The organism is Lentibacillus songyuanensis (genome assembly GCF_039548255.1).
Classification (GTDB): domain Bacteria; phylum Bacillota; class Bacilli; order Bacillales; family Amphibacillaceae; genus Lentibacillus_C; species Lentibacillus_C songyuanensis.
In genome coordinates this window covers 115,344-173,014 of sequence record NZ_JBCLVH010000009.1, presented here as the reverse complement: position 1 = coordinate 173,014, position 57,671 = coordinate 115,344, and the positions used below count along the sequence as shown (strand labels likewise).

Sequence of the window (57,671 nt, the reverse complement as noted above, 5' to 3'; positions counted from 1 at the left end):
CTGATGGCAAGCTGTTCCTGTGTCAGTGATTGTTCAACCCGTGCTATTTTAATCCGATTGCTCATATGGTTCACCATCCATGAAAACTATATATGTCATTATGTTACTTATATATTACATTTTTTGTTTGGACAGTCAATGATGATCATACGAATAGAAATAAAAGGTTGCTAATCTGATTAACATTTACAAAAGGGGATAGCCTATCATTCAGCTGTCCCCAAAACTTAACAAGCAGTATAAGACACCCACCGAATGTAGTTTCGCTTTATAAACATGGAAATGTCTTTGTATAAATAGTAAACTCGTCCATTGCATTCCAATCGAGATCATACCCGATTCCTGGTTTATCTGGAACATGGATCTGGCCGTTTTCCACGGTAACTGCAGGTGTAATGATATCCTGTTCCCAATACAAAGCAGAACCAGCCGTGTCACCAGGAAGGGTAAATCCCGGCAATGTCGTTAAGGCGATATTATGTGCCCGGCCAACACCAGCTTCCAGCATCCCGCCGCACCAAACGTCAACTCCATGTGTCCGGCAGTATTGCTGGATGCGTTTCGCTTCGGTAAGTCCGCCAACCCGGCCAATTTTTATATTAATCACCTGACAGCTGCCCAATTCTACCGCTTTTCTGGCGTCATCAAACGAATGAATGCTTTCATCCAGGCAAATGGGCGTTTGCAGTGCCTTCTGAAGTTTGGCGTGATCGAAGATATCATCATGGGCCAGTGGTTGCTCGATCATCATCAGGTTCAAATCGTCCAGTTGCTGTAGATGCTCCATGTCGTCCAAGGTATACGCTGAATTGGCATCAGCCATGAGCGGTAAATCTGGAAAATGCGCCCGTACCTTTCGAAGCACCTGAACATCGTTACCAGGCTTTATTTTTAACTTCACTCGTTTGTACCCTTCACCTACGTAATAATCAATGGTATGTATTAAATCATCGGCTGTTGGTTGAATACCGATGCTGATCCCCACATCAATTTCTCTTTTTGCTCCACCCAATGCTTTGGCAAGTGAGAGATTATTTTGCTTAGCATATACATCCCAAACGGCACCTTCCAAAGCCGCTTTTGCCATGTTGTTGCCGCGAATGGGGGAAAATAGTTTCGTAACATCATCGGGATGATCGATGGGGTGATTTTGTAATAATGGGATCAAAAAATCTTCTATCATATGCTGATTGGTTTGTACGGTTTCTTCTGTGTACCAAGGACTGAAAAAGGCGACCGACTCACCGAATCCATGATTATCATCCTCATCTATTGCTTCCACGATAAAAAATTCCTTATCCTGCAATGTTCCAAAGCTGGTTGTAAAAGGATGGAGCAATCGCATTTTTAATTTATGTAGTGTAAGACTTTTAATTGGAATGGTCATTTTATAGCCTCCGATTGTTATAGGAATTTCCACACCTTAAATTTTACCATTTGCGAGGATTTTTTTCAGAGTCATTGGTGTCGATTCGCTAATCTTTTCTGCAACGGAATTTTTGCTGTGCTTGGCAAGGGGAAAAGAGGCGTGACGAATCTGTGGCTGCTGAAAAAGTGAAATAGATTCGTTTTGAATACTTCTGCGTCTCGCACGTTTCGAGCTGGTTCTCGCACGTTTTTGGCCGGTTCTTGCACGTTTCGAGCTGGTTCTCGCACGTTTCGGGCCGGTTCTTGCACGTTTTTGGCCAGCACCCGCACGTTTCGGGCCGGTTCTCGCACGTTTCGAGTCAGCCCCTGCATGTTCCGAACGATTAGGAAAGGTACTTTTTCAATGGCCTCGACAAATCCCAGTGTGCATGATGATTACAGAACATCGAACTGGAAAGTGTTAAAACCTTGTTGCTCCACATATAAATTAGTACAAGTATAACAAGGGGGGGGGCACGCATTTTGTGGTCGGATTTTAAGTCGTTTGCCATGAAAGGAAATGTGCTGGAATTGGCTATTGCGGTTGTGATCGGCGGTGCGTTTGGCAAGATTGTCACTTCACTGGTCGAGAACATGATCATGCCGCTTGTTGGTGTACTGTATAGTGGTATCGATTTTACGCACCTAAAGTATACGGTAGGAGATTCAGAAATTTTGTATGGGCAATTTATCCAGTCCGTATTTGATTTTGCAGTTATTTCCTGGTCGATCTTCCTCGTTGTACAGGTTCTGGCTAAATTAAAACATCAGAAGGAAGAAGTAAAAGAAAAAACGCCGAAACGGGATAAAAAAGAAGAACTGTTGTCAGAAATTCGTGATCTGTTAAAACAAGATGGTAAAAAGAAAAAGGTTAATATACATATCGGTACCCGGGATGAAGAAAGGCGGAAGTAATGAAAGGCAAGTCTTGCGCTATAGCGTGAATTATGATTGTCCCACTCTTAACGGGTAAGCGTTCCAATTCAAAAAATTTGAGGTGAAACCAAACAAGATGAGTGGGGATCAATTGCATGCCAAAGGTTCGATTTTGTTCGTATTCTGCACGACGCATGACACAAAGGCGCCGCTGCAGCTCAGAACTCAAGAACGTAGCCTTTGTTTTTTTTCGGCGAAGGGAGGCGGGCTAAAATCGTCACGTCCTGTGCGTCGTAAACCTCCACTGAATGAAGTTTCACTTTATTGAAATTTTCTGGAATATGGCTTATGATTAGTCCTAATCAGTGTTAACGGATGTGAAAGAAGGGAAAGCATGATTCGAGTAATTCGCTGGTCCTGTTTTGTCATTGGCGTGATTGTGTTCAGTTTAGGAATCTCCATCACAATCAACGTGCAACATTTAGGGATTCACCCTTGGGACGTATTGAACGTGGCTATGTACAATAAAGTTGGCTTTACTATTGGGACGTGGAACATTATTTGCGGCATGATCCTTGTCGGGGTGTCATGGATATTGGATAAAAGCTATATCAAGATCGGCACCTTTCTCAATGCGCTTTTAGTTGGATCGTGTGTTGATTTCTGGCTATGGCTCGATATCTTGCCACATGCACAGCATACTTGGATCGACATATTGATTATTACCGCTGGAATTGTGATTATGGGAGTTGGTGGGGGGATCTATAATGCAGCCGGTGTCGGATCTGGACCACGTGATGGCTTTATGCTGGCAATTGCCGACAAGTTTGGCGCGCCGATTGGCCGGGTGCGCATCATAACGGAAACCGGTATCCTTGTCATTGGCTTGCTTTTAGGTGGTCCCGTATTTATTGTTACCTTCATCTTCACCTTCGTTCAAAGCCCCATCTTTCAGTTTTCCTATTTACGCTGTAAAGCATTGGTGAAACGATTGGAGAGGCGATATTTGCAGGAGCAAGCTACAACGTCAACCATTGCTAAGTAATAAAAAGAAAATATTACCGCAGATAGTTTTGTCCTTATTTGTAAAAAACATATAAAAATAAGCAAGCACTCCCGTCATGGAAGTGCTTGTTAATTATGCTGCTTCTTTTTTCATATATAGTTTCTTGGAAATCAGTGTCTGGATAACAAGGAATGCTCCGGATATAGTCCAATATAACGGGAGCGCAGCCGGGAAATTAAACGAGACGATAAAAATCATAATCGGTGAGATAAAACTGAATAATGCCATCTGCTTTTTCTGTTTTTCATCCATACCAATTTGCGAAACCCGCGCTTGTACTAAATAGACGGCTGCTGCGATAAATGGCAGAATAAAATCGGTTTGCCCCAGGTTGAACCATAGGAACGAATGCGCAGCAATTTCTGGTGTCCGTCGAATAGCATAATATAGTGCGATAAAAACAGGAAATTGAATAATCATTGGTAAGCAGCCTAATGATGATAATGGATTCATTTGGTGTTTTTGATACAGCGCCATGGTTTCCTGCTGCATCTTCATTTGTGATTCTTTATCTTTTTTATCTTTATACTTTTCTTTAATAGCATCCATTTCTGGTTTCATCGCATTCATTTTTTCCCGCATGTTCATGCTGCTTTTCATTTGCTTAAGCATTAAAGGCATTAAGCACAGCCGGACTACCAGCGTTATAATAATGATCGATAACCCATACTCGCCATGCAGGAACGATGCAAGTCCCTTTAACAGAACAGAGAACGGGTAAACAAAATAATGATCAAAAAAGCCGGTCGACTCCGCACTGATTGGTGCACCATTTGCTCCTTGACACCCCGTTAAGACCGCTATTAAAAGGATACCGATAGTGCTATATTTAAGGATTGTGAATACAGATTTTCTTTCCATTGTTGCCCTCCTCGATTAGTTGTGTTGAACGTGTGTGTCGAGAAGGAATGGCTGTCAGTATCATCATCAGGTATCTCCATGCGCTTTGTTTTGATGGTGATCCAGTTGTGAATTTGCTTGTTTATTCCTCGTTCTTCCTGGGCAGGCAGTAAACGAAAACGTTCTGCATGCCATTGTCTAGTAAATACTTCATTCTGATGATTGATATTCCCCATTGTAAGCGAAATACCTTGATACGCACATATAATGGTCAGGATGATGCCAAGGTATACATAAAATGGTGAAACATCATCAATTAATTGATTGAGTAATTCCAGCATCTGTATTCACCCCCTGTCTAGTTAAAGTTTTTCATTGCCTCTTTATCATAAGGCAAATTCGTCGCAAATGAAACACTTACGCTGCAAATTTAGGAGAAAAGGTGTTTTAAAAAATGATGGCAAGGTGTATTGTTGGGACGTTTGTTTACCAGATAGCAAAGAATGGACGCTTGTTCTGGGACAAGAACCAATGCAGATAGTACGTTTTGTGCATAAACTATTAATATAAATCGGAGCAAGGCTTGCGAGCGATTTAACAACAACCCATAAAGCTGAGAGGAAAGCCAGCTGATCACTGACTTTCCTTTTTTTTGCATGGAAATTACTTGTTTAAAACAGGTGGTGCTATAGTATAATTGATTTGAAAAGTGTATGGGAAAGGAGAACTGGCGATGAAAGTAGTGTTATCCTTCAGTGGTGGAAAAGATAGTTGTTATGCATTATATCGATTACAACAACAAGGGTATGAGGTTGCATGCCTGCTTACGACCGTTTGGCAAGTAGAAAAAGAGACGGTGGCGCATGGACAAAAGCTGGAGAAAATAGAAAGACAGGCGGAACAGATTGGGATCCCTGTTCATTTTATGGAAACAGATTTCAAACAGTACACAGATGATTTTATTCAAAAATTAAACGAGCTTCAAGCAATCTATCAAATCGATGGTGTTGCTTTTGGGGATATTTACTTAGAAGGACATCGTCAATGGGGAGAACAAATGGCAATACAAGCGGGGTTGAAACCGATCTATCCGTTATGGACCGACCAACATCAAGTGTTAGATCTGTTAAAAGAATTCGTTGCGTTGAATTTTCAAGCACGCGTTATCAAGGTTGATCCAGAAAAACTGCCGGAAAACTGGGTTGGACGTTTGCTTGATGAATCATTTATCAACGATATCAGTAAGAAGGATGTGTGTCCAATGGGAGAATCTGGTGAATATCATACGACGGTTATTGATGGACCGATTTTTCGGGAACTGGTGTGATTCGTTAATTTTAAGATAGAACAGGCACATGCGAAATGACCGGTCATGCGCCTGTATACGCTTATTTCTTAGCAAAGGTTTCTGGCATCACGACAGCAGTGACTTCACCTTTGACACAAAGTTCCTCATCGGCAAATACCTCCGTATGTACTTTCCATTTCTTGGGGTGAACCTCTTCCACGGTTCCAACCGCTTTCAAGGCAACGCCATGCGGGGTAGGTTTTAAAAAGTCCATATGTAATGACCCGGTTACAAAACGGGGTGGCTCAACATGATCCCCGGGTTCATGACCATTTTTGCGATGTAATGCGAGTGAAGCCGATCCTGTTCCATGACAGTCAATCAGTGAAGCAATCAGACCACCGTAAACGAAACCTGGTAATGCGGTATGCTCAGGTTGCGGTGTATAAATGGTTACCGTTTTTTCTCCGTCCCAGCCAGTCCTGAAATGGTGACCTGCTTCATTCATCTTGCCACATCCATAACACCATGCGAAATCTTCTGGATATTCATCTTGTACTGCCTGTGTGACTGTTTTCATAAATGGTTTCCCCCTTTTTCAAAAAAGTATAACATAAATGGTAAACGGAAAATAGGTTAGTGTCTTATACACTGTAGAGGCTAACATCATAGGTTATTAGTGAACCTATCACAGGAAAGGGGCATTTATGTGAGACATCAATTTGAAGGAAACTGCGGTCGCCCAAAACAAATCGTCCACCCAACAAGGTATAATTGTGTTGAATGTTGTACAGAGAGTGTTGTAGAGCATATTCATCCTACCCATACCACGGTAATGAACCGTCATCTTGAAAGGAACCGACATGTATTTCCACATTCCACGTCTGTACAAAATTCAATGAATTGTGTAGATGAATTTGGCGGAGCGTTCCAAACCCCGCCAAAGCAGCAAGGTCCAACGTTTGGCCACGGGAACCAGGTTGCTGGTGCAATGGATTTTAATTGCGAAGGACAGGGACACTGTGGTACGAATATGAACGAAAAGTGGGGTCACCATCATCACAACCACCATCCTTCCCATCAACACCACCATCCTCATCATCACCATCACCATAAAGAGATGAATAATTGGAAACATCACAACCACTGGTGTTAATCTTAAGAAGAGGAGCTGGCAGATGTCAGCTCTTTCTTCTATGCGGATAGCAGATGATTCTGATAGTTGAAAAAGTCGTTTTTAACGGTCTGAGCAGAGATACATGAATGAATCGGGTGCTGATCAAGCTGGGAGGAAAACTAATTGGGTAAGCAGAAAATAGAGCAAAAGTTACCTAACCAATTTCAATAATCCCAAAGATTTAAGCTAATCCTAACTAAGAATTAGAATTTGTCATACCGACCTTTTCATAGAAAGGAAATTATTTTATGCACGTCTTGACCGTTACTGGATATAAACCAATGGAGCTGAATATTTTTAAAGTGGATGATCAGCGGATTGAATACATAAAAGCTGCCATTCGTAAACGATTAGTTACGCTTATGGAGGAGGGGTTAGAATGGATCATTGTGTCCGGCCAGATGGGGGTGGAGTTATGGACAGCGGAGGTAGTTCAGGAATTACAAAAGACATATTCGATCAAGCTCGCTATTGTTCCCCCGTTTGAAAATCAGGAACAGCGCTGGCCTGAATCCATTCAGCAAATGTACCAGGAAGTCACATTAAATGCTGATTTTTATAAACCGCTTTATATTGGAGACTATAAAGGACCCTATCAGTTTAAAGCAAAAAACAAATGGCTGATTGATAAAAGTGATGGATGCCTGATACTCATGGATGAGGAATTCCCAGGATCAGGTCGCTATTTTTATCAAGAAGCAAAAGAGATGAATAACTATCCCATCTTTCTCATCACCCCAACTGATCTTGACGACGTCGTTGAAGAACTGCGCATGGCAGATCCCGATTATTGGACATAAGCTTGTGAAAGTTTGAATCGGTTGAAAAGGATCTGGCTGGCCGAAATGGAAGCGGCACCAAACGGGAGAGGGAGCCGGCAAGTCGGGAGAGAAGCGGCGCCAAACGGGAGAGGGAACTGGCAAGTCGGGAGAGAACATTGGAAAGTTACTCGAATACCTGGAAATCCAATCTCACATTTCCTCACGCCAGGATACTTCTTCCTTAACCGACATTTCCTAAGCGTTTCATCACTCAAAAGTTAAGACAATAAACCTTATTCCTATGTCCCATTGACTGTGTTCTAGTTGAGTGGGTACAATGGGACAAAAGGTAGTAGGGGGGATGAGATTGGGAGATTCTGTTCGTGCAATAAAATTGACGGAGTTGACGAAGGCTTATGGTAAACAAGAAGCCGTCCATTCATTGAATCTGGACGTGAAGAAAGGGGAATTGTTTGGATTTTTAGGTCCTAACGGGGCTGGCAAAACAACGACAATTAAAATGATGACGGGCCTTTTGGAACCGACCAGTGGTACAGTAGTGATTGGTGGAATCAATATTTGGAAAAGTCCAATTAAGGCAAAAAAACGCATTGCTTATGTACCGGATCAGCCGAATCTGTATCCGAAATTAACCGGATGGGATTATTTGCAATTTATAGCTTCCGTATTCCGAATTCCTAATGACAGGTTTCAGTCACGTGCGAAGGAATTGCTCCATATTTTTAGCTTAACGGATCGGGCGGATGAGTTAATTGAAGGATACTCCCATGGCATGAAGCAAAAAATTGCGATCTGCGGGGCGCTTGTCCATGAGCCTGATGTGGTGTTTTTGGATGAACCAACAGTTGGATTAGACCCCAAAAGTGCTCGGGATTTAAAAGATTTGCTGCGGCAGTTGTGTGATACGGGAACAACCGTGTTCATGTCTACGCATATTTTGGAAATTGCTGAACAAATGTGTGATCGTGTGGGGATTATATTGGATGGTACAATCATCGCAATGGGAACGATGGAGGAATTGCGGAAACATGAAGGAAATACCAACCAAAGCCTGGAGGATATTTTCCTCGAATTAACTGGTGGGGAGGATCAACAAGCATTGATCAATGAAATTTCCAAAGCGGAGCAAGGTGATACCCGTGATTAGTGTTTTATTGCGTAACCAGTGGACAATACTCAAAAATACGTTTCGTTCACAAGGATGGAAAGGCTATGGCGGCTATCTTGTGGCTATCATTATTCTTGGTGTACTTTTATATTTTATTTCAAAAGGGATATGGGCGTTGGCCGACTCCATTTCGGGGCCAATTCTGGCCGGAATATTCGGATATGGACAGTTAGTTATGATCACCTTTATTCTCTTGATTGGATTGCCGCAAGTGTTTAAAAACTTATATGCGGCAACTGACTTGGAATTATTATTTACTTTGCCGATACCGACGAGACATATTTTCTGGATGAAATATGTCGAAAGTTTTGCCGGTATTCCATTATTTTGTTTTGTTTTTTTACTCTTTCCTTTGGTTGTCTATGGTATCGCAGTGCATGCAAGCCTGCTTTTTTACCCAGTTCTGATTGTAGCGGATTTAGCTATTATTATGATTGGCCTCTCGCTCGTTTATTTACTCAACCTCGGTTTAATGCAATTGATTCCGGCAAACAGGGCGAATGAATTGATGACGGTGATGAGCGGGCTTTCCGGTTTGTTTGGTTATCTTCTGGTAATGCTTCCGAATATAGCCAGCGATAAAGGCTTGGCAGAGATGCTCCTGGCGGGGATGCCGTTGTTTCCTAAGTGGGTTCCGGTGTCATGGGGCAGTGATGCATTAATCGCCGCTGCGAATGGATCGGTGGGTTTTCTCTTACCGCTTGTCCTTCTGGTAATTTTGGCGGCATTACTTATGCTGGTGGCATCATCTTTAGTGGAAAAAGGGTTTCGTACAGGCTGGATCCGTTTGAGTGAAGGGAATACAAAGAAAAAACGAAAACGCACCAAAAAAGCAGCGGTATCGCATAAACCGTATCATCCGGCAACAGCAGTTGGGATAAAAGAATGGTTCGTGATTAAACGTGATATCAGGGAATGGCTAGTATTTATGCCGCTTGCCTTTTTCATCATCTTTCCGTTGATTGGTTTTTTCAGCAGCGGAGCAAGCCTAAGTGATCTGAAGGGACATAACCAAATTTCCTGGCCAATTGCCCAAGCTGCCTTCCTATTTGTTTATGCCATGTTCAATGGTACGGTTGCAGCAACCTCGATTGCTCGCGAAGGCGCATCGGTATGGATTCTTCGGACGTTACCTTTATCTGGACGTTCGATTGCGCTCGGAAAATTATGGATAAGTTGGCTGCTGCCTTTTATCATGCTCACTGTTCTCGAAATAATTTTGGGGTTATTGCTGGGCTGGACCTTGCTTCAATTTGTGCTTGGCATAACGGTAAAAGCGGTACTTACAACAGGTATTAGTGCGATTGGGTTGTGGCTTGGAACTATAGGGGCAAAATATAATCCAAAAAATCCTCAGGCCAGGCTCAAATTCTGGACATCGATCATTATGCTTGTTTTGTCGTATGCCTATTTGCTCATTGCATTTATTCCTTATATTTTGCTCATCATGCCGATCGATGCGGTTGAACTGGTTGCAGATGCCCGTTCTCATATTGGCGGATTTCTAGGTGTTGTTGCAAGCTGTATTTTCACTTTATTAAAATGGCGGGCAAGTTCGCCTGTCTTGATGGGGATTGTCGGTGGACTTGTATCATTGTTGATTCCTTTAGGTATCGCGACATTATTTATGCTAATCAGTGCCAGAAAAATTGAAAAAGGGATTACCATCGAAAAGGTGCACGAAAATCAGTCGAAATTAGCGTTTGGGAAAAGTTCAGGTAAGAGTTTATATTAGAATACGATGTCTCTAGGCCGCACCATAGTTTTGTGATGCGGCCTTAGCTTTGAAAATAATGGCCCAATGGATCCTGTCGAGATTGTGGACGATTGTCCCTGAACCGATCGGGAAAGCGTCTAGGGCGATCGAGGAAGTTAGCCATCCGATCGGACAAGTGTCTCGGAGCCAAATCTGGCAGACAGGAAAGGGTACAAACAAGTCTGGAAAATTTATTTTTTTGGTGGTTTCGCCCCTGTTCCTTCCTGCATTTTAACCCACGAGAGTAGGACAACCAAACAACATTTCCACAACTCTACCACATGTGATCCATAAGCTGCTTTTTAAATAAGTTGGTATCAACTGAACATTGGTCACTTTCAATGCCGTATTGCCAACCATAAAGTAATGCATCATCCGGTCCTTGGGGCTTGAATTTCGGAGTGTTATCTTTTGCGGTGATATCTTTTTGCGGATAGGCGGTCCAGACGAGCGTATTTTCCTTGGCTTTTTGTTTGATGGCATTATATGCTTCGGTTAATTTGCTGTCATCAAAGACACCATAGATACCCGGCTTGTAATCGGAATCGGCTAATGTCTCATACCACCCCTGGATAAAAGCAGAATCTACCTTGAAATTCGGCTCAATATCAGCGAAAATCGCCACCCCATCTGGAACATCCAGATTTTTTGCTGATTTTATCGCACCTTTTGCTTTGTCAACCCCATGGTCATACCCAGTTGCATCGTTAATCTGGTTGTAGATTAACAAAATTTGTATATCGTGTTTGTGCAAAAATTTGACTTCATCAGCATTTAATCCGGTAGAGGCGCCTTCACGATCATCCAGGTAACGTCCCCAAATTTCTGGCGTACCAAAATTATCTTGGACACATTGAAGGGTTTTATCATTCACACTATTTGCGGAATCCAAGCCCCAGTAAGTTTTTTTACCTTTATCTTTAGAATCGGAAGCATCCTTATTCTTATCGTTAGAGTCAGAATCGTCGTTGTCATCCCCTGTGGAACCGGAATCACTGTCATCATCTTGTTTGCTGTGTTTCGTGTCATGGTCTGCGTTGTTATCTGCAGGTGGTTGGTCATTTGAAGCTGAATTTGAATTAAAAACGACAACATGCCAAAAGACCGGAACAAGGATAATCACGGCTATACCAACGAGCAGGTATAGGAACGGTTTATTTAACAATTATAATCCACCCCCTTTCAAATCGGAATAGGAAGAAATCGGGAACCCAAAAAGCTGCAAAAAAAAAGCCGTACACATCGATCGCAAAATGGATACGACCATTCAATGATTGCGAAATCGACTGTGGTATCTCCCTCTAATCGATAGTAAGACTCGCCACAGAACGTAGGTGAAATGAAAAGAAGAATTATGGGAGTCAACGATATGACGAAAGCAGCTTCTGGTAGGGGCCTGCACCAGAATGTCAGATTTCGTTGAAAACCCGTACTGAATTAAATTTCACTTTTTTCTATGCTGCATTATATTACGATAGGAGAAGGGCTGTGCCGGCTGGTTTCATGAGGGGTAGATGCGCATAGCTTCGAGAGAAAGTAGCAATGATGAAAGCAAGGAAAGTTCAAGTGATCATGAAACAGAAGGGAAAACAGCATAATGAAACATAATTCCGCTAACATCAATCCACTGATAAAAATATCAGAGTGGTTGATAATAAATAATGCCCTTCTAAAAAAGATACAAAGACTTATTTAGTTGATGTAACTTAGCATGTATAATGGTAATGTGAATGTTCGATCGACAAATTTGGACAAATTGTTTCTTTTTTCGTGCAGATGGCCAATAAACACTATATAATTAGCAATGGTACTAAGTTTCCTTTTACTTAATGGAGGTTTTACACACATGTTCAAGAAAAAACCGGATAAGTTTTCGCTTTATCTCGTTGATTTTGCCAAACATTTATATGAGGCGGCGGACTATTTTGTTTATTTTAAAGTCAAAGATACAGAAACGCTGAAAGAATTTGCCGGTACAATTAAACAGCATGAATCGGTGTTAGATGATAAAGTACACATGATTATCAAGAATTTGAACCAGGCATTTATCACACCTATTGAGCGGGAGGATATTCTGCAGTTGAGCATGAACCTGGATGACATCATGGACGGAATGGAGGATTTCTCGGCTATGATGGAAATTTATCATATTCTTTCAGCCGATTCCTATGTTGATCAGTTCACGAATTACATATTGGAGTGTACGAAGGAAATTTTAACGTCGATGGAGTTAATTGCGAATTATCAATTAAAAGATGTCGAGCAGCATGCGATCAATATTAAGGACATAGAAAGCAAATGTGACGACCTCTATCGGGATTCTCTGAGGAACTTGTTTCAAACGGAAAAAGACCCAATCAAGGTAATCCAATACAAAGAACTTTATGAAATACTAGAGGAGCTTGCTGACTATTGCCAGAATGTAGCGAGCACTCTGCAAAGTATTATCATGAAAAACGCGTAATGAGGGATTAACATGAATTTTCTTGCCGTAGTTATTGTATTAATCGTTATATTTGCACTCCTATTTGATTTTATTAATGGCTTTCACGACACAGCCAATGCAATTGCGACCTCGGTATCGACTAAAGCATTGACTCCCAGACGAGCCATTACACTTGCAGCCATTATGAATTTTGTCGGTGCGCTGACTTTTACCGGCGTGGCACAAACGATTACGAGTGGTATTACCAATCCATTTGATCTGGATAACGGCATGACGGTCATATTGTCTGCTTTAATTGCAGCGATTATCTGGAATTTACTTACGTGGTATCTCGGCATTCCAAGTAGTTCATCGCATGCAATTATTGGAGCAATTACCGGAGCAGTTATTGTCTCAGCAGGGTTCCATTCCATTCACTATCATGGCTTCATCTCGATTTTGGAAGGGCTGCTTTTTTCGCCGCTGATCGCGTTTGTGGTTGGTTTTATCATTTACGGAATTATCAAGCTGATTTTTAAAAACAGTAACCTGGCGAAAACTAATAAGCGGTTTCGTCTTGTCCAAGTATTGACGGCAGCTGTACAGTCGTTTGCCCATGGTACGAACGATGCTCAAAAGTCAATGGGGATTATCACCATGGCCTTGATTGTTGGGGGAATGCATACGTCAATGGACATTCCCTTTTGGGTACAGGCCTCCTGTGCGACAGCCATGGCACTTGGTACATCTGTTGGAGGCTGGCGAATAATTAAAACAGTAGGCGGCAAAATTATGAAAATCCGTCCCGTCAATGGAGTTGCTGCCGATCTTACTGGAGCAGCCGTTATTTTTGGTGCTACGCTGATTCATTTACCAGTTAGTACCACCCATGTCATCTCGTCCGGTATTCTGGGTGTAGGAGCGTCACACCGAGTAAAAGGAGTTAATTGGGGTGTTGCCAAACGGATGGTTGTAACCTGGGTGATTACACTACCGATAACCGCAGCACTTGGCGGGATCGTCTTTTCTATTTTGGAATTGTTTATGTAAGAAAAGTGAAGCGGGGCCGTTCAGCGACGGAAGCCATAAGCAAGGGACCGTAGAGCGTCCGAACTTTGTTGCTCGAAGTGTCACTTGCTTAAGGCGGTAGTCGCTGGCCCCACGCGCAACTGGATCAGAAAAGTGAAGCGGAGCCGTTCAGCGACGGAAGCCATAAGCAAGGGACCGTAGAGCGTCCGAACTTTGTCGCTCGAAGTGTCCCATTACTTAAGGCGGTAGTCGCTGGTCCCGCGCGCAACTGGATCATGAAAAGTGAAGCGGAGCCGTTCAGCGACGGAAGCCATAAGCAAGGGACCGTAGAGCGTCCGAACTTTGTCGCTCGAAGTGTCCCATTGCTTAAGGCGGTAGTCGCTGGTCCCGCGCGCAACTGGATCATGAAAAGTGAAGCGGAGCCGTTACATCAAATAACGTGTTACCATTCCAGCTGCCATGCCAATCACAACAGCGGGCAAGAACATATTCAGAATCTTGACGGCAACCGCTGTGACAAGACATCCAGTCAGCACGGGAATTGATAAAACGATCTCACCGTCTGCTGGTGTAAGGATTTGATTAACTAAAAGTGCAGCAATAATGGCGATCGGAACATAATTAAAATACGTTCGAAGCGTCGGATGAATACTTCGCTCGGACATAATTTCCACCCCAATGACCCTGGAAAGATAGGTTGAAATAGCTAATAATCCAATTAATATCCAATTATGCATCGCTTGCAGCCGCCTTTCCCACAAAAAGTCCAACAAACGGCGCCAGCACACCAGTAATAATGATGGTAAGTTCATTTCCTGGGAGCACATACATTAGTACTGTCGCAATGACGATAGCGGATAATGCTGTCGCAATGACAGGTTTTCCCTTTAATGACGGAATGAGCAATGCCACGAAAGTCACTGGAAATGCTAAATCCAACCCCCATTTCAATGGATCAACTTGTGTCCCAATAAACGCTCCGATGTAGGATGATACCAGCCAAGCCACATAAAACGTTCCAGCGACGACACCAAAATATAGCGGATCTGGCCCATGTTTTTGAAACCGTGCACTAGTCAAGACAAAGGCTTCATCGGAAACACCAAAGGCAAGAAAACGCCGCCATTTTTTTGGAGCTGGCGTGAGTCCTTCAGCGAGTGCCGCACCGTATAATAAATTCCGTGAATTTAACAATGCGGACGTTAGAAAAATACTTGTAATTGTTGCTCCGCCAGCAAGCATGGCAACTGTCACTAATTGGACAGATCCGGAGAATACGAATAACGACATGAGGAGTGCGGCTGCAGGGCTAAGATCGACTTGGGTTGTTAGTATGCCATAGGATAGCCCATACGTTGCAATGGCAAGTGCTAGCGGTACGGCTTCGATAAATCCGGTTCTTATGGATTGCTTGTTTTCATCCACCTTCTAGGACAACTCCTTTCATTGAAAAAAGTGATTACCAAACATTTTAGATGAATTTACGTGATCGGACAAGAATAGAACGTGCCCCTTTTTCAAAAACTATGTGCAAGTAGGAAGAGGAGGGGATTAGAATGGGTGGAAGACCAAAAGGACCAAAACAGCAGGAAGCTCCAAACTTGCCGAAAAGTCCGAAACTGCCATATGGTGAATCGCTGGATGGATCCCAAAAGGTGAAAAATCGTAATCACTCGCGGCAGAAGAATGATGCCGATCATGATATGTAAAATGGCAGACGAGAAAGCTACCCCTTTTTGGAGGGTAGCTTTTCTGTTTGATGTAGCGGTGATCGATTGATTTGCTGAAGATCAACAAGAATTCGCTGTGTTTGAGAAGACACAAAGACGGGTTCGTGATCACTGAAAAAGTACTTTTATCCCGCCTCAATGGGCAGTAAGATCCCCACTGAATGAAGTTCCACTTGATAAAGATTTTTCTATTCATGACGCCGATATATTATTTCCATGGCCGGCAATTACAGACATTTCATTAATTGCAACTTCAAATATTTCATATGGAATGTTTTTTCATAAGTTTTCCCTCATTTTAAAAAATTCAATGTTTATAAAATAATCATTTGCTAATAAGAAATGTAAAAGTTACACTTAAAGAATGGAGTGTTGATGTGACACGAATAGGCGGTTTACTTACTAAATTTTAAATGAGTGGAGACAGGTTGTTTGTCTCGCAATATACTAAAAAAAGTTAATAAATGAGTGGAAGGTTAGAAACGGATTATAATCGGGGGATGACAGGATGAACTTTGCAACGAGTGATGGAATCGAATTATATATTGAAAAAAGTGGTCGCGGGGATCCATGTCTTTATTTACACGGTGGACCAGGGTATTGGAGTAAATCCTTCCAGCATTTTTCGACGAAGCTTTTGGAAGATACAATGGAAATGGTATATTTGGATCAGCGTGGCTGTGGATGATCGGATCTGGATGGGAATGGTAATTATAGCTTATCTCGGTTAATGGATGATATTGAGGAGGTCCGAAAGCATTTAGGCATCGAGACATGGTATGTGATGGGGCATTCGTTTGGGGGTATTTTAGCAATTAACTATGCCTATAGCTATCCGACTCGGATAAAAGGGGTGATTTTATCCAATGTGACTTTAAATATGAATGATTCTTTTGAGCACCAGCTTCGAAAGGCTTCAGAGATATTGAATATAAGGATAAAGGAAATTCCAATCACTGATCGGGAGGCCTATATACAGCAATTTTATGCTATCGTGGAAAAGCTAATCCAAAACGATTCCTTTTACAAATTACAATATACGGACTGCCTTCATCAGAGACAAATGAATGTATTGGATAAAGATTTGGGTACGGATACATCTTTTCAGCAATACATTTTTTCATCGGAAGCATATTTTCAAGACTTTGTCCCGATAACGGAAAGGATTGATTTGCCTGTACTCGTTTTGGTGGGAAAGTATGATCATGCAGTGGGACCAGATCATCATGAAACGTTTTTATTTCCTAATATGAGTGTTTGTCAATTGGATTGTGGTCACCATCCATATATCGAGGAACCAGCTGTATTTCAACAGACCGCGAAAGCGTTTGTTGGGCGGGTATCACGTCTTATTAACCTTATGGAAACGGAGGAGAAGAACCATGATTAGGAAAGCTGTTGCGACTGATGCGAAAGGGATTGCGAATGTACATGTTGATAGTTGGCGAACGACGTATAAGGGTATTTTGCCAGATGCCCTTTTGGATAATCTATCGTATAGCAGGCGAATGAAACAGTGGGAACAAAATATTGCACAACAGCATGTTTTTGTTGTGGAAAACGATCAAGGAGAAATCGTCGGTTTTTCTGCTGGGGGAAAAGAGAGAACAGGGAAATATCCGTCCTATACGGGGGAACTGTATGCTATCTATATTTTACAAGCATATCAAGGAAAAGGACTCGGGAAATTGCTTGTGCAGCCGGTAGTGGATGTACTTCGAAATTTAGATTGTCATTCTATGCTGGTATTGGTGTTGAAAGAAAATGATGCTACCTATTTTTATGAGGCTATTGGCGGAAAGCAAGTAGACGTTACAGAAGAAACAATAGCAGGGCAAGCGGTAATTGAGGTTGCTTACGGCTGGGATGATTTGAACTCCATTGGATTATGAGGAGAAGGTAATCGATGCAAATATCAGCTTATGTGAAACAAATGAATAAAGCGTATCCCGATTTAAACATTCAAGAGGCCAAACGAAATGATATGGGGCAAAATAATGATGTATTGGTCATCAATCGGTCACTTGTTTTTCGCTTTCCTAAATATAAGAAAGGGATCGATCGACTGCACGAAGAAACCAGGATTCTGGAATTTCTGAGAGGATCTGTAAACCTGTCCATACCTGAACCAGCCTATCGCTCCTTTGATAAAAGGGAACCTGGAAAAGTATTTATTGGATATCCAATGATTGATGGGGTTCCGATGTATAAAGAAAGTCTGGATGGGTTGGATAATGATCTTCATCTGCAAGTGTTATCCTTACAGCTAGTCAATTTTTTGATCGGACTCCATGCTGTATCTGAAAAAAAGGTAAAGGAGATTCTCCCAAACGCGACATTTCATCTGAAACAAGCATATACCAGCATGCTGGAACGCATTCAAGTAAAGCTGTTCCCTTACATGCGCGATGATGCTCAAATGGAAGTCACCGCATTATTTGAGGATTTTTTGGCCGCAATCGATGATAATCAAGTTAAACCGGCACTCATCCATGGCGATTTTGGTGCATCAAATATTTTATGGGATTCTAATCAGGCGAAGATCACCGGAATTATTGACTTTGGGGGCTCGGGGTTAGGCGATCCTGCTTATGATTTAGCTGGAATTTTAGCAAGTTATGGAAAAGTATTTTTTGCAAAGTGTATTGCACGCTATCCAGAAGGAGAAGTGCTTTCCAAACGCGCTGTTTTTTATCAACAAACATTTGCGCTGGAAGAAGCTTTGCATGGTATAGAGAATGATGATCAGCAGGCACTTGCCGCGGGGTTGAAAAACTATACTTGATGGGGTGATAAGATGAAAAAAGAGCAGGATTCAGAAAAAGAAAGTGTAGATGTAGACGAGCGGATGGTATATACGGATCATCTATCAGCAATTGTTCGCCAAGCAGAAAAGGATGGCCAGTTTGACAACCTACCGGGGAAAGGCAAACCGCTAAAACTGGATAACAACTATTTTAGTGGTACCTATAAACAGTTCAATAAGACGCTAAAAGATAATCATGTACTTCCGAAGTGGGTGGAATTAAATAAGGAAGTGGAGGCGTTGAAAAAAAAGCTTGCTGTGGCAGATCATGACGAAAAACGAGGGCTGGTTAAGGAGATTAATAAGAAAATAAAAGTGTACAACTTTGCTTGCCCGCCGTCATTACAGAAGAATAAGGTGAACGAACGGGATTATTTATAACAGGAGGCGATAAAAAGATGGAGATTTTTCCGTTTCCTAATGAAGCTGGTAGAAAGGTTACACAATATGAATCAAGTTTTTTCGTATCCCCTATATTAAAAACAAGCTCCCCCGTACAAATTGGGCATGTGCAGTTAGCTGAAAACGGTGTTATTGGTTATCATCAGGCAACAATGCCGCAAATGCTGATTGTGTTGAAGGGGATAGCAGCAGTTCGTGGAAAAGAGGATAAGTATGTTACCATTCAGCAAGGATATGCCGTATTCTGGGAGCTAGAAGAATGGCATGAAACTGTTTCCGAACATGGCTTGACCGCAATTATCGTGGAAGGTAAGGATGTAAAGCCATTAACTATATAAAGTGATGTTATATGTAACAAGTAAGGAGTGACTGTATAAGTAAGCGAAGCAGTCACTTTTTGTTATGGAAAAAATAAAGACTGAAACAGCGTTCAAACGGGAGAGAGCAATGCAAAGTCGGGAGAGAAATACGTTCAAACGGGAGAGAGCAATGCAAAGTCGGGAGAGAAATACGTTCAAACGGGAGAGAACAAGGTAAAGTCGGGAGAGATACACGTTCAAATGGGAGAGCATGTTGTAACGTGAGAGTAGGTGGGGACTTACACACTTAATTTGACAAACCCTTCCCCAATCTATTCATGTCCATTTCTATCGACCTATTCACAAGTATGTAGTTGCAATTTTTAATACACCCTTGTATACTGTGTATATCATATAGCACTGTTGTAAAATGAACTGTGAAAGGGGGCTGTACGAATGTGTTAATTCATTTATCACCTAACAATCCAAAGCCAATGTATGAACAGGTTGTAGATGAGATTGAGCGACTAATTGCGACCGGCATAATGGCACCCGGGGAAATGCTGCCATCGATTCGGGCGTTGTCGAAGGAGCTGATGACGAGCGGTATTACCATTCGCCGTGCATATCAAGAATTGGAACGCAGCGGGTTTATTTATACACGAGCGGGAAAAGGCAGCTTTGTTTCCAGCTTAAGTGAGACGAAATTAACGCAATGGAAAATGTCCCAGGTGCAGGAACCGTTACGAGAATCGATTCAGCGGGCAAAAAATTTACAGCTATCAGAAGCACAATTTCTGAAAGTGACGAAACAATTGTGGACAGATTCCAATGAAGAAGAGCAGTTCAATGGGCAGGAGGTAGAAAAAGATGATCAATAACCAATGGCATACAAAAATAAATAATGAACAATCGTCATTGCTGCAGGTGCGCGGGTTAAGCAAGTTGTACAAAGATTTTCAATTAAAGAATGTAAACTTTATGTTAGAACCCGGCATGATCATGGGTTTTATGGGCAGGAACGGAGCCGGGAAAAGCACGACCATCCAATCGATCATGGATTTAATCAAACCGGATGAAGGAGACATTCAGATTCTAGGAATGTCGATGGCAGACGATGAAGTGACAATAAAAGATCAAGTGGGTTATGTCAGTGACACTCCAATTCTTAATGGTTCGTGGACTGTTGACCATACGTTAAATTTTGTCCGGCATTTTTATACGAACTGGGACGAACAAATGGTGACGAACTATTTACATCGATTTGGCATTTCACGAACGAAAAAGATACGTGAACTATCCAAAGGAATGAAAGTTAAATTCGCTTTGGTACTAGCGATTTCCCATCAGCCAAAACTTCTATTGCTTGACGAACCGACTTCTGGCCTTGATCCTGTCGTTCGGGAAGAGGTATTGGAACTATTGTTGGATTTTTTACAGGATGAAGAATGCGGGGTCTTGTTTTCTTCCCATATTACCTCAGATGTAGAAAAAATCGCCGATATTGTGACGTTCATTGATGACGGGAAAATTATCATCAGTGAAGATAAAGAATCGTTGCTTGATCGTTATCGACGGATCGTGATGTACGGGGAAAATGCCACAGTGACCGCCGAGCATCCGTATTTATTCGAAGTGAAGCAGACGAAGGGTGGCTACATTGGCTATACTGACAATTTTTCCGAATTTCAAAAGCGTAATTCTGGTAAGTGGGATGCAGAACGGCTGACACTGGAGGAGTTGTTTGTTCTGTTGACAGGGCATAAGGAGGAAAGTACCGATGCGCATGCTGATTAAACGAGAATTGGAAGAGATGCAAATATCTCCAATTCGCAGGGAACATCAGCTCACTATTGGCTTTGTTTCTTTGCTCGCTATTTTGTTTTTATGGCTTTTGGGTCCGGCCGGATTTAACATTTTTAAGACAACTGCTATTACACCTGTTTTTGGTTTAGCTGGTTTGGGATATGTTGGCATGATGGTGAATGCCTCTTTGCAAGAGGGGACACATGAACGTCACATGACATTTTTACAAACATTGCCAATACACAAAAGTCAAATTGTTCATGCTAAGTTCTTGGGGATATCGATCATTTGTGGGAGAACATTTTTGTGGATGGCTGTGTTTATTTCTCTTAATTTAATCGTGAATAGCAATTGGACATTAGCGGCATCAATGGCGACTTTTTTTGCTGCTTCCATTATGTTGCTGTTAGTGGCGGAACTTTTGTTTCTATATTACATGTGGGGATACCAGAAATGGAGTAATGGGGTTTATATTTTTTCGATCATTGTTTGGGTTGTTCTATTCCTATATGGATTTGTTTTTTTAGCGGCAATGAGCGAGCAACCATTATGGATGCTTGCCTTATTCATTTTTTCATTGGTTGTGTATGTCTTATGCTGGCGAGTTTCTGTACGGCGTATTCAAAAGCGGGGGTTTGTGCAAGAAGAAGAACAGCCAGGTTTAGCTAAGACAGAACAGTGGGCAGAGGAGTTAAAAAAACGGCAATCGTAAACAGTTGCTGGTAAGCGGTTTAATAGAAATCGGTCCTCCGGAGGGTTGACATATGAAAAATTTACTTCATGAAGAGCGAAACCGAAATTTTTTTCGAGAAGGGGAAAGGCAAATGAGGGCTAGTATAATCTGGAGCTTAGTAAAGGATGATTGGTATCGGCATCGATGGATGATTTCCAGTTGCTTGTTTATCCCTTTAATCCTAGAGGTGCTGCTGATTTGGCAAAACACTTTGATTACTGGATGGTTTCAAGATGGGGGAATGGAAGGACAAACAGTTGCATATACAGCATCTGTTTTACTTACCGCCATTCCTTATATGTTGATTTGGATTACCTCGGTTACCCGATTAACAAGTGAAGCATATACAGGCTTTTATGTGTTTGCACGGACGTTGCCAATTACCGCAGAAGAGGTTGTTACGGCTAAATTTATCTCTAGTTTTGTGTTGAATTTTGGCGGTGCTTTATGGTTTGCGTTATTGTGGGGGATATACGAGCAAGGAATCATCCAGTCTACGGATGATAAGGTATGGACGGCATTATATTTAGTTACTTTCTCTTTTCCGCTTTTCCTTGCTTTTCATCATGGTTTATTTTTTCGTTCGGGAACGAAAGGGGCAACTCCTGTTGTGTATCTGCTGTTGGTAGCGGTTATGTTTATGGGACGAGGGAATGTTGTTGAGCAATGGGTCCAATCATTTTTAGCTGTTCTATTTGCACATCCGGTGACCACCATAGGTATAGGTACAATATTATTGCTTGTAGTTTGGCTGTTGTGCTGGCGCTGGGCGATGAAGACATATCGGCAGTACTTGGAAGGTACGTTAAAATCGCATAAAAAACGTAAAGCGAGGAGGACGACCGGATGAGAGCATTGATTTTAAGAGAGTTTGAAAGCATGGTTTTTTCAAAGCGGGAAGCATTGCGGGTTTATACAATAATCGGAATCGGTGGCATCCTAATGATGTGGTTGTTGGGACCACACGTGTTTAACGTAGTAAGTACCGAGCAATCCTATATATTAATTGCCACCCTTGGACTGGTCATCGCATTTGGACGTCTGACGATAAGCATGGAACGTGATGAGACAAACCGACAGCAGACTTTTTTACAAACATTGCCCACTTTGAAATCAAATATCGTGCATGCCAAGTTTATTAGTTTTTTGTTACTAAGTACTTTTACACTTGTCTGGATTGCTATTCTGTTTTGTTTTAATATGTTTGTGAATGGCGGAAAGGTTGAATACTGGATGGCAGGTGTCTTATTCGTATCCATGTTTATTTTTGTAACAGCAATGACTCTTTTATGGTATTACTTTTGGGGAAATCATCGGCTTAACATGGTTTTCTATATTTTACTTGGAGTTTGGGTGGCCATTTTTGCTTTTTTGGGATTTATATTAAGATTATTTCTGGAATTTTCATTTGCAAAGATAATAGGTTTGGCGCTTGTCACATCGGTACTGATTTATTTTGTTTGCTGGCGGGTGGCAGTAAAGCGGGTAGGCAGAAAAGGTATCCCGCAGGAGGAAGCGCAAACGGAAGAAACTGTTGCGATTCTTACGGACAAATAAAGCATTCGGAGGTGATCAAGTGGCAGATCCAGAAAAGCCAACACAAGGGATTGCCGTACTGATCGGAGTTATTGCAGCTTTACTGAGTGGGCAGATCTTGAAGGGGTATGAAATGGCTTTTATTCCCAGAATTCTTTTAACATTAGTAATCGCAGTGGCCTTTTGGTATATATTTCGGTTTGTTGGCCAACGAGGGAAAGATAAATAATCCACGCTGTTATGTAGCATGTTTCTTTTCATGTTCCAACAGCCATTTCTTGCGCCAAATTCCACCTGCATATCCTGTCAGATTACCATTTGTACCAATTAACCGATGGCAGGGAATGATCATATTTAATTTGTTTTTCCCATTTGCATGTCCAACCGCCCGAGTAGCCTTTTCTCGATTCAGAGATACAGCAATATCCTGATAACTCCGCGTCTCGCCATATGGAATTGTTGTTAAGAATTGCCAAACTTCTTTTTGAAAATCCGTTCCTTCCAATATATATGGTATGGAAAATTTCTGGCGCTGACCGGCAAAATATTCGTCTAATTGCGTGCAGCAATTTTTGATGACTTGGGGGAGTTTTACATGTGACGGAGAATCGGGACGCTTTTTTTCGGTAAATATAATGGCGGTTATTGCCTGACTTGTTCCGCTAATTTCAATGATGCCAATGGATGATGGGTAATCGATTTGATAATGGGTAACCATGAGAATGCCTCCTGGGATAAACGTTTGAGAAATCGTAGCCGAAGTAGCTATATTTCATATTAAGACATCCGAAGTGAAAGCACAAATGGCGTACAACTTCGGTCAGGGATAATATTTTATGAAAAAACATATGGGAGGGGATACGATGCAACTAACAAAAGACTTGGGTCAGGAAATTATCAAACGATTCTCTGAATACATCGATGTAGATATAAATCTCATGGACTTGCATGGGAAAATCGTTGCAAGTACCGATCCCTCACGAATTGACGAGACACACAGTGGTGCGATTGAGGTGATGAAAAGGAATGAAGCTGTTATTTTACATGAACATGATATGGTCCATTTTCCCGGCACAAGGCCAGGCGTTAACCTCCCCATTTTACATCAGGATAAAATCAAAGGGGTTGTCGGTGTAAGTGGAAATCCCGCAGCCATCAAACAGGTAACAGGGATCATTCGCGCTTCGGTGGAAATTGCCTTGGAGCAAATTTATATTCAACGCCAAACACACTTCATCGAACGGCAATGGAATCAGTGGATACACCAATTGTTACATCCGCTCGGTTTTGACGAGGAGCAGTTAGAGAAGGATGCAATCTATTCGCTGAAAATTAATCCCAAACAGAACCTTCGTGTCATCATTTTTCATGGTGACAATATCCATCACAACCTTGACTTGATTCGCAAGGAAATGAATGGATTAAAAATAACATTATTATTTGCGGTTCCTTTTTTGGAAAATGAAATTATCGTGGCAGTTGACCCAACTTTCGATCGGATCCAGCAGTTGGCAGACACATTTCCAACAAAAGGTCAAATCCAGGTTGGTGTGGGAAATGTAGAATTTGGGATCAAAGGGTTACGAGCTTCTTACTTGCAGGCGAAACAGGCGCTAAAATTTATGAGGGAAAAGTCGACAGGTGTATCATTTATTAACGAATGGAATCTGGAACGTTTAGTAGCAGCAATTCCTATAGCTGAGTATCAGGCAGTTTGTAAAAATTATGCGGGCTTGATGGAAAGTCTGGGAGCGGACTATATTAAAACGGTTGATACATATTTATCAATGAATTTTTCCATGAAAGAGACGGCGGCTACATTACACATTCATAGAAATACCCTTCTGTACCGGTTAGACCAGATAAAAGGAAAAGTAGGATTAGATCCAAGATCATTTCACGATGCGTTTTTATTAAAGGTCATGTTAGGTAAGGGATTATGACTGTGCAGATGCACAAATTCTGATTAGTAAATTTCAAAAGGTTCGTTTACAATAATAATTGCAAACGTTGTCATTTAGGTTTTAAATAAAGGGAACAATGCAGCCAAAGGAGGGAATATCACGTTGAACATCGTTATTGCACCAGACTCATTTAAGGGGAGTTTAACCTCTGCCCAAGCAGCGAACACCATGCGAAAGGCTATATTGGAAATTTCACCTGATTGTGATGTTCACATGAAACCGATGGCCGATGGAGGAGAAGGAACACTCGACGCGCTGTTTTCATCCTCAGACGACGTACGAGTTCCAGTAACTTGCGCTGGCCCATTAGGAGAAACAATCAGTACTTCATTTGGAATCGTGAATAAAACAACAGCTATCATTGAATGTGCGAGTATTGCGGGGTTAACCCAAGTACCTGAAGACAAACGCAATCCTGATTGGACAACATCCTTTGGCATAGGAGAAGTCATTAAACTCGCTTTAGACAAGGGATGCACGTCATTTGTGCTTGGGCTTGGTGGAAGCGCAACAAATGATGGCGGTTTTGGCATGCTTCAGGCGCTGGGAATGAAAGCCTGGAACAAAAATGGAGTAGAATTAGGGCCACGTGGGCAGGATTTGCTACAAGTTGCAAAAGTTAGTTTTGTTGAACTAGAAGCCCGATTAACGTCAGCAGATATCAAAGTGGCATGCGATGTAGATAATCCGTTATGTGGGGATAGGGGTGCAAGTGCGGTCTATGGACCACAGAAGGGAGCGACACCTGAACAAGTAAAACAATATGATCAAGCATTACGGTATTTTGGCGGGTTAGTTGAAGCGGAGGTGGAGAAAGAATATCAGCATGTTGCTGGAGCAGGTGCAGCTGGCGGATTAGGATTTGCGTTGTTAGCTGTCGGAGCTGAATTGGTATCCGGTGCCACATTGATCGCTGAGGCAGCAAATCTAAAAGAGTCGGTCAAACATGCTGATTTAGTGTTGACTGGTGAAGGACAAAGTGATGAACAAACCCTTTATGGAAAAGCACCAGGTTACGTTGCTGATCTTGCGGCAGCATATGATGTACCAACCGTGCTAATTTCCGGAAGTTTAACAGGTGATGCGAATAGGTTACGGGAAAAATTTGCGGGGTGTTTTTCTATCATTAACCAGCCCCTGTCGCTGGAAGCGTGCATGAGAGATGCAGAGGAATTGTTGTTTGAGCAGACAAAGCAAGTTATTCATTTTTGGAGTTCTATTTAAGAGGGGGGAGAACATGGAAGGCATTGGTCTTATTATATTAATTGTTGTTGGCGTTTTATTTGTTATCTTTGCTACGGCAAAATTAAAATTGCATCCGTTTTTATCTTTATTATTTGCGGCATTTGGAATTGGAATTTTTGCCGGACTTCCACTGCCTGATGTTATCGAAGCAGTTAATGGCGGGTTTGGTGGACTAATGGGCAATATCGGACTCGTAATTATTTTCGGTACCATTATTGGTGTTATTTTGGAAAAGTCAGGTGCGGCATTACGAATGGCGGAAGTTGTGTTACGGATCGTCGGGGAAAAACGGCCACAAATGGCAATGAGTTTCATTGGAGCGATTGTAAGTATTCCCGTATTTTGTGATTCGGGATATGTTATTTTGTCATCATTAAAAAAAGCGTTGGCCAAACGCGCGAAAGTAACGGTAGCTTCTATGGCCATTGCATTGTCAACAGGCCTGTTTGCCACACATAATCTGGTTCCGCCAACACCCGGGCCGATTGCGGCAGCTGGAAATATTGGTGCGGAAAGTTATCTTGGAACCATTATTTTAATGGGCTTGATTGTATCCATCCCGGCGATTATTGCAGGTTATATTTGGGCCATGAAGGCGGGAACGAAAATTAAGATTGAAGGTGAGGACGAAGAGGAACTTGCCTATGACTATGAAACGATTTTAAAAGAATTTGGTGAAATGCCATCAACGGTAAAATCATTTGCACCAATTGTAGTGCCAATTCTATTAATCGCATTTAGTTCTGTTATTTCATTTGCGGAGTGGTCCGGTACATTTTTTGATATTATGCAATTTTTGGGAGCGCCAGTAGTTGCATTATTAGTAGGGGTATTGTTTGCGTTCTTATTATTACCAAATTATAATGAAGAAACGTTAACTGACTGGATTGGCATAGCGATAAAAGAGGCTGCACCTATTTTGCTTATCACGGGTGCAGGTGGTGCGTTTGGATCTGTTATTAGCGCTACACCGGTTGCTGATTTCATCCAAGGATTCGGTGAAAGTGCATTCTTTACGGGTACCATGTTTATATTTATTCCATTCATAATTGCAGCAGCGTTAAAAACAGCACAGGGTTCTTCCACGGCATCACTGGTTATTACATCAACGCTGATTGCTCCTCTTTTGCCGGAACTAGGTATAACCGGTGCAGTGCCGCTTGCATTGGTCGTTATGGCTGTTGGCAGTGGGGCCATGGTTGTATCACACGTTAACGATAGTTATTTCTGGGTGGTTAAAGAATTTAGTGGTATGTCCGTGACACAGGCATACAAAGCCCAGACAGCAGGTACGCTTATCCAGGGTATTGTTGCGATTGTTGTGACGTTTATTTTGTGGATTTTGTTAGTTTAACAGTTTTGTAGTCACAAATCCAAGGAACATTTTGGTGTTTCTTGGGTTTGTTTTTGTTAGGACAGCTACCTCGATACAAACTTATTCCCATCAATCCAAAATCGCCACGGATAATCCTTTGCTTCACCAGAATTATCGATGCCGATTCGTGGCCCAGCTTTGATCTGACTTGTTTCAATTGTCCATCCACTAGTAATCCAGAGCGGTGATTGATCCAGCGAATGTCCATAGTCAGTCATGGCAATCCCAAGCGCCTTTGTCAATTTGCCAGGGCCATTTGTCCATTGTCGTTCGTTTTTTGCCTTTGGTCTTCTGGATTTCATCAGTTCCTGCCCTGTATAAGGTTCGATTCCCCTAACAAGAATCGCTTCTGGTTGATCACTTTTTCCACTAACAACATTAAATAGGCAATGGGTATGCATGGAATAGGTATATACGTGACCAGGCTCGCCATACATAACCTCTGTCCGTTTTGTACGCCGAGTATTATAACTATGCGCAGCACGGTCTAAGGGCCCCTTGTACGCTTCTGTTTCAACGATAAAGCCCGATGCCATACCTTCAGGCGTTTTTTTTATAAGTATGCACCCAAGTAAAGCTTTCGCGAGTTCGAGTGTTGGCTGGTGATAAAAAGATTTGTCAAGTGGATTGGTAGTGTCAATTGGCATTTTTGTTTCATCCTTTATTAACTAATATCATCATTATAGGATATCAATAGTAAGTGGGCAATATTTTCGGTATAGCTGTAAGGTTCCGCCTGTTTCCTTATTCTGAAAATATGGTATGATACGTTTATCCATTACCATAGGGAGAGAGAATGATGAATTTATTTCAAAATAAAAAAATACCATATATCTGTACACCATTAACAGGGAAAAATGAAGATGAGATTAATGGTGAACTGAAAACAATTTTTCCAAAGCATCCCGATCTGATAGAGTGGAGGCTGGATTTTTTTGAGTCAATTAATGATAAGGAAGAAGTGTTAAGGGTTGCAGATGTGATTACTGATGCAAGCGATATTCCAGTTCTTTGCACTATTCGCTCCGAAAAAGAAGGGGGAGAAAAAATTCCTTTATCTGAGGAAGAAAAGGCTGAATTATTAGTTGAGGTTTGTGAAAGAACAGAGGTTCATATGATAGATTTTGAAGTGTCCAATGATCCAATGCATATTAAACAACTACGAAAACGATCAGAAGAGAACAATAAACAGTTGATCCTGTCTTACCATAACTTTGATTATACACCGTCCAACAATGAAATGATGGAATGCATGCGTTTGGCTGAATTCTATGGTGCAGATATTGCCAAATTAGCAGCTATGCCAAAAGGTAAAGAGGATGTATTGCGGTTATTAAATTGGACGAAACAAGCGGCTGATGCCTTAAATATACCTATTGTCAGTATGTCGATGGGACGGATTGGAAGCTTAAGCAGAATAATGGGCTGGGCTTATGGATCGATTATAACTTTTAGTGTGGGCAAGCGAAGTTCGGCACCGGGGCAGATACCGATTGAAAAATTGAGGCAATTAATAGAATCGACACAGGAAATTGTTGGGGAGTGGGAGTGACAATTGCTGATTTACAATTGTCGCTCTTAACACACCTGCCTACAATTAAAGTTTTAACTTATTGATGATATTTTCTGTCACTTCTTCTTCACTATAGTCATCTGTTATTAATGTGAAGTGGCTTTTCAAATAAGTTTCCCTGCGTCTGGAAAATAAAGCTTCTATATCTTCTATTGATTTACTCTGTAAAACTGGACGCCCCTCTACTAACATGCTCATTCGCTCTTTCCATGCTTTCCAAGAAATGTCAAGATGTATAACAATGCAGTTTTCTAGACAAGCGTCCTTTATTTCCTTTTGCATAAACGCGCCACCGCCGAGCGAGATAATTTTGCCCCCTTGCTTTGCATAATGGATAACAGTTTCTTTTTCTTTTTGACGAAATGCTTTTTCACCAATTGTTTTAAAAATCTTTGTTATTGGCTTTTGATACTCATTTTCAATTTCTTTATCGATATCAATAAAGGTACGATTTAGTCTATTGGCAAGCAATTTGCCGACAGTTGTTTTTCCCACACCCATAAAGCCGGTTAATACAATGCTTTTTTCTTTATTGTTGATGTTATGGATTGTCATATGTGGCACCCTTCATAATTTTATAGTTTAGTTGATTTTAATTTAACAGTTTTAATATACCCGTTTATTTCAATCCACGCACCCATAAAGGATGCGACTCATCCGTAAAATAAATTTCTACAGAATCATCATATTTCAATCCACGCACCCATAAAGGATGCGACGTATCCAAACAAACATACAACAATTATGAGTTAGATTTCAATCCACGCACCCATAAAGGATGCGACTTTGTACAAGGGTAAATTCACGCCCCCAGAAACATTTCAATCCACGCACCCATAAAGGATGCGACACAGATAAACAAGATGCGATAAGCGCCCGGTTGATTTCAATCCACGCACCCATAAAGGATGCGACTAGATGCGGAAGTGGACCAATAAAAGTTATCAAAATTTCAATCCACGCACCCATAAAGGATGCGACTCAGTGGTTTGTGTATCATCATAAAGGCATTTGATGATTTCAATCCACGCACCCATAAAGGATGCGACTTCTTTTGAAGGGACGGATGAATATTGATATTTGGTATTTCAATCCACGCACCCATAAAGGATGCGACGATTTAAATCCAAAACAATATGGAGAAATTGAGATTTCAATCCACGCACCCATAAAGGATGCGACGTGGCTAGGATTGTACTCTTTAGAGCAGTTATTATTTCAATCCACGCACCCATAAAGGATGCGACGTAACAACTTTTTTAATATACATGTCTGATTCGTTATTTCAATCCACGCACCCATAAAGGATGCGACGCGCAAATATTGGAGCCAGGGTTTGTTTTAGATTAATTTCAATCCACGCACCCATAAAGGATGCGACAAAATCTGAACTAGATGAGTAGCATTCCATTTGTCATTTCAATCCACGCACCCATAAAGGATGCGACTAGGCAACACATACTTGGGCCCGACCGTTGAAAAATTTCAATCCACGCACCCATAAAGGATGCGACACTGCTTATCCAGATTGGTTTTATTGGAACGATATTTCAATCCACGCACCCATAAAGGATGCGACTAAGTTGCGTGGCGCTCTTGCAACCCTATACGGAATTTCAATCCACGCACCCATAAAGGATGCGACGCGACCCTAGGATAGATGTACTCCAATCAGGATAAGACCATTTCAATCCACGCACCCATAAAGGATGCGACTTCACTTGGTACAAAAGCAGTTCTGATAAGCTGGATTTCAATCCACGCACCCATAAAGGATGCGACGTCCAAGTGTTTCCAGGTAATTTCTCGGAAGATTTTATTTCAATCCACGCACCCATAAAGGATGCGACCTAAAATAAATAAAAAAATAAACTTATTTTGATATTTCAATCCACGCACCCATAAAGGATGCGACCGAAAATGGGATCATTTTGAAATATCGAAATATATTTCAATCCACGCACCCATAAAGGATGCGACACCAAAGCCACTGATGAGATTTGGGAAGATATCAATTTCAATCCACGCACCCATAAAGGATGCGACGCTCCAGCCTTATATATGGTATCCCAACTAAGGATTTCAATCCACGCACCCATAAAGGATGCGACTACCGGGGATGGTTTAGAGACATACAGCGGCAGTATTTCAATCCACGCACCCATAAAGGATGCGACATAGTGAGGTGGATGGTTCACGTTATCCGTCATATTTCAATCCACGCACCCATAAAGGATGCGACAAAAAGCGGGTCCATTATTAAGCCGTTAAGCAAAATTTCAATCCACGCACCCATAAAGGATGCGACTAATGAGTGGAATGCTTTAATTCTGCCACTGCATATTTCAATCCACGCACCCATAAAGGATGCGACAGACAAGCCAAAAATGTCCGCCACGGTTAAATTTATTTCAATCCACGCACCCATAAAGGATGCGACGAAAATTTAAAGCAAATGGCGGACAACCAAGGCATTTCAATCCACGCACCCATAAAGGATGCGACAAGAGGGTTATAACTTAGTAGACTTTGAAATCGAGATTTCAATCCACGCACCCATAAAGGATGCGACTTGAATATAGATATTGAAACCTTTTCCAGTGTGATTTCAATCCACGCACCCATAAAGGATGCGACGAATGGGATTGGGTAAACAATTTGGTTTAAGTGATATTTCAATCCACGCACCCATAAAGGATGCGACATCATTCGTTTTTTTATCATCCTGCTGGTTGTAGGATTTCAATCCACGCACCCATAAAGGATGCGACAAATACTAATGTACCCAAAAAAGTGTCCATTAATATTTCAATCCACGCACCCATAAAGGATGCGACGTGCTTATCCCTAATAGTTTACAAGATAAGCTGAATTTCAATCCACGCACCCATAAAGGATGCGACAAAGGATTGATTAATGTATGGGCGGTGTTAGTTTGATTTCAATCCACGCACCCATAAAGGATGCGACGGATAACCGTTTTCGTCCTTTCCCGATGGCTGTTATTTCAATCCACGCACCCATAAAGGATGCGACTGACCAGGACGAATTAAAACAAATTTATTTAGAAATTTCAATCCACGCACCCATAAAGGATGCGACGATATGGACGGCATGGTTGGGCAAATTATCATGGAATTTCAATCCACGCACCCATAAAGGATGCGACGAATTGGATAAAGGCACGGTCGCCTGTGTGCATATTTCAATCCACGCACCCATAAAGGATGCGACCTCAAGCGCGATGAATGTGTCTGGTTCGCTTTTCGATTTCAATCCACGCACCCATAAAGGATGCGACTTTCATTGTGGTCACGATGCCACTCCCTTTCATATTTCAATCCACGCACCCATAAAGGATGCGACCATTATTGACAATCTCCAAGTAACTAAATGGAGAATTTCAATCCACGCACCCATAAAGGATGCGACTTGTGGGTGGCCCGAATGAAAGTAACCTGCAACATTTCAATCCACGCACCCATAAAGGATGCGACTCTCCAAACACGTGCTCAAAATTATCTTTTGTGATATTTCAATCCACGCACCCATAAAGGATGCGACCTCCTTTTCGCATCCCTGTTTCGATTAACATTTTATTTCAATCCACGCACCCATAAAGGATGCGACTTGCCGTGTACAATGGTTAGTCACCACCTTTCATCATTTCAATCCACGCACCCATAAAGGATGCGACATAATAAGTATGTTGAGGACTATATAAAAAAATGATTTCAATCCACGCACCCATAAAGGATGCGACTCTCACCCCGACGCAGGAAATGAAACTGAACCAATTTCAATCCACGCACCCATAAAGGATGCGACTGGACCCCAAGCATAAGCAAATTCCGGATCGCTATTTCAATCCACGCACCCATAAAGGATGCGACGCAAGGTCCTATGCCTTGGTCGCCGCGTGAAAACATTTCAATCCACGCACCCATAAAGGATGCGACCACACGCACAAATTAAGAAATTTGAGCAACCCGATATTTCAATCCACGCACCCATAAAGGATGCGACGACAGATTGTCTAAAAAAGCTAAAATCAGTAACGATATTTCAATCCACGCACCCATAAAGGATGCGACATGATGGACTGATTAGTGCTTTTAAGAAAATCAATTTCAATCCACGCACCCATAAAGGATGCGACCTGACCTTGATCGTAACCATGCTACTGATCGATAATTTCAATCCACGCACCCATAAAGGATGCGACCGCACCAACCCGTTGCAGATGGTAGCCGGCATGATTTCAATCCACGCACCCATAAAGGATGCGACGAATAAGCGTTATTTTTTATGGATTAAATAGAGAATTTCAATCCACGCACCCATAAAGGATGCGACTGGTACAGATTTAACAAGTGGGTGGGGGAGAAAAATTTCAATCCACGCACCCATAAAGGATGCGACCATAATCGACTTTGCCCGTATAAACCGCTTCATTATTTCAATCCACGCACCCATAAAGGATGCGACCTAAAACAGATCGAAGGCAGACAACAGCAGGATATTTCAATCCACGCACCCATAAAGGATGCGACATTTCCGCTCCGTATTTATCCGATATTTTGAATGATTTCAATCCACGCACCCATAAAGGATGCGACTTTTCCACGGGGATACATCATAGATCATGATTTTATTTCAATCCACGCACCCATAAAGGATGCGACTTTAATGGATTTCCCGTCGTCCTATAGTGATGACATTTCAATCCACGCACCCATAAAGGATGCGACTTCGAAAATACAATTGTTTTACCAGTCCCTGTGGATTTCAATCCACGCACCCATAAAGGATGCGACCTATCGATAACAAAATTTTGAAGGGTATGTTTAGATTTCAATCCACGCACCCATAAAGGATGCGACTTATCAAAGCAGCATTAGAACAATCACGATAAATATTTCAATCCACGCACCCATAAAGGATGCGACGTAGGCACGCTGAAAGATATACAGCCAGAAGATATTTCAATCCACGCACCCATAAAGGATGCGACTACAGACAGTAAAAAACTATTCAACGCGCTTCTGATTTCAATCCACGCACCCATAAAGGATGCGACATATAACTACTGCCATCAGGCTCGACGATCGTAGGAATTTCAATCCACGCACCCATAAAGGATGCGACGCCCACTTCACTAATCAGTTTGACAAGGTGTGTACAATTTCAATCCACGCACCCATAAAGGATGCGACTTAGGGTATCGGAGCATCTGACCAGGCATAAACATTTCAATCCACGCACCCATAAAGGATGCGACGTCTGCCGGAACACCAAAGTTGCCGCCATCCACGATTTCAATCCACGCACCCATAAAGGATGCGACAACACATATACGTCTTTGTTAACCAGCAAATATTATTTCAATCCACGCACCCATAAAGGATGCGACAAGTTGTATTTTTCCCGTTAAACTGATTGCGTTAATTTCAATCCACGCACCCATAAAGGATGCGACGTTATCAACAAAAATAGACCTGGCAATGACATTACATTTCAATCCACGCACCCATAAAGGATGCGACGCACCCAGCGCGCGGCTGATCGTTTGCAGTATTGATTTCAATCCACGCACCCATAAAGGATGCGACCGAAAACCCAGAATTATTGCGAGGTGATGAGTGATATTTCAATCCACGCACCCATAAAGGATGCGACAGTATTGCGTTCTGCTCTAATAAAAGGTCCTCAGAATTTCAATCCACGCACCCATAAAGGATGCGACTAGCATTGCCTTTCTCGATGAGATAATTCAATCAATTTCAATCCACGCACCCATAAAGGATGCGACTGCGATTTTTCATAAAAATATATCAAAAATCGTCTATTCTATTAAAAAAGGTTACCTTTTATAGGAATAGAATATAAATATAAAAGACAAATGGTAAACTAAGGATATTAAATAGAAAAATTCCGGTGCGAATCCCCTTGAAAGTTTATGTGAGCATAATGTTCGCACCAATATTGGAGTTGACCATTTGTTTGAGCAGTACGCTTTAACTATATTATAAGTGATTTGTTTATCGCTTTACAATAGTTTTTGTAAACTTTGACGTAAGGTGAAAAATCAATATTTTTGATAGATTCTAGTTTAAATATATGATACAATAGTCATGCATACATAATTTTCCACTACATACAAAATACCTAAAAAAGAGGTGGCGACGTGGATTATATTGCCCATATCCGTCAAAGTGATGGAAAGGTTCAAACGGTCATGGAGCATTTAACTGAGGTCAAAGAATTAGCTGAACAATATGGCAAAAGGATTGGTATCAAACATCTAGCTGGACTCGCCGGACTATTGCACGATCTTGGTAAATATACAGATGAATTTAAAGAATACATATTAGAAGCAGTAAATAATCCTGATTCACCACCGAAAAGAGGAAGCGTTGATCATTCCACTGCAGGCGGGAAGCTTTTATATGATCTTCTTCACAAAACAAATATTGAACGCCTGAAAGGAATGGTAGCGGAAGTAGTCGGAAATGCGGTTATTTCCCATCATGCCTATCTTCATGATTTCATCACCCCAGAATTAGAATCAAAGTATCTTAATAGGGTACGTGACAAGGATCTTCCAGAATTTCCAAATACAGTTCAGTGTTTCTTTCAAACTATCATAAATAAATCGGATTTTAGTGAGTATGTCGAAAAAGCAAGTAAAGAATTAGAAAGCTTTATTGCAAATGAGCCGCCAGAAGATAGTGAGAAGCAATTAATGTTTTTAACAAAACTCGTGTTTAGTGCTCTAATTGATGCAGATCGAACAAACACAAGACTTTTTGAAGAAGATAAGCAACATGAACTAACCGAGAATCAATCCATATTTCATCAATATTATAATCGGTTACAAGCTAAAATTCATTCATTTAAGAGTCATCCGTCTGCGGAAACCCCGATTAACCGGTTGAGAACCGAGATGTCCGAACAATGTGAAGCGTTTGCATCCAGACCTACTGGTGTATTTACTTTGTCCATTCCTACTGGGGGAGGCAAAACACTGGCCAGTTTGCGCTATGCCCTGAAACACGCATTAATACAAGGCAAAAAAAGAATTATTTATGTTGTCCCATATACTACAATTATTGAGCAAAATGCAGCTGAAGTTAGGGACATTTTACAAGACGATGAAAATATATTAGAGCATCATTCCAATATTATTGAAGATGTTGATGATAATGATGAACTTCAAGATGGTTTTGTAACAAAACAGCAAAAATTAAAGTTAGCGAAGGATAATTGGGATTCACCGATTATTTTCACGACAATGGTACAATTTTTGAATGTGTTTTATGCCAAGGGAAGCAGGAATATCAGACGATTACATAACCTGAGTGAATCGGTAATTATATTTGATGAAGTACAGAAAGTTCCTGTGAAATGTGTTTCTTTATTCAATCAGGCACTTAATTTTCTAAAGTCCTACTGCCAAACGAGTATCGTGCTTTGCACGGCAACCCAACCAGCATTGAATTTTGTGGACCATAAATTAGATATTGATGCCGATGCCGAAATGATTGAGAAACTTGATCATGTTGTTGAGGCATTTAAACGCGTGGAAATTGTGGATGAAGCTACGGATAAAGCGATGGATAGTGAAGAGTTATCTGAATTCGTAACTTCTAAATTAGAAGAAATTCAAAGTGTATTGATCATTTTAAATACGAAAAAGGTTGCGAAGGACTTGTATCAACAATTAGAGGAGATAGGACAAGTCCCAGTTTATCATCTCAGTACTTCCATGTGTGCGGCCCACCGGAATGAAATATTAGAGGAGGTAAAAACACAGTTGGCTGAAGGGAATCAGGTAATTTGTGTTAGTACGCAACTGATTGAAGCCGGTGTTGACATTAGTTTTGATTGTGTTGTTCGTTCTTTAGCGGGACTGGATTCAATTGCTCAGGCAGCAGGAAGATGTAATCGCCACGGGGAAAAGGATCTGCGACAAGTTTATGTGATAGATCATAAGGAAGAAAATCTTTCTAAACTGGAAGAAATAAAAAAGGGGAAAGAAATAACCGGCAAAATCCTGATCGATATGAAAAAGGATCCACGTAAACATGGGGGAAACTTGTTATCAAGACAAGCAATGGAGTTCTACTTTAAAAACTTCTATGCTGATTTGAGCAATGATTTAAATTACAGTATTAAACAATTACGCACTGACATGACCAATCTATTAATGGCGCCCCGTGCTGAAAATGAATATGTACATGCTTATCAAAGCAAAACTGGAAAAGGCCTCCCATTGTTTATTACTGGCAGCTATCAAACGGCGGCTGAACATTTTCAAGTGATTGACAATGTGACTACACCTGTTCTTGTGCCGTATAAGGAAGGTGAAAATATTATAGCTGAACTCAATGGTACTGAGCGGATAGACGACTTGACCAAATTATTACGAAAAGCACAGCACTATTCGGTTAATCTTTATTCTCATGAACTTAGGAAGTTATCTAACGAAAAAGCATTAGAGATACACTTGGAAGGTACAATTTACGAACTAAAAGAAAGCTGGTATAGCGAAAAATACGGGGTCGATTTGGAAGGGGAAGGAGAGTTGCAATTGCTTATAAATTAAACCCTATCTATTGGTGGATAGGGTTCCATATATATTTCTCTTTATTTCAACCCACGCTAAAAAACGACTCAATTTAATTATATAATACTTAAAGTGTTTTTATGATTAATTAAAAGTTATTCAAAGATAAATAAATATGACTTTTAGGAATATGGACAAATTCATGGGTAATACAATTAATTATTGGCGTTATATATAAGCCAGAAAGGAGTGAAAAAGTCATAAATATTAAAGTGAAAGATAATCCTGATAAAGATTTAGAATTAGTTCACGCAAGAATTCTTGAAATGATCGTTTATTATATAACCAGAAAATAACAAAAAAATTTGCCGATCTAAAGAACAGTCCAAATCGTGAACTGTTTTGGACAGTCCCAATTATTTGAAGGGAGGTGATCCCATGCGAAACGGTATCGAATTTGAACTTTATGGCGACTATGCCTTATTTACTGATCCATTAACAAAGATGGGTGGTGAAAAGCTTTCCTATCAAGTACCAACCTATCAAGCTTTAAAAGGAACTGTAGAAAGTATTTACTGGAAACCGACGTTGATTATGATTGTTGACGAGATACGTGTAATGAATGCCATCCAAATGGAATCCAAGGGTATCCGTCCAATAGAGTATGGTGGTGGAAATACGCTTGCCAACTACACATATATCAAAAATCCGAGATATCAGGTTAGAGCTCATTTTGAATTTAATTTAAACCGACCAGATATGGCGTTTGATCGAAACGAGAATAAACATCATAACATCTTGAAACGCTCGTTGAAAGTTGGGGGGAGAAGAGATATTTTCCTCGGGACAAGGGAATGTCAAGGCTATGTTGAATCTTGTGACTTTGGTGAAGGGGAAGGCTTTTACGATAATGATGAAGAGATCTATTTAGGTACAATGGTTCACGGAATTAATTATCCGGATGAGACAGGCAGAGATCAGATGGAAGTTCGCCTTTGGAACCCCGTGATGAAAAATGGTGTAATCCAGTTTCCAAGACCAGAGGAGTGCACGAATGTTAGACCGGTGAAAAAGATGAAATCAAAACACTTTGACCAAACAAATGTGCAATCTATTGATGAATTAACAAGGATATTAGAAGAGGAGGTGAATGAATGAGTTGGCTATATAACTTATATCAAACCTATGAGATGAACTTGGATCGAGTTGGTGAAACAGAAAAGAAGCGTAATGGGAATGAATACACCCTTCTGCCAATATCACATACCACACAAAACGCTCATATTGAAGTAGATATAACAGAAGACGGTGAATTTCATGATGCTAGGGTCCTTGATAAGGTAAGCACGTTGATTCCATGTACGGAAGACTCGGCCAGTCGGGCAGGATCGAAAGTCGCTCCATATCCGTTACACGATAAATTAAGTTATGTTGCAGGTGACTTTGTGGCTTATGGCGGGAAAATAAAAAAAGAAGAGCCATTCCTTTCTTACATAGAGCAGCTAGGGGATTGGGTGAATTCTCCGTACGGGCATAAGAAAGTGAAAAGTATCTATTCGTATTTATGTAAAAGGTGTTTGATTAAAGACTTAGTAGCTAAAAAAGTACTTTATCTTGATGAAGAAGACAATTTAATTGGGAAGTGGAATAAAAAATATGAAACAATTCATGGTGACAAGCCTTCTATTTTTTCAGTAGTGAGTGGTGGCCAAGAAAGTGCATTCATTCGTTTTAATGTGTACTCCTCAGATGAAATTACCAGTAAGGTTTGGAATGACAAAGAGGTATATGATTCTTTTATTCAATATTATAATGGATTGTTACACGATGAAGACCTTTGTTTTGTTACGGGGGATATGCAGCCCAGCACGGAACGACATGCAAACAAAATACGTCATGCCGCAGATAAAGCAAAATTAATATCTGCCAATGACACAAGTGGGTTTACATTTAGAGGACGCTTCAATAAAAGTCACGAAGCAGCGAGTATCAGCTATGAAGTTTCACAAAAAGCACATAATGCACTGAAATGGCTTATCCATCGCCAAGGTAAGATGATTGACGAGCGAGTGTTTCTCGTATGGGGAAATGACGATTTAAATATCGTAGCCCCAGAGGAAGATACATTTGCGATTCATCCAGGGATGGAAACGAAACAAGAAATAAAAACCAACACACTAAATCATTTTGCCAACGAGGTTGCCAAAGCAATCGATGGTTATAAAAATGATTTAGCCCTCCAATCCAATGTAAACATATTGGTGCTAGATTCAGCAACTACTGGGCGGATGGCTGTCCTTTATTACCGTAACATAAATAAGGAAATATACTTAAATCGATTGAAAAAATGGCATTCAACTTGTGTCTGGTTACATCGTTATCGTAAAAATGCTGAAAATAAATTTGTGCAATTTTATGGCGCTCCGGCAACGCAGGATATTGCTTTTGCTGCTTACGGTCCAAGAGTAAATGAAAAAATTGTTAAAGAGCTGATGGCGCGGATACTACCATGCATTATTGATGAACGTAAAATACCACAAGATATTGTGAAAAGTGCTTTTTACCGGGCTTCTAACCCCGTTGCCATGGAAAAATGGGAGTGGGAAAAAACACTCAGTATCGCATGTGCGTTAATAAATAAACGGGAGGGATATGATGTGGCTTTGGATAAAGAGATGAATGATCGAGATTACTTGTTTGGTCGATTGCTAGCAATAGCTGATGTCTTAGAAAGGCGGGCCCTTGATCAAGATGAAACACGAGCTACCAATGCTATACGATATATGAATTCATTTTCCAAACACCCGGCTAGAACTTGGAAAACACTACAAGAGAGTTTGCAGCCTTATCAAGCACGAATGGGGAAAAGCGCGGGATACTTGTCAGCAATGATTGATGATGTGGCTTCAAGATTTGATATTGATGATTTTAATGATAAACCGCTATCTGGAAAATATCTATTAGGTTTTTATAGTCAACGTCACGAATTATATCAAAAAAAGAATAAAGACGAAAAAATAAATAGCGAGGAGCATGCGTAATGACGACATTAGATCATAAGATTGATTTTGCTGTAGTACTATCCGTAACCAATGCGAATCCAAATGGCGATCCCTTGAATGGAAATCGTCCACGACAGAATTATGACGGACATGGGGAAATTTCTGATGTTGCAATTAAACGGAAAATAAGAAATCGCTTACTAGATGCTGGGGAATCTGTTTTCGTTCAATCCAATGATAGAAAGGTAGATAGCTATAAGAGCTTAAAAGAACGTGCAGATGCGAATGATGCTTTGAGTAAAGCAGTAAAGGCAAAAGATAATGAAGCTTTTGCCCAAGCTGCAAGTGATGAATGGATTGATGTCCGTAGTTTTGGACAGGTATTTGCATTTAAAGGTTCAGATGTATCGGTAGGTGTACGTGGCCCGGTTTCTATTCATACTGCTACAAGCATTGATCCAATTGATATCACGAGTATGCAAATCACGAAAAGCGTCAATTCCGTTACAGGCGACAAAAAGGGTTCAGATACGATGGGAATGAAGCATCGTGTTGATTTTGGCCTATATGTGTTTAAAGGGAGTATTAATACACAACTAGCTGAAAAAACGGGCTTTACTAATGAAGATGCCGGTAAAATTAAACAGGCTCTTATCACTTTGTTCGAAAATGATGCATCATCCGCACGCCCGGATGGAAGTATGGAGGTGCATAAGGTGTATTGGTGGGAGCACAAATCAAAGCTTGGACAATACTCATCTGCAAAAGTTCATCGTCTAGTGGATATAAAACCAAAACAAAATGACCCAAAAAGTGTTGCCGATTATACGATTACATTAAATGAATTAGACAATTTGGCGGTCGAGATTATTGATGGACAATAAAGATGAAGATTATTATTTGATGCTATCGGGAATTCAGCATTTTCAATTTTGCCGTCGTCAATGGGCACTTATACACGTTGAGCAACAATGGGAAGAAAATGTGAAAACCGTACAAGGTCAGCACCTGCATGAAAAAGCGGATCAGCCATTTATTAGAGAGAAACGCGGAAGCAAACTTATTGTTCGAGCAATGCCGGTTTTATCCAATGAGTTAAAGATAAGTGGAATATGTGATGTGGTGGAATTTAACAAAGACGCTAACGGTGTTGAAATTAATGGCGAAAGTGGCAAATATACAGCCTATCCTGTTGAATACAAACGAGGAAAACCGAAAAAGGATGATGCTGATATTTTACAATTGACTGCCCAGGCCATCTGTTTAGAAGAAATGTTACTCTGTGAGATTAACACGGGGTACATGTATTACAATGAGATAAAACACAGGATTGAAGTTCCTTTAACAAAGGATAGTAAAGATCGGGTAAGGAATATTGTTAAGGAAATGCATCAGTATTATCAAAAAAGACATACACCAAAAGTAAAAACTGGGCCGTTTTGTAAAAGTTGCTCCCTTCAACATATTTGTTTGCCAAAGTTAATGAATAAACGTACTGTGAAGAGTTATATCGAAGGGAAGATTGTCGAATGAAAAAGCTTCTCAATACGTTGTTTGTTACACAACCAAATGTTTATTTATCATTGGATGGGGATAATATTGTTTTGCTAAAAGAGCAAGAAAAATTAGGAAGATTACCACTTCATAATTTAGAATCGATTGTTACCTTTGGATATACTGGTGCAAGTCCTGCATTAATGGGATATTGTGCAAAGAGAAACATATCATTGATGTTCTTAACTATGAATGGTAGTTTTCTTGGTAGATTCACCGGTGAGAGTAGAGGTAACGTAGTATTAAGAAAGCAACAATATCGAGTTTCGGATGATGAACGTTTATCTGCTTTAATTGCCCGTAATTTTATTGTGGGAAAGGTTTACAACCATAAATGGATGTTGGAAAGAATAACTAGGGATTATCCATTGCGTATTGATGTAGAGAAATTTAAGAATGTTTCACTTCAATTATCCGATATTATCCGTGAGATAAGAGGATGTGAAGATTTAGAAAGTTTAAGGGGATGGGAAGGACAAGCGGCCTTTAGTTACAATAAATTGTTTAATGACATGATATTGCAACAAAAAGACGATTTTTCTTTTACAATGCGTACTAGAAGACCACCGTTGGATAATGTGAATGCGATGCTTTCATTTGCTTATACCCTATTGGCAAATGATATGACCGCAGCTTTGGAAACGGTAGGTCTTGACGCATATGTAGGATTCCTGCATCGCGATCGACCTGGTAGAGCCTCGCTGGCACTGGATGTCATGGAAGAATTACGAGGTGTCTACGCTGATAAGTTTGTGATTTCGTTGATTAATAAAAAGGTAATGAATCAAGCTGACTTCCATAAAAAAGAAAATGGTGCCGTTATTATGGCGGATGAGGCTAGGAAAAAGTTCTTGTCGGCTTGGCAAAATAAAAAACAGGAAAAAATTACTCACCCTTTTCTAGGTGAGAAAGTCACCTGGGGTTTAGTTCCATATGCTCAAGCTTTATTGTTGGCTCGTTTTTTAAGAAATGATTTAGACGAATATCCGCCGTTTCTATGGAAGTAGGTGAAATAGGTGCTAATACTAATTACGTATGATGTGAGTACCACTAGTAGTGGAGGTACAAAACGATTACGAAAGGTTGCAAAGGTTTGTCAGAACTTTGGACAACGCGTACAAAACTCGGTGTTTGAATGTGTTGTGGATTCAACACAATTTGCAACTTTAAAAATTGAACTTGCGGGAATAATTGATGAAGGGAAAGATAGTTTGCGGTTTTATCGGCTCGGAGATAATTATAAAACAAAAGTCGAACATTTAGGGGTTAAAGAATCACTTAATTTGGAAGACCCTTTAATTTTTTAGTGCGAACTATAAGCGCACATAAAAACTCCACTTGATTCGCACCAGATTAGAACTGTTTTAAGTGAGATTTGTAGAAAATGAATGCGTTTTTTTTATCATTATTGCTTGATTTAGTTGTTTTTAAGTGAAGTTTACCTTGTTTAAAGTATTTTTTAGCGAGAAATCGCAGTCGCATCCTTTATGGGTGCGTGGATTGAAATATTTTTGCCGCACGTAACATTTAAGCACCTCCCGTCGCATCCTTTATGGGTGCGTGGATTGAAATAGCGCTAATCCCAAAAGCATTATAAAGCGCTGCTAGTCGCATCCTTTATGGGTGCGTGGATTGAAATTTGATCTGTTTCTTCACCCGTTTCAAGCGTATGAGCGTCGCATCCTTTATGGGTGCGTGGATTGAAATTAATGGAATCTGCTGCATGGAACGATCGGTTTTCAGTCGCATCCTTTATGGGTGCGTGGATTGAAATATGAAAAGGATGCAGGGTAATGAGCAGCATTGTCGTCGCATCCTTTATGGGTGCGTGGATTGAAATAGGAAAAGATAGATCCGGGATCCAAAGGAATAGGGTCGCATCCTTTATGGGTGCGTGGATTGAAATAACTTTTTTAAAACACTTGCTTGGGTTGAGTGGTGTCGCATCCTTTATGGGTGCGTGGATTGAAATATGAGTAGTTCACCTCACCCAGAGTAACAAGCTGAAGTCGCATCCTTTATGGGTGCGTGGATTGAAATTTGGAAGTACCAAGGCCGCGTTAATCAATAGTGGCGTCGCATCCTTTATGGGTGCGTGGATTGAAATTTGTGCTTGGTAGTAAAGATCTTCTTCCTCATTAATGTCGCATCCTTTATGGGTGCGTGGATTGAAATCACGAAACTATTGAGTAATTGTTGGCCAGCTTTTGTCGCATCCTTTATGGGTGCGTGGATTGAAATGCTAGTTTTGTGGTAAAATTGCTATCTACCGTAACGTCGCATCCTTTATGGGTGCGTGGATTGAAATAACTAAGTCAATCAATGCATCGGGGTCCCTTGCGTCGCATCCTTTATGGGTGCGTGGATTGAAATTATTTTGATTGTCAATGTTCAAGCCATTTTTCTTGTCGCATCCTTTATGGGTGCGTGGATTGAAATACCTCCTATTAATATAGGAATATCTTACCACGAGTCGCATCCTTTATGGGTGCGTGGATTGAAATAAATTTAGATGATATGACAGTTTATCTTTACCTTGTCGCATCCTTTATGGGTGCGTGGATTGAAATATTTTCAGCAATCAAATGAGCCGGATGACATAACTCGTCGCATCCTTTATGGGTGCGTGGATTGAAATCCAATTAGGCTTACCAATATTGGTATCAATCAGGAGTCGCATCCTTTATGGGTGCGTGGATTGAAATACTAATTTGTAATAGTACAAGCAAGTATCTAAGTCGCATCCTTTATGGGTGCGTGGATTGAAATTAGAACGATCACAGAAATTAAATCCTATGATGAGTCGCATCCTTTATGGGTGCGTGGATTGAAATTCGCATCATCGTTTGGACACTGCCAACCACAACGTCGCATCCTTTATGGGTGCGTGGATTGAAATATTACCGGCAATTTCATCATCCCAACCTAATTCCCGTCGCATCCTTTATGGGTGCGTGGATTGAAATTCCGATGCTTCGAATAATGTTTCAAGGTATATAGGTCGCATCCTTTATGGGTGCGTGGATTGAAATTTACTGGTTTTTGATTAGTTTTTACCTGGTCCAGTCGCATCCTTTATGGGTGCGTGGATTGAAATGGATCTCCATGTGTGGGGCTTGGCCATGTAATAGGTCGCATCCTTTATGGGTGCGTGGATTGAAATTATCGATCCGCAGCATGGCAACGCGTAAGGTTAAGTCGCATCCTTTATGGGTGCGTGGATTGAAATGGAGAAGGAATGAAATAATATATGCCACAGTAGGTCGCATCCTTTATGGGTGCGTGGATTGAAATAAAAGATCATCTCCTTTGTATTTACTATACAATAAAAGTCGCATCCTTTATGGGTGCGTGGATTGAAATTAACCCATGAGTGTTAAAGAAATATAGTCGATTGTGTCGCATCCTTTATGGGTGCGTGGATTGAAATCATATCGTCGATTCTATCGTTTAATAAATAAAGCACGTCGCATCCTTTATGGGTGCGTGGATTGAAATTCCGAGTTAAACAATCATACTCAATACGATTGAGTCGCATCCTTTATGGGTGCGTGGATTGAAATATCTTTTTATCTGGAGTATGTTTCCCAAGGTGGGCCGTCGCATCCTTTATGGGTGCGTGGATTGAAATCATAAGGCATCCGGCATTTGCTGGGTGTCTTTATGTCGCATCCTTTATGGGTGCGTGGATTGAAATTCTCATGACCGACGGAGGAGGGACAGACAGATTTAGTCGCATCCTTTATGGGTGCGTGGATTGAAATATCAAAAAGAATGGCCATTGAATCAGTCATAGGCGTCGCATCCTTTATGGGTGCGTGGATTGAAATCACGTCCTCCATAATTCTCATATCTGTTATGTGAGTCGCATCCTTTATGGGTGCGTGGATTGAAATTCTTTACATAAGAACAAGAATAGGACAACAACTGTTGTCGCATCCTTTATGGGTGCGTGGATTGAAATTATCATGGGTCCAAACGTCAATTTGTAATAAAAGTCGCATCCTTTATGGGTGCGTGGATTGAAATTATCAATACGAGGATAAGATCATATTCAGGCCTGAGTCGCATCCTTTATGGGTGCGTGGATTGAAATAGCTAAACCTTTTACGGTAATGGATTCATCAATGTCGCATCCTTTATGGGTGCGTGGATTGAAATTGCCTTTACGGTATTTGCTGATTTTAAATTTAATGTCGCATCCTTTATGGGTGCGTGGATTGAAATGATTTTCTTAAAAGCACTAATCAGTCCATCATCGTCGCATCCTTTATGGGTGCGTGGATTGAAATAATACGTCCTTTTGGCTTTATATCGTATTCATCGTCGCATCCTTTATGGGTGCGTGGATTGAAATAATGTAACTTTAGGTGTAACTTTGGTTGTAACCTGTCGCATCCTTTATGGGTGCGTGGATTGAAATTTAAGCCTGCCTCGTGCGTATCCTCAGCTATGACGTCGCATCCTTTATGGGTGCGTGGATTGAAATACATTAACCGAATGCAAGATGCTGGCTCAGGTATTGTCGCATCCTTTATGGGTGCGTGGATTGAAATTAAATCTCTTAACTCTTTTAATTTTTTCTCGAACAGTCGCATCCTTTATGGGTGCGTGGATTGAAATAAAATTTAGGTGCTGTCACGGAGTTTGTTTTCAGCGTCGCATCCTTTATGGGTGCGTGGATTGAAATGTCTACTTGTATTTGTTTCTTTTGCCACTCCTTCGTCGCATCCTTTATGGGTGCGTGGATTGAAATCGGACGGAGACATTGAAATTGATCAGTAAATTGAAGTCGCATCCTTTATGGGTGCGTGGATTGAAATCGTATGAAGCAGGCGAAACATGGATTGAGTCAGGTCGCATCCTTTATGGGTGCGTGGATTGAAATCTATATACAGGGGTGACACCTTTAACACCTGTTTTGGTCGCATCCTTTATGGGTGCGTGGATTGAAATGATGAAAGGTGGTGACTAACCATTGTACACGGCAAGTCGCATCCTTTATGGGTGCGTGGATTGAAATTGCTGATATTCTCTTAATTCCATGGCTACCTCCTGTCGCATCCTTTATGGGTGCGTGGATTGAAATTTGCAGCAATTCGTCTTTAAGGAATAACGGCTCACCGTCGCATCCTTTATGGGTGCGTGGATTGAAATTCTTTCTCGTAATGTTCAATGGCATAAGATAGACCGTCGCATCCTTTATGGGTGCGTGGATTGAAATCTAATCCTCCGGAAAACACATCAACAATTTCAGGTCGCATCCTTTATGGGTGCGTGGATTGAAATCTACCTCCTGTAACGTAACCTCGCACGTACGCGTAGTCGCATCCTTTATGGGTGCGTGGATTGAAATGTCAATGTTGGTGATTTGACCGTTTACTACCTGGAGTCGCATCCTTTATGGGTGCGTGGATTGAAATATAATCAAATGTATCCCCATCAAAAATGACGTTAGGTCGCATCCTTTATGGGTGCGTGGATTGAAATATCTGCATCCTGTAGCGTGACATCTTTCCATGTCGTCGCATCCTTTATGGGTGCGTGGATTGAAATAAAACAAAAAGTCCGACGATCACGAAAGAATAAGTCGCATCCTTTATGGGTGCGTGGATTGAAATTCTAATAGCTTAAGTTTCATATCGTGGTAAGTGCGTCGCATCCTTTATGGGTGCGTGGATTGAAATAACGATGCAATATGAAGTAATGTTTGCGTGATATGTCGCATCCTTTATGGGTGCGTGGATTGAAATTTGCTTGCTTTCTTACCATCCGTAAAGAAAGTAATGTCGCATCCTTTATGGGTGCGTGGATTGAAATAGTACTCCGTCCGCTTAACACCTCTGCCAATTTTAGTCGCATCCTTTATGGGTGCGTGGATTGAAATCCGCAGATTAATGCGCCGAATTATGACGTGAAGAGTCGCATCCTTTATGGGTGCGTGGATTGAAATATCATCATTTAGTTTTTTGCCGCGAATGGCTTTGAAGTCGCATCCTTTATGGGTGCGTGGATTGAAATATCGATACTCATACCGCCGATCTCCCACATGGTTGTCGCATCCTTTATGGGTGCGTGGATTGAAATCGAAAAAGGAAGAACCAGAACCGAAAACGGAAGCGTCGCATCCTTTATGGGTGCGTGGATTGAAATCTCAATAATCTTTAGCAAGCTATGCCACCTCCTCAGTCGCATCCTTTATGGGTGCGTGGATTGAAATAATCATGTCATAGCACTTCTGTAGTATTTTTAAGTCGCATCCTTTATGGGTGCGTGGATTGAAATAGTCTAGACTGGTGGGCAGAAAAAACCGGCTATGGTCGCATCCTTTATGGGTGCGTGGATTGAAATCTTTCCAATAACCTCGGTAAGCGCCACCAGCGGCGTCGCATCCTTTATGGGTGCGTGGATTGAAATATTATGTCTGACCTCAAAGAATGGTGGGATGACACGTCGCATCCTTTATGGGTGCGTGGATTGAAATAATTTAAGAGCGCCCTTGTCAGAGACCAACTGGTAGTCGCATCCTTTATGGGTGCGTGGATTGAAATTCCATTCCTACGGCTATTACGGTCACTCTGGGTGGTCGCATCCTTTATGGGTGCGTGGATTGAAATTTTTTATGTTTTTATTGTTTACATTGTAAATAATGTCGCATCCTTTATGGGTGCGTGGATTGAAATGTCTCGTCGTCGTCGTAACGTGGTTTGACATCAAGTCGCATCCTTTATGGGTGCGTGGATTGAAATGTAACGGTCCATCTGTACCTTTCCAGTAACCCTTGTCGCATCCTTTATGGGTGCGTGGATTGAAATCAAGAACCCAAGGACACTGTCCGACTGAACAAAGTCGCATCCTTTATGGGTGCGTGGATTGAAATCATTCGTCAATCAATCCTTTCATATTTGATGACCGTCGCATCCTTTATGGGTGCGTGGATTGAAATAAGTATATTTGTTGGTTTTTGGTGACTGTGTTTGTCGCATCCTTTATGGGTGCGTGGATTGAAATTTGGAACTTATTGAAGCATTAAACGGATCACCGGTGTCGCATCCTTTATGGGTGCGTGGATTGAAATCTTTCCAATAACCTCGGTAAGCGCCACCAGCGGCGTCGCATCCTTTATGGGTGCGTGGATTGAAATTTCTAATACGTCTACGATTAGAGGGTGGCGCCCTGTCGCATCCTTTATGGGTGCGTGGATTGAAATAAATATTATAATAAGTATGTAAGGGGATCTACCAGTCGCATCCTTTATGGGTGCGTGGATTGAAATATGACGGATAACGTGAACCATCCACCTCACTATCAGTCGCATCCTTTATGGGTGCGTGGATTGAAATACAGACTGCAGCCTCCATCGCCTGGTATTTCTTAGTCGCATCCTTTATGGGTGCGTGGATTGAAATTAATATGGTAAGTCCTGCATTTACTCTTGCTGCTTTGTCGCATCCTTTATGGGTGCGTGGATTGAAATTTAATTATTTTCGTTTTCACAGCAATACCTCCTTAGTCGCATCCTTTATGGGTGCGTGGATTGAAATCCTTATGCAGAAGTCAAACGGGGTTGTCTACCAAAGTCGCATCCTTTATGGGTGCGTGGATTGAAATAACCATGAAGGCAACCCCATCAAATAATTTGTAAGTCGCATCCTTTATGGGTGCGTGGATTGAAATAACTCTTTGCGCCCGTCCTCATACTCCATCAATGTCGCATCCTTTATGGGTGCGTGGATTGAAATAAAGAAGGGAGTTATGAACAATGAGAAATCCTTGTCGCATCCTTTATGGGTGCGTGGATTGAAATACATCATGTTTGCACCCACAACTTTTATAGTGACCGTCGCATCCTTTATGGGTGCGTGGATTGAAATAAGGATGCAGACAACCCCTTTTTCAAGAGTAAAGTCGCATCCTTTATGGGTGCGTGGATTGAAATTCCGCATGCTCACTGCAATTTATGGGCGCATGGGACGTCGCATCCTTTATGGGTGCGTGGATTGAAATACCAGCAAATCTACAAGCGCTCACAAAGCTTTCCGTCGCATCCTTTATGGGTGCGTGGATTGAAATGCAATTGCTGTGGCTACTGCTGCAACTTGTATGTCGCATCCTTTATGGGTGCGTGGATTGAAATGGTGGGTGCACAGCAGTTGAAAGTATTGGTAGCTGTCGCATCCTTTATGGGTGCGTGGATTGAAATCACAAGCTAACAACTTTATAACCGTTGTTTTTGGTGTCGCATCCTTTATGGGTGCGTGTATTAAAATTTTGGCAAGTGTTACTGTGTCGCCCGAATATTTGGTCGCAATTCTTTATAGAGGGGTAAGTAAGATTAATGAAGGAAACGTGGATAAATGAAAAGAATAGTCGCATTAGGTATATGGATTAACAAACAAAACCAAACCAAAAATTCACCAAATCGTTGCACCTACCCACCCCATCTCCATAGACTATATTGTCAGGATTTATAATCAACGTTATTATTCCAGTTCCATAATATATGTAAAGGAACAAAAAACGGATATTAGCGTGGCACCAAGCACGGAGGTGAAATAATGGCTGTAGTGAAGGCTACTGAAAAAGATATTGACCTTTTAGCTAGATTGCTTCGGGCGGAAGCGGAAGGGGAAGGACAACTCGGTATGCTGCTTGTTGGCAATGTTGGAATTAACAGAGTAAGGGCAGATTGCTCTGATTTTACAGACATACGAAATATCTCGCAAATGGTATACCAGCCCCATGCGTTTGAAGCGACGATCCACGGGTACTTTTATCAAAGAGCGCGAGGGGTTGACAAAAGGTTAGCACGCAGAGCTATAGATGGGTACAGACATTGGCCAGCAAAGTATAGTCTGTGGTACTTTAGGCCAGAAGGTGACTGTCCTGCCACCTGGTATGACCAGCCATTAGTCGGGCGGTATAAGCTTCACTGTTTTTACGAGCCAACAGGGGAAACCTGTGATGCGGTTTACCATACGTTTTAACCAATTGAAGTAACATAGATTCGTGTTACACCAAAGAAACACAGAAGGCACTTTTTAAACTTGAAAAAGTGCCTTCTGTGTTGTTATTTATCATATAGCTCCATTTCTTTCTTCAACTTGTTGCCTTTTCGAAGGTACGATACAAAAAAAGGAATAATAATGATGACGATGAGCCAATTTAGCAAAGATACATAACGATTAAGTGTGGATAAAGGTAAATTGCCCAGTGCAATCAATAAATTCACCCCTCCTGCTGCTCCCATTAAACCAGCTATACGATGATAATGTTTGATCCGGGAGGCATTATCTGAATAAATTTCAAATGGCCCTTCGGCGGTTTTTTTACGGAAATATACCCAGCGTATATAGGAATCAACAAATTCGACGTTATTTTCTTCCATAAACGATATATATGTTTGACTTTCCAGATGGGAAGGTGGGTATTTTAGCAATTGAATACGGTACTGGTATTCGCCTGGTTTTCCTGTTTCAAAAGTATACGTGAAAAATGAATAATGAACGAGATGGAGTCCCTTATCTGCCATATCATTTAGCCACTTTTCTTCTTTTTCATAATCGGTAAATAATTTACGTTTCTTAACGGTCATTGTTTTCACCTCGAATGATTTGGTTGCCATTGTCGACAAGTTCTTGCAATCTGGAAAATTCGTGCAGCACGATTGACTTTCCAGCTTCTGTTATGAGATATTCCTTTTTTCGTTTCTTTATGTGCTGATCCACTAGTTGAATCCAGCCTTTCTCCACCATTGTCTTAATCGCCCCATAAAGGGTTCCAGGACCTAAATCGACGCGACCATTACTGATTCTTTGGATATACTGCATGATTCCATAGCCATGCATGGGGGTGTGTAATGCTAAGAGGATGTAATAAACAGCTTCCGTTAATGGAATATGCGCATCATTTTCTGGCAAAATAATTCCTCCTGCTCAACTGTTATCGACTATCGATATATCGTCGAACGATGTATCGTGAGTTTATTATATCGGCTGCCGATAGTAAAGTCAACTTTTTTCGGAAAAGCAGAGGTAATCAACTGCCTTATGTAGAAATATACATATGACTGGACCATTTAAACGTACGATAGGTATATTCGCTAGAGCTACAACGAATAGTGAGTGGCCATTCATTCATTTTTGTTTACCAGGTTCAGAAAAAAATTTGTTGAAAGGGGTAATATGCATGTCCAATTTCGGTAATGATGTTCAATTCAGCGTATATTCAACGATGTCAGACCCAGATCCCAATCGGCTTCCGGTTGTTTATGAAGAATGGGAGGAGAAAGCGCGGGAGGTATTAGACGATGGACCGTTTTATTATGTGGCAGGAGGAGCAGGCGGAGAGCGAACGATGCAAGCCAATCTCCAAGCCTTTGACCGTTGGCAGCTGGTACCGAGAATGCTGCGAAATGTGGACGAGCGTGATTTGACGGTCGACTTATTCGGGGATACCTATCCGTTCCCGGTGTTGCATGCTCCGATTGGTGTACAATCAATCATTCATAAGGATGGCGATCTTGGTTCGGCACGCGCATGTAAAGAACTGGGTGTTCCGTTTATTGCTAGTTCTGCGTCTACAGTACCAATGGAGAACATTGCACAGGAAATGGGCGATGCCAAGCGTTGGTTCCAGTTGTATTGGAGCAGGGATCCGGATATTACGGCGAGCTTCTTGCAACGTGCCGAAGCTTCCGGCTACTCAGCTATTGTAGTGACGTTGGACACGCCAATGATGGCTTGGCGCGAACATGATCTGAAAAATGTATATTTACCGTTTTTGATGGGGGAAGGTGTCGGCAATTATTTAACGGATCCGGCTTTTTGTGCGAAACTCGATAAATCGCCACAAGAGGATCAGCTGGCAGCGATTATGCATTGGACGCAAGTGTTTGGCAATACAGGTGTAACATGGGACAATATAGCTTTTTTACGGAAACATACCAAACTGCCAATTCTTTTAAAAGGAATCCTTCACCCGGATGATGCCAAACTTGCCTTGGAACATGGAGTAGATGGGATTATTGTTTCCAACCATGGTGGTCGTCAAGTCGATGGCGCGGCTGCAGCGTTAGATATGCTGCCGAAAATTTGCGCGGTAATTGAGGATAGAATTCCTGTTCTGATGGATAGCGGGATACGGCGGGGCTCAGACGTGATGAAGGCACTGGCACTTGGCGCAAAAGCCGTGTTCGTTGGCAGACCATGTATGTATGGACTGGCAGCAGCAGGTGAAAAAGGAGTCAAAGAAGTCCTTCGTAATTTAATTGCTGACTTGGATATAACCATGGCCCTGTCTGGACAGCACTCTGCCCGCCAATTGGATAGAAGTCTTCTATTAGAAACAAAATAGGAATCAGTTTTAACACAAGCAACGGCTTCAAGCTCCATCGAATGATACGTATAGGCTCCAACAAGCTTTATATGGAAGGGGTAGGTTTATCCAGATAAATGGGTGGAAAGTAGTATCGATTTAACAGGGACGGTATTTAGAAAAGGAGGAAATCGTGATGGATTACGATGTCATCGTGGTAGGTGCAGGACTTGCAGGACTAACAGCGACTGCAGAAATTGCCGATGCTGGTAAAAAAGTATTATTGCTGGATCAGGAACCTGAAAGCTCGCTCGGTGGTCAGGCATGGTGGTCGTTTGGCGGATTATTTCTAGTAGATTCACCGGAACAACGACGGATGGGTATCAGAGATTCAAAAGATTTGGCGTGGCAGGATTGGCTTGGTACGGCTGGTTTTGACAGAGAAACGGATGAAGACTATTGGGGACGGAAATGGGCAGAAGCCTACGTGGACTTTGCCGCTGGTGAAAAACGTGATTGGCTACATCAAATGGGCGTACGGATTTTTCCAGTGGTCGGCTGGGCAGAACGTGGCGGTTATCTTGCGGAAGGCCATGGTAATTCAGTGCCGCGCTTTCACATTGTGTGGGGGACTGGTCCTGGGATCGTTGCTCCGTTTGAGCACCGGGTACAAGAGCATATTCAAAGTGGGATCGTAACCTATAAGCCGCGCCATTGTGTGGATGAGTTGATCACAAAAAATGGTGCAGTGATCGGTGTGAAGGGTTCGGTATTGGTTGAAAGCAATGTTGCCAGGGGGGAGAAAAGTTCACGCGACGTTATCGATGAATTCACCTATCATGCAGACGCGATCCTCGTTTCAAGCGGTGGTATTGGCGCGAATTTCGACATGATTCGCGAAAATTGGCCAAGTCGTCTTGGATCTGTCCCAAAGCAAATGATTTCCGGTGTTCCTGCCCATGTTGACGGTCGAATGCTGGAAATTACCGAAAAAGCAGGCGGGCGAATTGTTAATCGTGATCGCATGTGGCATTACACGGAAGGGATTAAAAACTGGAATCCGATTTGGCCATACCATGGGATTCGCATTCTACCCGGACCTTCATCCATTTGGCTTGATGCAGAAGGGAACCGTTTTCCAGCGCCTAACTTTCCTGGTTTTGATACATTGGGAACACTGGAAGCGATTCAAAAAACCGGTTATGATTATTCATGGTTTATCCTTACCCAGAAAATTATTGAAAAGGAATTCGCACTCTCTGGCTCGGAGCAAAATCCGGATTTGACGGGCAAAAGCATCAAACAAGTTTTAGGCAGGGCATTGCCTGGCGCACCTGGACCAGTACAGGCGTTCGTGGATAAAGGGGAAGACTTTATTGTTGCAGATAACATGGATAACCTTGTGATCGGCATGAACAAGTTGATCGGGGAAAAACGCTTAAAGGTGACGCATGTGGAACAGCAAATCCAGGCAAGAGACAGGGAGCTGGACAACACGTTTTCAAAGGATCTGCAAGTGACTGCATTGCGCGGAGCCCGTAACTATTTGGGAGATAAATTAATTCGTACTGCTTCCCCACATAAAATCCTTGACCCCAAAAATGGACCATTGATTGCTGTTCGCTTACATATTTTAAGCCGAAAAACATTAGGAGGATTGCAAACCGATTTATCGGGACGCGTTCTAAATAACACGGGAGATGTTGTACCAGGTCTTTATGCGGCTGGGGAGGTTTCCGGTTTCGGTGGCGGCGGCGTGCATGGATACCGTTCATTGGAAGGCTCATTCCTTGGCGGCTGCCTGTTTACTGGACGGCAGACAGGACGCGCGATAACGAAGGACATACGTTAACCTTTTGTTTATCCAGAGAACATTCATAAAATCTATAGAATGTGGGATGATAATACGTAATTCACTTATTTCATGGAGGAGATTATGATCGGACGTCTCATTCGTACGTTAATCAAATTTGGACCTGTTATTTATCCTATTATTCGCAAATTTGTTGCCAAGCGTAAGCACAAAAATGAGTATCGAGGCTAAACTGATTATCTAAAGTCGGTTTAGCTTTTCTTTTTCAACAGACGTTTTGTTGGAAAACACATTTCATTGGAACTAATCTGTCATCGTTCGTATGTATTGTGTATAATGAATAATAGAAGTTTAACGGTCTGCAAGGTGTAATAAAATGCTGCGCCAAAAAGCGTCAAGGAGGTGTGGGGGATTGAAGCGGATACCTGAGATGATTGTCGGAATCGTTGCTATTTCAATTGATGGATTAATTTGGATTGCTGGCACAATTATGATGACGATTATATCTAGTAATCCGACTTTCATAGATGAGATTGGTATCCCATTTTTTGATGACATCGGTAAGGCTCTATACATGTTTATCCAATTGTTTTGGATACCGATCATTAGCTGTTTGATTTCTTTCATACTTGGACTGATTGGGGTCTTTAATGTATATAAACGGCCAACTTTAGCTGGGTCATTCTTTATTGCAGCAACGGTTATCAGCAGCTGGTTGTTGTTTACTGTTGGAGCGTTTCAATGTCTAATTTATCTAGTGGCAGGGGTCTTGTGTTTTGTACGTAAACCCGAGTCAATTTCGTTTGTTGAGAAAAAAATTGATTGATAAGTATAAAACAGTAATTGATTTGTTTCGTACGAGAAATAAAGAATAAAAAGGGGGTTGCATATGAATTATAATGGTAATAGCGGATTGGCATTCATTGGCTGTGTTGTCCTTGGGTCGGGAATTGGCATGCTATTTGATAACCCAGGCGCTGGGGGAACGATTGGCGTTGGAGCGGGTTTCTTGGCAATGGCCTGGTTGAGACGTGGTAGTAAATAAAGTGAAACTTCATTCAGTGGGGGTTTTACTGCCCGTTAAGGCGGGATAAAGCTCATGCTGGAATAGAGATGATTAAAATCCGCCGTCCAAAATGGATAAAATAGCAGAAATTAATTCTATTTTTCATGTAACTAGTTTATCATGATATATATGCTGTAAGTAGAAGGAAGGTACCCATGTCAGAGGAAAATATTACAAGGCTCCATATATATGATAAAGAACTTATATTAATCGGGACGGCCCATGTTTCCAAAAACAGTGCCGAGCAGGTCAAGGAAGTGATTGAAGCAGAAAGTCCGGATTCCGTTTGTATTGAATTGGATGAGCAGCGTTACCAATCCATTGTCGAGGGAAATAAATGGCAGGATACGGATATTTTTAAGGTAATTAAAGATAAGAAAGCAACATTACTCCTGATGAATCTTGCCATTTCTTCCTTTCAACGACGGATGGCTAAGTCATTTGGAATTAACCCTGGTCAAGAAATGATTCAGGGAATACATTCAGCCGAAGAGGTTGATGCCAAGTTGGTATTAGCTGATCGAAATATCCAAACCACCTTTTCCCGCATTTGGGGAAACATCGGACTAAAAGGAAAAGCAACACTTCTCATGCAAATTGTTGGCAGTATTTTTAGTAAGGAAAGCATCAGTGAAGAAGAATTGGAAAAGATGAAAACGCAGGATACGATTAACTCCATTTTAAATGATTTTACCGATAGTTTTCCACGGCTAAAGACGCCATTAATTGATGAACGAGACCAATATTTGGCCCAGAAAATAAAAGACGCCCCGGGAAACAAGGTTATTGCGGTCCTTGGGGCTGCCCATGTTCCGGGAATTACAAAGGAAATACATAAAGACCATGATTTGCACAAATTATCGGAACGTCCGCCAAAGTCCAAGGTCCCGAAGATCATTGGCTGGTCAATACCGATTTTAATTATCGCACTAATCGTCTATACTTTCTTAGCGAACCCTGCAGCCGGGTGGCAGCAGACGATTAGTTGGATTTTGTGGAATGGTTCATTGTCTGCACTTGGGGTCATTGTTGCGTTGGGACATCCGCTCACCGTTATTACCGCCTTTA

51 protein-coding genes, 1 pseudogene and 2 CRISPR repeat arrays (2 of these 54 cut by a window edge) are annotated in these 57,671 nt (G+C 41.4%); of the genes and pseudogenes, 39 read left to right on the top strand and 13 right to left on the bottom strand.

Annotated features, from left to right (window positions below; translation table 11 throughout):
* A protein-coding gene (locus WMZ97_RS11360) for a helix-turn-helix transcriptional regulator (RefSeq protein WP_343272197.1) crosses the window boundary here: on the bottom strand, nucleotides 1-65 show its 5' portion. The gene continues 130 nt to the left of window position 1, outside the view; only the first 65 of its 195 coding nucleotides appear in the window; its start codon is at nucleotides 63-65; its stop codon lies beyond the left edge, outside the window.
* Nucleotides 66-268: 203 nt separating this feature from the next.
* Nucleotides 269-1,387 (bottom strand): o-succinylbenzoate synthase, encoded by a 1,119-nt coding sequence (menC, locus tag WMZ97_RS11355; protein WP_343272196.1) that lies wholly within the window; start codon nucleotides 1,385-1,387, stop codon nucleotides 269-271.
* A 503-nt stretch (nucleotides 1,388-1,890) separates the two neighbouring features.
* Between menC and mscL the strand changes: the two genes are divergently transcribed.
* Together mscL and WMZ97_RS11345 are read left to right on the top strand one after the other, a co-directional pair.
* Complete coding sequence (gene mscL / locus WMZ97_RS11350) at nucleotides 1,891-2,322, top strand: large conductance mechanosensitive channel protein MscL (RefSeq protein WP_343272195.1); 432 nt, start codon at nucleotides 1,891-1,893, stop codon at nucleotides 2,320-2,322.
* Between the two features lie 355 nt (nucleotides 2,323-2,677).
* On the top strand, nucleotides 2,678-3,328 hold the full coding sequence (locus tag WMZ97_RS11345; protein ID WP_343272194.1) for a YczE/YyaS/YitT family protein: 651 nt from the start codon (nucleotides 2,678-2,680) through the stop codon (nucleotides 3,326-3,328).
* 93 nt (nucleotides 3,329-3,421) lie between these two features.
* Here the strand turns inward: WMZ97_RS11345 and yidC are convergent, their stop codons facing one another.
* Entirely contained in the window at nucleotides 3,422-4,210 is a 789-nt protein-coding gene (yidC, locus tag WMZ97_RS11340; protein ID WP_343272193.1) for a membrane protein insertase YidC, read from the bottom strand.
* Nucleotides 4,153-4,530, bottom strand: coding sequence for a hypothetical protein (locus tag WMZ97_RS11335; RefSeq protein ID WP_343272192.1), 378 nt, complete (start codon nucleotides 4,528-4,530; stop codon nucleotides 4,153-4,155). Before WMZ97_RS11335 ends, yidC begins: the two co-directional genes overlap by 58 nt.
* 392 nt (nucleotides 4,531-4,922) lie before the next feature.
* Between WMZ97_RS11335 and WMZ97_RS11330 the strand changes: the two genes are divergently transcribed.
* A complete protein-coding gene (locus WMZ97_RS11330) occupies nucleotides 4,923-5,516 on the top strand; it encodes a Dph6-related ATP pyrophosphatase (RefSeq protein WP_343272191.1) in 594 nt (197 codons plus the stop codon).
* 61 nt (nucleotides 5,517-5,577) lie between these two features.
* Here WMZ97_RS11330 and WMZ97_RS11325 read toward each other — a convergent pair whose 3' ends face one another.
* A complete protein-coding gene (locus WMZ97_RS11325; RefSeq protein WP_343272190.1) occupies nucleotides 5,578-6,057 on the bottom strand; it encodes a PaaI family thioesterase in 480 nt (159 codons plus the stop codon).
* A 129-nt stretch (nucleotides 6,058-6,186) separates the two neighbouring features.
* On the opposite strand from WMZ97_RS11325, the gene WMZ97_RS11320 reads away from it, so the two are divergent.
* From WMZ97_RS11320 to WMZ97_RS11305, 4 genes are all read left to right on the top strand, one after another.
* Nucleotides 6,187-6,633: a CotD family spore coat protein gene (locus WMZ97_RS11320; protein ID WP_343272189.1), complete on the top strand. Its 447-nt coding sequence runs from the start codon at nucleotides 6,187-6,189 to the stop codon at nucleotides 6,631-6,633.
* A 269-nt stretch (nucleotides 6,634-6,902) separates the two neighbouring features.
* Nucleotides 6,903-7,454 carry a DUF1273 domain-containing protein gene (locus tag WMZ97_RS11315; RefSeq protein ID WP_343272188.1) on the top strand — a complete coding sequence of 184 codons (552 nt, stop codon included), beginning with the start codon at nucleotides 6,903-6,905 and terminating at the stop codon, nucleotides 7,452-7,454.
* A gap of 322 nt (nucleotides 7,455-7,776) precedes the next feature.
* The gene (locus WMZ97_RS11310; protein ID WP_343272187.1) at nucleotides 7,777-8,583 is read left to right on the top strand and encodes an ABC transporter ATP-binding protein; all 807 of its coding nucleotides are present in this window, start codon (nucleotides 7,777-7,779) and stop codon (nucleotides 8,581-8,583) included.
* A complete protein-coding gene (locus tag WMZ97_RS11305; protein WP_343272186.1) occupies nucleotides 8,576-10,339 on the top strand; it encodes a putative ABC transporter permease subunit in 1,764 nt (587 codons plus the stop codon). Before WMZ97_RS11310 ends, WMZ97_RS11305 begins: the two co-directional genes overlap by 8 nt.
* Before the next feature lie 295 nt (nucleotides 10,340-10,634).
* Here the strand turns inward: WMZ97_RS11305 and WMZ97_RS11300 are convergent, their stop codons facing one another.
* Entirely contained in the window at nucleotides 10,635-11,525 is an 891-nt protein-coding gene (locus WMZ97_RS11300; RefSeq protein WP_343272185.1) for a glycoside hydrolase domain-containing protein, read from the bottom strand.
* Nucleotides 11,526-12,206: 681 nt separating this feature from the next.
* On the opposite strand from WMZ97_RS11300, the gene WMZ97_RS11295 reads away from it, so the two are divergent.
* Both WMZ97_RS11295 and WMZ97_RS11290 read left to right on the top strand, forming a co-directional pair.
* Nucleotides 12,207-12,824: a DUF47 domain-containing protein gene (locus WMZ97_RS11295; RefSeq protein WP_343272184.1), complete on the top strand. Its 618-nt coding sequence runs from the start codon at nucleotides 12,207-12,209 to the stop codon at nucleotides 12,822-12,824.
* A 12-nt stretch (nucleotides 12,825-12,836) separates the two neighbouring features.
* Complete coding sequence (locus WMZ97_RS11290) at nucleotides 12,837-13,835, top strand: inorganic phosphate transporter (protein ID WP_343272183.1); 999 nt, start codon at nucleotides 12,837-12,839, stop codon at nucleotides 13,833-13,835.
* A gap of 404 nt (nucleotides 13,836-14,239) precedes the next feature.
* Here WMZ97_RS11290 and WMZ97_RS11285 read toward each other — a convergent pair whose 3' ends face one another.
* Both WMZ97_RS11285 and WMZ97_RS11280 read right to left on the bottom strand, forming a co-directional pair.
* Nucleotides 14,240-14,551: an AzlD domain-containing protein gene (locus tag WMZ97_RS11285; protein ID WP_343272182.1), complete on the bottom strand. Its 312-nt coding sequence runs from the start codon at nucleotides 14,549-14,551 to the stop codon at nucleotides 14,240-14,242.
* Entirely contained in the window at nucleotides 14,544-15,239 is a 696-nt protein-coding gene (locus WMZ97_RS11280; RefSeq protein ID WP_343272181.1) for an AzlC family ABC transporter permease, read from the bottom strand. The genes WMZ97_RS11285 and WMZ97_RS11280 overlap by 8 nt, the downstream gene beginning before the upstream one ends.
* Nucleotides 15,240-15,370: 131 nt before the next feature.
* Here WMZ97_RS11280 and WMZ97_RS11275 point away from each other — a divergent pair, with 131 nt between their 5' ends.
* The 13 genes from WMZ97_RS11275 to WMZ97_RS11215 all read left to right on the top strand — a co-directional run bounded on the left by WMZ97_RS11275 (nucleotide 15,371) and on the right by WMZ97_RS11215 (nucleotide 23,355).
* A complete protein-coding gene (locus WMZ97_RS11275; protein WP_343272180.1) occupies nucleotides 15,371-15,523 on the top strand; it encodes a small acid-soluble spore protein P in 153 nt (50 codons plus the stop codon).
* Nucleotides 15,524-16,052: 529 nt separating this feature from the next.
* Nucleotides 16,053-16,232 carry a hypothetical protein gene (locus WMZ97_RS11270; RefSeq protein ID WP_343272179.1) on the top strand — a complete coding sequence of 60 codons (180 nt, stop codon included), beginning with the start codon at nucleotides 16,053-16,055 and terminating at the stop codon, nucleotides 16,230-16,232.
* A gap of 6 nt (nucleotides 16,233-16,238) precedes the next feature.
* A complete protein-coding gene (locus tag WMZ97_RS11265; RefSeq protein WP_343272213.1) occupies nucleotides 16,239-16,934 on the top strand; it encodes an alpha/beta fold hydrolase in 696 nt (231 codons plus the stop codon).
* A complete protein-coding gene (locus tag WMZ97_RS11260; RefSeq protein WP_343272178.1) occupies nucleotides 16,927-17,436 on the top strand; it encodes a GNAT family N-acetyltransferase in 510 nt (169 codons plus the stop codon). Before WMZ97_RS11265 ends, WMZ97_RS11260 begins: the two co-directional genes overlap by 8 nt.
* 14 nt (nucleotides 17,437-17,450) lie before the next feature.
* Nucleotides 17,451-18,329 (top strand): phosphotransferase family protein, encoded by an 879-nt coding sequence (locus tag WMZ97_RS11255; protein ID WP_343272177.1) that lies wholly within the window; start codon nucleotides 17,451-17,453, stop codon nucleotides 18,327-18,329.
* Between the two features lie 12 nt (nucleotides 18,330-18,341).
* On the top strand, nucleotides 18,342-18,731 hold the full coding sequence (locus tag WMZ97_RS11250; RefSeq protein ID WP_343272176.1) for a DnaJ family domain-containing protein: 390 nt from the start codon (nucleotides 18,342-18,344) through the stop codon (nucleotides 18,729-18,731).
* A 17-nt stretch (nucleotides 18,732-18,748) separates the two neighbouring features.
* Complete coding sequence (locus WMZ97_RS11245) at nucleotides 18,749-19,090, top strand: cupin (protein WP_343272175.1); 342 nt, start codon at nucleotides 18,749-18,751, stop codon at nucleotides 19,088-19,090.
* A gap of 419 nt (nucleotides 19,091-19,509) precedes the next feature.
* Nucleotides 19,510-19,932, top strand: a complete 423-nt coding sequence (locus WMZ97_RS11240; protein WP_343272174.1) for a GntR family transcriptional regulator — start codon at nucleotides 19,510-19,512, stop codon at nucleotides 19,930-19,932.
* Nucleotides 19,922-20,848, top strand: a complete 927-nt coding sequence (locus WMZ97_RS11235) for an ABC transporter ATP-binding protein (RefSeq protein ID WP_343272173.1) — start codon at nucleotides 19,922-19,924, stop codon at nucleotides 20,846-20,848. Before WMZ97_RS11240 ends, WMZ97_RS11235 begins: the two co-directional genes overlap by 11 nt.
* Nucleotides 20,832-21,569 carry an ABC-2 transporter permease gene (locus WMZ97_RS11230; RefSeq protein WP_343272172.1) on the top strand — a complete coding sequence of 246 codons (738 nt, stop codon included), beginning with the start codon at nucleotides 20,832-20,834 and terminating at the stop codon, nucleotides 21,567-21,569. The genes WMZ97_RS11235 and WMZ97_RS11230 overlap by 17 nt, the downstream gene beginning before the upstream one ends.
* Before the next feature lie 112 nt (nucleotides 21,570-21,681).
* Nucleotides 21,682-22,440, top strand: a complete 759-nt coding sequence (locus tag WMZ97_RS11225; RefSeq protein WP_343272171.1) for an ABC-2 transporter permease — start codon at nucleotides 21,682-21,684, stop codon at nucleotides 22,438-22,440.
* Entirely contained in the window at nucleotides 22,437-23,147 is a 711-nt protein-coding gene (locus tag WMZ97_RS11220; protein WP_343272170.1) for an ABC-2 transporter permease, read from the top strand. The genes WMZ97_RS11225 and WMZ97_RS11220 overlap by 4 nt, the downstream gene beginning before the upstream one ends.
* 19 nt (nucleotides 23,148-23,166) lie before the next feature.
* On the top strand, nucleotides 23,167-23,355 hold the full coding sequence (locus WMZ97_RS11215) for a hypothetical protein (RefSeq protein ID WP_343272169.1): 189 nt from the start codon (nucleotides 23,167-23,169) through the stop codon (nucleotides 23,353-23,355).
* Between the two features lie 9 nt (nucleotides 23,356-23,364).
* Here WMZ97_RS11215 and WMZ97_RS11210 read toward each other — a convergent pair whose 3' ends face one another.
* Complete coding sequence (locus WMZ97_RS11210; RefSeq protein WP_343272168.1) at nucleotides 23,365-23,844, bottom strand: methylated-DNA--[protein]-cysteine S-methyltransferase; 480 nt, start codon at nucleotides 23,842-23,844, stop codon at nucleotides 23,365-23,367.
* A gap of 145 nt (nucleotides 23,845-23,989) precedes the next feature.
* Between WMZ97_RS11210 and WMZ97_RS11205 the strand changes: the two genes are divergently transcribed.
* The 3 genes from WMZ97_RS11205 (at nucleotide 23,990) to WMZ97_RS11195 (ending at nucleotide 27,689) form a co-directional block, all read left to right on the top strand.
* Nucleotides 23,990-25,069 carry a CdaR family transcriptional regulator gene (locus WMZ97_RS11205; RefSeq protein WP_343272167.1) on the top strand — a complete coding sequence of 360 codons (1,080 nt, stop codon included), beginning with the start codon at nucleotides 23,990-23,992 and terminating at the stop codon, nucleotides 25,067-25,069.
* A gap of 123 nt (nucleotides 25,070-25,192) precedes the next feature.
* Nucleotides 25,193-26,314: a glycerate kinase gene (locus WMZ97_RS11200; RefSeq protein ID WP_343272166.1), complete on the top strand. Its 1,122-nt coding sequence runs from the start codon at nucleotides 25,193-25,195 to the stop codon at nucleotides 26,312-26,314.
* Between the two features lie 13 nt (nucleotides 26,315-26,327).
* Nucleotides 26,328-27,689 (top strand): GntP family permease, encoded by a 1,362-nt coding sequence (locus tag WMZ97_RS11195; RefSeq protein ID WP_343272165.1) that lies wholly within the window; start codon nucleotides 26,328-26,330, stop codon nucleotides 27,687-27,689.
* 65 nt (nucleotides 27,690-27,754) lie between these two features.
* Here WMZ97_RS11195 and WMZ97_RS11190 read toward each other — a convergent pair whose 3' ends face one another.
* Nucleotides 27,755-28,357: a DNA-3-methyladenine glycosylase gene (locus WMZ97_RS11190; protein ID WP_343272164.1), complete on the bottom strand. Its 603-nt coding sequence runs from the start codon at nucleotides 28,355-28,357 to the stop codon at nucleotides 27,755-27,757.
* A 149-nt stretch (nucleotides 28,358-28,506) separates the two neighbouring features.
* On the opposite strand from WMZ97_RS11190, the gene aroD reads away from it, so the two are divergent.
* Nucleotides 28,507-29,262: a type I 3-dehydroquinate dehydratase gene (aroD, locus tag WMZ97_RS11185; RefSeq protein ID WP_343272163.1), complete on the top strand. Its 756-nt coding sequence runs from the start codon at nucleotides 28,507-28,509 to the stop codon at nucleotides 29,260-29,262.
* A 45-nt stretch (nucleotides 29,263-29,307) separates the two neighbouring features.
* On the opposite strand, the gene WMZ97_RS11180 is transcribed toward aroD, so the two are convergent.
* Entirely contained in the window at nucleotides 29,308-29,838 is a 531-nt protein-coding gene (locus WMZ97_RS11180; RefSeq protein WP_343272162.1) for a shikimate kinase, read from the bottom strand.
* Nucleotides 29,839-29,904: 66 nt separating this feature from the next.
* A CRISPR array of direct repeats spans nucleotides 29,905-35,095; the repeat unit is 32 nt; unit sequence ATTTCAATCCACGCACCCATAAAGGATGCGAC.
* A gap of 375 nt (nucleotides 35,096-35,470) precedes the next feature.
* Between WMZ97_RS11180 and cas3 the strand changes: the two genes are divergently transcribed.
* The 8 genes from cas3 to WMZ97_RS11140 all read left to right on the top strand — a co-directional run bounded on the left by cas3 (nucleotide 35,471) and on the right by WMZ97_RS11140 (nucleotide 51,395).
* A complete protein-coding gene (cas3, locus tag WMZ97_RS11175; RefSeq protein ID WP_343272161.1) occupies nucleotides 35,471-37,891 on the top strand; it encodes a CRISPR-associated helicase Cas3' in 2,421 nt (806 codons plus the stop codon).
* 399 nt (nucleotides 37,892-38,290) lie between these two features.
* Nucleotides 38,291-39,010 carry a type I-C CRISPR-associated protein Cas5c gene (gene cas5c, locus WMZ97_RS11170; protein WP_343272160.1) on the top strand — a complete coding sequence of 240 codons (720 nt, stop codon included), beginning with the start codon at nucleotides 38,291-38,293 and terminating at the stop codon, nucleotides 39,008-39,010.
* Entirely contained in the window at nucleotides 39,007-40,893 is a 1,887-nt protein-coding gene (gene cas8c, locus WMZ97_RS11165) for a type I-C CRISPR-associated protein Cas8c/Csd1 (RefSeq protein ID WP_343272159.1), read from the top strand. The genes cas5c and cas8c overlap by 4 nt, the downstream gene beginning before the upstream one ends.
* Nucleotides 40,893-41,738 carry a type I-C CRISPR-associated protein Cas7/Csd2 gene (cas7c, locus tag WMZ97_RS11160; RefSeq protein WP_343272158.1) on the top strand — a complete coding sequence of 282 codons (846 nt, stop codon included), beginning with the start codon at nucleotides 40,893-40,895 and terminating at the stop codon, nucleotides 41,736-41,738. Before cas8c ends, cas7c begins: the two co-directional genes overlap by 1 nt.
* Nucleotides 41,728-42,387 carry a CRISPR-associated protein Cas4 gene (gene cas4 / locus WMZ97_RS11155; protein WP_343272212.1) on the top strand — a complete coding sequence of 220 codons (660 nt, stop codon included), beginning with the start codon at nucleotides 41,728-41,730 and terminating at the stop codon, nucleotides 42,385-42,387. The genes cas7c and cas4 overlap by 11 nt, the downstream gene beginning before the upstream one ends.
* On the top strand, nucleotides 42,384-43,415 hold the full coding sequence (gene cas1c / locus WMZ97_RS11150) for a type I-C CRISPR-associated endonuclease Cas1c (protein WP_343272157.1): 1,032 nt from the start codon (nucleotides 42,384-42,386) through the stop codon (nucleotides 43,413-43,415). The genes cas4 and cas1c overlap by 4 nt, the downstream gene beginning before the upstream one ends.
* A gap of 9 nt (nucleotides 43,416-43,424) precedes the next feature.
* Nucleotides 43,425-43,715: a CRISPR-associated endonuclease Cas2 gene (cas2, locus tag WMZ97_RS11145; protein ID WP_343272156.1), complete on the top strand. Its 291-nt coding sequence runs from the start codon at nucleotides 43,425-43,427 to the stop codon at nucleotides 43,713-43,715.
* A 168-nt stretch (nucleotides 43,716-43,883) separates the two neighbouring features.
* Nucleotides 43,884-50,678: direct repeats of the CRISPR family, unit length 32 nt; unit sequence GTCGCATCCTTTATGGGTGCGTGGATTGAAAT.
* A gap of 288 nt (nucleotides 50,679-50,966) precedes the next feature.
* Nucleotides 50,967-51,395: a cell wall hydrolase gene (locus WMZ97_RS11140; RefSeq protein WP_343272155.1), complete on the top strand. Its 429-nt coding sequence runs from the start codon at nucleotides 50,967-50,969 to the stop codon at nucleotides 51,393-51,395.
* Nucleotides 51,396-51,478: 83 nt separating this feature from the next.
* Here the strand turns inward: WMZ97_RS11140 and WMZ97_RS11135 are convergent, their stop codons facing one another.
* Both WMZ97_RS11135 and WMZ97_RS11130 read right to left on the bottom strand, forming a co-directional pair.
* Nucleotides 51,479-52,003, bottom strand: coding sequence for a DUF2812 domain-containing protein (locus WMZ97_RS11135; RefSeq protein ID WP_343272154.1), 525 nt, complete (start codon nucleotides 52,001-52,003; stop codon nucleotides 51,479-51,481).
* Nucleotides 51,993-52,331 carry a PadR family transcriptional regulator gene (locus WMZ97_RS11130; RefSeq protein ID WP_343272211.1) on the bottom strand — a complete coding sequence of 113 codons (339 nt, stop codon included), beginning with the start codon at nucleotides 52,329-52,331 and terminating at the stop codon, nucleotides 51,993-51,995. The genes WMZ97_RS11135 and WMZ97_RS11130 overlap by 11 nt, the downstream gene beginning before the upstream one ends.
* Nucleotides 52,332-52,596: 265 nt before the next feature.
* On the opposite strand from WMZ97_RS11130, the gene WMZ97_RS11125 reads away from it, so the two are divergent.
* The 5 genes and pseudogenes from WMZ97_RS11125 to WMZ97_RS11105 form a co-directional block, all read left to right on the top strand.
* On the top strand, nucleotides 52,597-53,763 hold the full coding sequence (locus tag WMZ97_RS11125) for a lactate 2-monooxygenase (protein WP_343272153.1): 1,167 nt from the start codon (nucleotides 52,597-52,599) through the stop codon (nucleotides 53,761-53,763).
* A 145-nt stretch (nucleotides 53,764-53,908) separates the two neighbouring features.
* Nucleotides 53,909-55,576 (top strand): annotated as a pseudogene (locus tag WMZ97_RS11120) (FAD-binding dehydrogenase); the annotation flags it as partial.
* 373 nt (nucleotides 55,577-55,949) lie between these two features.
* Nucleotides 55,950-56,363 (top strand): DUF4064 domain-containing protein, encoded by a 414-nt coding sequence (locus tag WMZ97_RS11115; RefSeq protein WP_343272152.1) that lies wholly within the window; start codon nucleotides 55,950-55,952, stop codon nucleotides 56,361-56,363.
* A 63-nt stretch (nucleotides 56,364-56,426) separates the two neighbouring features.
* Nucleotides 56,427-56,582, top strand: a complete 156-nt coding sequence (locus tag WMZ97_RS11110) for a hypothetical protein (protein WP_343272151.1) — start codon at nucleotides 56,427-56,429, stop codon at nucleotides 56,580-56,582.
* A 176-nt stretch (nucleotides 56,583-56,758) separates the two neighbouring features.
* On the top strand, nucleotides 56,759-57,671 hold the 5' portion of the coding sequence (locus WMZ97_RS11105; protein ID WP_343272150.1) for a TraB/GumN family protein. 254 nt of this gene lie beyond the right edge of the window; only the first 913 of its 1,167 coding nucleotides appear in the window; the start codon lies at nucleotides 56,759-56,761; its stop codon lies off the right edge, out of view.

Excerpts from the sequence above, each read along its gene's own strand:
- WMZ97_RS11335 (WP_343272192.1), bottom strand. The coding sequence starts at position 4,530 with ATGCTGGAATTACTCAATCAATTAATTGATGATGTTTCACCATTTTAT.
- WMZ97_RS11190 (WP_343272164.1), bottom strand. The coding sequence starts at position 28,357 with ATGCCAATTGACACTACCAATCCACTTGACAAATCTTTTTATCACCAG.
- WMZ97_RS11230 (WP_343272172.1), top strand. The coding sequence starts at position 20,832 with ATGCGCATGCTGATTAAACGAGAATTGGAAGAGATGCAAATATCTCCA.
- menC (WP_343272196.1), bottom strand. The coding sequence starts at position 1,387 with ATGACCATTCCAATTAAAAGTCTTACACTACATAAATTAAAAATGCGA.
- WMZ97_RS11295 (WP_343272184.1), top strand. The coding sequence starts at position 12,207 with ATGTTCAAGAAAAAACCGGATAAGTTTTCGCTTTATCTCGTTGATTTT.
- WMZ97_RS11325 (WP_343272190.1), bottom strand. The coding sequence starts at position 6,057 with ATGAAAACAGTCACACAGGCAGTACAAGATGAATATCCAGAAGATTTC.
- WMZ97_RS11330 (WP_343272191.1), top strand. The coding sequence starts at position 4,923 with ATGAAAGTAGTGTTATCCTTCAGTGGTGGAAAAGATAGTTGTTATGCA.
- yidC (WP_343272193.1), bottom strand. The coding sequence starts at position 4,210 with ATGGAAAGAAAATCTGTATTCACAATCCTTAAATATAGCACTATCGGT.
- WMZ97_RS11250 (WP_343272176.1), top strand. The coding sequence starts at position 18,342 with ATGAAAAAAGAGCAGGATTCAGAAAAAGAAAGTGTAGATGTAGACGAG.
- cas5c (WP_343272160.1), top strand. The coding sequence starts at position 38,291 with ATGCGAAACGGTATCGAATTTGAACTTTATGGCGACTATGCCTTATTT.
- WMZ97_RS11110 (WP_343272151.1), top strand. The coding sequence starts at position 56,427 with ATGAATTATAATGGTAATAGCGGATTGGCATTCATTGGCTGTGTTGTC.
- aroD (WP_343272163.1), top strand. The coding sequence starts at position 28,507 with ATGATGAATTTATTTCAAAATAAAAAAATACCATATATCTGTACACCA.
- cas1c (WP_343272157.1), top strand. The coding sequence starts at position 42,384 with ATGAAAAAGCTTCTCAATACGTTGTTTGTTACACAACCAAATGTTTAT.
- WMZ97_RS11225 (WP_343272171.1), top strand. The coding sequence starts at position 21,682 with ATGAGGGCTAGTATAATCTGGAGCTTAGTAAAGGATGATTGGTATCGG.
- cas8c (WP_343272159.1), top strand. The coding sequence starts at position 39,007 with ATGAGTTGGCTATATAACTTATATCAAACCTATGAGATGAACTTGGAT.
- WMZ97_RS11270 (WP_343272179.1), top strand. The coding sequence starts at position 16,053 with ATGAACTTTGCAACGAGTGATGGAATCGAATTATATATTGAAAAAAGT.
- WMZ97_RS11345 (WP_343272194.1), top strand. The coding sequence starts at position 2,678 with ATGATTCGAGTAATTCGCTGGTCCTGTTTTGTCATTGGCGTGATTGTG.
- WMZ97_RS11140 (WP_343272155.1), top strand. The coding sequence starts at position 50,967 with ATGGCTGTAGTGAAGGCTACTGAAAAAGATATTGACCTTTTAGCTAGA.
- WMZ97_RS11180 (WP_343272162.1), bottom strand. The coding sequence starts at position 29,838 with ATGACAATCCATAACATCAACAATAAAGAAAAAAGCATTGTATTAACC.
- WMZ97_RS11220 (WP_343272170.1), top strand. The coding sequence starts at position 22,437 with ATGAGAGCATTGATTTTAAGAGAGTTTGAAAGCATGGTTTTTTCAAAG.
- WMZ97_RS11235 (WP_343272173.1), top strand. The coding sequence starts at position 19,922 with ATGATCAATAACCAATGGCATACAAAAATAAATAATGAACAATCGTCA.
- WMZ97_RS11310 (WP_343272187.1), top strand. The coding sequence starts at position 7,777 with ATGAGATTGGGAGATTCTGTTCGTGCAATAAAATTGACGGAGTTGACG.
- WMZ97_RS11260 (WP_343272178.1), top strand. The coding sequence starts at position 16,927 with ATGATTAGGAAAGCTGTTGCGACTGATGCGAAAGGGATTGCGAATGTA.
- WMZ97_RS11195 (WP_343272165.1), top strand. The coding sequence starts at position 26,328 with ATGGAAGGCATTGGTCTTATTATATTAATTGTTGTTGGCGTTTTATTT.
- WMZ97_RS11275 (WP_343272180.1), top strand. The coding sequence starts at position 15,371 with ATGGGTGGAAGACCAAAAGGACCAAAACAGCAGGAAGCTCCAAACTTG.
- WMZ97_RS11285 (WP_343272182.1), bottom strand. The coding sequence starts at position 14,551 with ATGCATAATTGGATATTAATTGGATTATTAGCTATTTCAACCTATCTT.
- WMZ97_RS11210 (WP_343272168.1), bottom strand. The coding sequence starts at position 23,844 with ATGGTTACCCATTATCAAATCGATTACCCATCATCCATTGGCATCATT.
- WMZ97_RS11125 (WP_343272153.1), top strand. The coding sequence starts at position 52,597 with ATGTCCAATTTCGGTAATGATGTTCAATTCAGCGTATATTCAACGATG.
- cas7c (WP_343272158.1), top strand. The coding sequence starts at position 40,893 with ATGACGACATTAGATCATAAGATTGATTTTGCTGTAGTACTATCCGTA.
- cas4 (WP_343272212.1), top strand. The coding sequence starts at position 41,728 with ATGGACAATAAAGATGAAGATTATTATTTGATGCTATCGGGAATTCAG.
- WMZ97_RS11255 (WP_343272177.1), top strand. The coding sequence starts at position 17,451 with ATGCAAATATCAGCTTATGTGAAACAAATGAATAAAGCGTATCCCGAT.
- WMZ97_RS11245 (WP_343272175.1), top strand. The coding sequence starts at position 18,749 with ATGGAGATTTTTCCGTTTCCTAATGAAGCTGGTAGAAAGGTTACACAA.
- WMZ97_RS11205 (WP_343272167.1), top strand. The coding sequence starts at position 23,990 with ATGCAACTAACAAAAGACTTGGGTCAGGAAATTATCAAACGATTCTCT.
- WMZ97_RS11135 (WP_343272154.1), bottom strand. The coding sequence starts at position 52,003 with ATGACCGTTAAGAAACGTAAATTATTTACCGATTATGAAAAAGAAGAA.
- WMZ97_RS11290 (WP_343272183.1), top strand. The coding sequence starts at position 12,837 with ATGAATTTTCTTGCCGTAGTTATTGTATTAATCGTTATATTTGCACTC.
- WMZ97_RS11315 (WP_343272188.1), top strand. The coding sequence starts at position 6,903 with ATGCACGTCTTGACCGTTACTGGATATAAACCAATGGAGCTGAATATT.